56 protein-coding genes (2 of these 56 only partly in view) are annotated in these 55,403 nt (G+C 64.3%); 30 read left to right on the top strand and 26 right to left on the bottom strand.

Annotated features, from left to right (window positions below; translation table 11 throughout):
* Both LB551_RS00560 and LB551_RS00555 read left to right on the top strand, forming a co-directional pair.
* Positions 1-936, top strand: partial view of an ATP-binding protein gene (locus LB551_RS00560; RefSeq protein WP_224657842.1) — the 3' portion only. The gene continues 480 nt to the left of window position 1, outside the view; only the last 936 of its 1,416 coding nucleotides appear in the window; its start codon lies beyond the left edge, outside the window; its stop codon occupies positions 934-936.
* A 248-nt stretch (positions 937-1,184) separates the two neighbouring features.
* Positions 1,185-2,207, top strand: coding sequence for a glycosyltransferase family 4 protein (locus LB551_RS00555; protein WP_224657841.1), 1,023 nt, complete (start codon positions 1,185-1,187; stop codon positions 2,205-2,207).
* A 13-nt stretch (positions 2,208-2,220) separates the two neighbouring features.
* On the opposite strand, the gene LB551_RS00550 is transcribed toward LB551_RS00555, so the two are convergent.
* The 3 genes from LB551_RS00550 to LB551_RS00540 form a co-directional block, all read right to left on the bottom strand.
* The gene (locus LB551_RS00550; protein ID WP_140549872.1) at positions 2,221-2,580 is read right to left on the bottom strand and encodes a tRNA-binding protein; all 360 of its coding nucleotides are present in this window, start codon (positions 2,578-2,580) and stop codon (positions 2,221-2,223) included.
* A 16-nt stretch (positions 2,581-2,596) separates the two neighbouring features.
* Positions 2,597-3,097, bottom strand: a complete 501-nt coding sequence (locus LB551_RS00545; RefSeq protein ID WP_127855850.1) for a YbjN domain-containing protein — start codon at positions 3,095-3,097, stop codon at positions 2,597-2,599.
* 315 nt (positions 3,098-3,412) lie between these two features.
* Complete coding sequence (locus LB551_RS00540; protein ID WP_140516880.1) at positions 3,413-3,715, bottom strand: accessory factor UbiK family protein; 303 nt, start codon at positions 3,713-3,715, stop codon at positions 3,413-3,415.
* Positions 3,716-3,928: 213 nt separating this feature from the next.
* On the opposite strand from LB551_RS00540, the gene LB551_RS00535 reads away from it, so the two are divergent.
* The 7 genes from LB551_RS00535 (at position 3,929) to LB551_RS00505 (ending at position 10,364) form a co-directional block, all read left to right on the top strand.
* Positions 3,929-4,168, top strand: a complete 240-nt coding sequence (locus LB551_RS00535; RefSeq protein WP_140549871.1) for a BrnA antitoxin family protein — start codon at positions 3,929-3,931, stop codon at positions 4,166-4,168.
* 131 nt (positions 4,169-4,299) lie between these two features.
* Positions 4,300-5,160 carry a prolipoprotein diacylglyceryl transferase gene (gene lgt, locus LB551_RS00530; RefSeq protein WP_224657840.1) on the top strand — a complete coding sequence of 287 codons (861 nt, stop codon included), beginning with the start codon at positions 4,300-4,302 and terminating at the stop codon, positions 5,158-5,160.
* Entirely contained in the window at positions 5,157-6,254 is a 1,098-nt protein-coding gene (locus tag LB551_RS00525) for a class I SAM-dependent methyltransferase (RefSeq protein ID WP_224657839.1), read from the top strand. The genes lgt and LB551_RS00525 overlap by 4 nt, the downstream gene beginning before the upstream one ends.
* Positions 6,255-6,611: 357 nt before the next feature.
* The gene (gene pgeF / locus LB551_RS00520; protein ID WP_224657838.1) at positions 6,612-7,406 is read left to right on the top strand and encodes a peptidoglycan editing factor PgeF; all 795 of its coding nucleotides are present in this window, start codon (positions 6,612-6,614) and stop codon (positions 7,404-7,406) included.
* On the top strand, positions 7,406-8,557 hold the full coding sequence (locus LB551_RS00515; protein ID WP_140549867.1) for a M24 family metallopeptidase: 1,152 nt from the start codon (positions 7,406-7,408) through the stop codon (positions 8,555-8,557). The genes pgeF and LB551_RS00515 overlap by 1 nt, the downstream gene beginning before the upstream one ends.
* A gap of 44 nt (positions 8,558-8,601) precedes the next feature.
* Positions 8,602-9,219: a hypothetical protein gene (locus LB551_RS00510; RefSeq protein ID WP_224657837.1), complete on the top strand. Its 618-nt coding sequence runs from the start codon at positions 8,602-8,604 to the stop codon at positions 9,217-9,219.
* Positions 9,220-9,428: 209 nt separating this feature from the next.
* Positions 9,429-10,364 (top strand): ribose-phosphate pyrophosphokinase, encoded by a 936-nt coding sequence (locus LB551_RS00505; protein ID WP_019860650.1) that lies wholly within the window; start codon positions 9,429-9,431, stop codon positions 10,362-10,364.
* Between the two features lie 118 nt (positions 10,365-10,482).
* Here LB551_RS00505 and LB551_RS00500 read toward each other — a convergent pair whose 3' ends face one another.
* The gene (locus LB551_RS00500; protein WP_140556082.1) at positions 10,483-11,352 is read right to left on the bottom strand and encodes an AraC family transcriptional regulator; all 870 of its coding nucleotides are present in this window, start codon (positions 11,350-11,352) and stop codon (positions 10,483-10,485) included.
* A gap of 152 nt (positions 11,353-11,504) precedes the next feature.
* Between LB551_RS00500 and LB551_RS00495 the strand changes: the two genes are divergently transcribed.
* Positions 11,505-12,728: an MFS transporter gene (locus tag LB551_RS00495; RefSeq protein WP_140666080.1), complete on the top strand. Its 1,224-nt coding sequence runs from the start codon at positions 11,505-11,507 to the stop codon at positions 12,726-12,728.
* A gap of 40 nt (positions 12,729-12,768) precedes the next feature.
* Here the strand turns inward: LB551_RS00495 and LB551_RS00490 are convergent, their stop codons facing one another.
* The 6 genes from LB551_RS00490 to LB551_RS00465 all read right to left on the bottom strand — a co-directional run bounded on the left by LB551_RS00490 (position 12,769) and on the right by LB551_RS00465 (position 19,682).
* Complete coding sequence (locus tag LB551_RS00490; RefSeq protein ID WP_224657836.1) at positions 12,769-13,527, bottom strand: ABC transporter ATP-binding protein; 759 nt, start codon at positions 13,525-13,527, stop codon at positions 12,769-12,771.
* Positions 13,528-13,544: 17 nt separating this feature from the next.
* The gene (locus tag LB551_RS00485) at positions 13,545-14,543 is read right to left on the bottom strand and encodes an ABC transporter substrate-binding protein (RefSeq protein WP_224657835.1); all 999 of its coding nucleotides are present in this window, start codon (positions 14,541-14,543) and stop codon (positions 13,545-13,547) included.
* Between the two features lie 48 nt (positions 14,544-14,591).
* Complete coding sequence (locus tag LB551_RS00480; protein WP_140550013.1) at positions 14,592-15,440, bottom strand: ABC transporter permease; 849 nt, start codon at positions 15,438-15,440, stop codon at positions 14,592-14,594.
* A 24-nt stretch (positions 15,441-15,464) separates the two neighbouring features.
* A complete protein-coding gene (locus LB551_RS00475) occupies positions 15,465-16,823 on the bottom strand; it encodes an LLM class flavin-dependent oxidoreductase (protein ID WP_224657834.1) in 1,359 nt (452 codons plus the stop codon).
* 33 nt (positions 16,824-16,856) lie between these two features.
* Positions 16,857-17,414, bottom strand: a complete 558-nt coding sequence (gene msuE / locus LB551_RS00470) for an FMN reductase (RefSeq protein WP_224657833.1) — start codon at positions 17,412-17,414, stop codon at positions 16,857-16,859.
* A 297-nt stretch (positions 17,415-17,711) separates the two neighbouring features.
* Positions 17,712-19,682 (bottom strand): putative bifunctional diguanylate cyclase/phosphodiesterase, encoded by a 1,971-nt coding sequence (locus tag LB551_RS00465; RefSeq protein WP_224658174.1) that lies wholly within the window; start codon positions 19,680-19,682, stop codon positions 17,712-17,714.
* Between the two features lie 321 nt (positions 19,683-20,003).
* Here LB551_RS00465 and LB551_RS00460 point away from each other — a divergent pair, with 321 nt between their 5' ends.
* The 5 genes from LB551_RS00460 (at position 20,004) to LB551_RS00440 (ending at position 25,020) form a co-directional block, all read left to right on the top strand.
* Positions 20,004-21,038: a class I SAM-dependent methyltransferase gene (locus LB551_RS00460; RefSeq protein ID WP_224657832.1), complete on the top strand. Its 1,035-nt coding sequence runs from the start codon at positions 20,004-20,006 to the stop codon at positions 21,036-21,038.
* Between the two features lie 386 nt (positions 21,039-21,424).
* On the top strand, positions 21,425-22,063 hold the full coding sequence (locus LB551_RS00455) for a 50S ribosomal protein L25/general stress protein Ctc (RefSeq protein WP_140496025.1): 639 nt from the start codon (positions 21,425-21,427) through the stop codon (positions 22,061-22,063).
* Between the two features lie 23 nt (positions 22,064-22,086).
* Positions 22,087-22,815, top strand: coding sequence for an aminoacyl-tRNA hydrolase (gene pth / locus LB551_RS00450; RefSeq protein ID WP_224657831.1), 729 nt, complete (start codon positions 22,087-22,089; stop codon positions 22,813-22,815).
* Between the two features lie 95 nt (positions 22,816-22,910).
* Positions 22,911-24,014, top strand: coding sequence for a redox-regulated ATPase YchF (gene ychF, locus LB551_RS00445; protein ID WP_224657830.1), 1,104 nt, complete (start codon positions 22,911-22,913; stop codon positions 24,012-24,014).
* A gap of 100 nt (positions 24,015-24,114) precedes the next feature.
* Positions 24,115-25,020 (top strand): DMT family transporter, encoded by a 906-nt coding sequence (locus LB551_RS00440; protein ID WP_224657829.1) that lies wholly within the window; start codon positions 24,115-24,117, stop codon positions 25,018-25,020.
* 19 nt (positions 25,021-25,039) lie between these two features.
* On the opposite strand, the gene guaD is transcribed toward LB551_RS00440, so the two are convergent.
* Positions 25,040-26,404, bottom strand: a complete 1,365-nt coding sequence (gene guaD, locus LB551_RS00435) for a guanine deaminase (RefSeq protein WP_224657828.1) — start codon at positions 26,402-26,404, stop codon at positions 25,040-25,042.
* Positions 26,405-26,539: 135 nt separating this feature from the next.
* Here guaD and LB551_RS00430 point away from each other — a divergent pair, with 135 nt between their 5' ends.
* The 4 genes from LB551_RS00430 (at position 26,540) to LB551_RS00415 (ending at position 30,171) form a co-directional block, all read left to right on the top strand.
* Complete coding sequence (locus tag LB551_RS00430; RefSeq protein WP_224657827.1) at positions 26,540-27,874, top strand: uracil-xanthine permease family protein; 1,335 nt, start codon at positions 26,540-26,542, stop codon at positions 27,872-27,874.
* A 269-nt stretch (positions 27,875-28,143) separates the two neighbouring features.
* Positions 28,144-29,118 (top strand): magnesium/cobalt transporter CorA, encoded by a 975-nt coding sequence (gene corA / locus LB551_RS00425; protein WP_140549856.1) that lies wholly within the window; start codon positions 28,144-28,146, stop codon positions 29,116-29,118.
* Between the two features lie 124 nt (positions 29,119-29,242).
* Positions 29,243-29,713, top strand: coding sequence for a MaoC family dehydratase (locus tag LB551_RS00420; protein ID WP_224657826.1), 471 nt, complete (start codon positions 29,243-29,245; stop codon positions 29,711-29,713).
* Positions 29,710-30,171: a MaoC family dehydratase gene (locus LB551_RS00415; protein WP_140549855.1), complete on the top strand. Its 462-nt coding sequence runs from the start codon at positions 29,710-29,712 to the stop codon at positions 30,169-30,171. The genes LB551_RS00420 and LB551_RS00415 overlap by 4 nt, the downstream gene beginning before the upstream one ends.
* A 46-nt stretch (positions 30,172-30,217) precedes the next feature.
* Here the strand turns inward: LB551_RS00415 and LB551_RS00410 are convergent, their stop codons facing one another.
* The 5 genes from LB551_RS00410 to petA form a co-directional block, all read right to left on the bottom strand.
* Positions 30,218-30,763 carry an adenine phosphoribosyltransferase gene (locus tag LB551_RS00410; protein WP_140496033.1) on the bottom strand — a complete coding sequence of 182 codons (546 nt, stop codon included), beginning with the start codon at positions 30,761-30,763 and terminating at the stop codon, positions 30,218-30,220.
* A 190-nt stretch (positions 30,764-30,953) separates the two neighbouring features.
* Positions 30,954-32,099 (bottom strand): alpha-hydroxy acid oxidase, encoded by a 1,146-nt coding sequence (locus LB551_RS00405; RefSeq protein ID WP_224658173.1) that lies wholly within the window; start codon positions 32,097-32,099, stop codon positions 30,954-30,956.
* Between the two features lie 185 nt (positions 32,100-32,284).
* Entirely contained in the window at positions 32,285-33,157 is an 873-nt protein-coding gene (locus LB551_RS00400; RefSeq protein WP_224623772.1) for a cytochrome c1, read from the bottom strand.
* A 27-nt stretch (positions 33,158-33,184) separates the two neighbouring features.
* On the bottom strand, positions 33,185-34,486 hold the full coding sequence (locus tag LB551_RS00395) for a cytochrome b (protein ID WP_140549852.1): 1,302 nt from the start codon (positions 34,484-34,486) through the stop codon (positions 33,185-33,187).
* 16 nt (positions 34,487-34,502) lie between these two features.
* Complete coding sequence (gene petA / locus LB551_RS00390; RefSeq protein WP_027024461.1) at positions 34,503-35,063, bottom strand: ubiquinol-cytochrome c reductase iron-sulfur subunit; 561 nt, start codon at positions 35,061-35,063, stop codon at positions 34,503-34,505.
* 312 nt (positions 35,064-35,375) lie between these two features.
* Between petA and LB551_RS00385 the strand changes: the two genes are divergently transcribed.
* Together LB551_RS00385 and LB551_RS00380 are read left to right on the top strand one after the other, a co-directional pair.
* On the top strand, positions 35,376-35,720 hold the full coding sequence (locus LB551_RS00385; RefSeq protein WP_140549851.1) for a cupin domain-containing protein: 345 nt from the start codon (positions 35,376-35,378) through the stop codon (positions 35,718-35,720).
* A gap of 108 nt (positions 35,721-35,828) precedes the next feature.
* On the top strand, positions 35,829-36,713 hold the full coding sequence (locus LB551_RS00380; RefSeq protein WP_224657825.1) for an alpha/beta fold hydrolase: 885 nt from the start codon (positions 35,829-35,831) through the stop codon (positions 36,711-36,713).
* Here LB551_RS00380 and LB551_RS00375 read toward each other — a convergent pair.
* Genes LB551_RS00375 through LB551_RS00355 form a run of 5 tightly spaced genes read right to left on the bottom strand, consistent with a single transcriptional unit; the run spans position 36,694 to position 41,827 of the window.
* Positions 36,694-37,005, bottom strand: a complete 312-nt coding sequence (locus LB551_RS00375) for a DUF6665 family protein (RefSeq protein WP_224657824.1) — start codon at positions 37,003-37,005, stop codon at positions 36,694-36,696. The two genes, LB551_RS00380 and LB551_RS00375, sit on opposite strands and share 20 nt — an antisense overlap.
* 1 nt (position 37,006) lies before the next feature.
* Complete coding sequence (locus tag LB551_RS00370) at positions 37,007-37,474, bottom strand: GNAT family N-acetyltransferase (RefSeq protein ID WP_140549848.1); 468 nt, start codon at positions 37,472-37,474, stop codon at positions 37,007-37,009.
* Between the two features lie 4 nt (positions 37,475-37,478).
* Positions 37,479-39,362 carry an ABC transporter ATP-binding protein gene (locus tag LB551_RS00365; RefSeq protein ID WP_224657823.1) on the bottom strand — a complete coding sequence of 628 codons (1,884 nt, stop codon included), beginning with the start codon at positions 39,360-39,362 and terminating at the stop codon, positions 37,479-37,481.
* 13 nt (positions 39,363-39,375) lie between these two features.
* Positions 39,376-41,277 (bottom strand): ABC transporter ATP-binding protein, encoded by a 1,902-nt coding sequence (locus tag LB551_RS00360; protein ID WP_224657822.1) that lies wholly within the window; start codon positions 41,275-41,277, stop codon positions 39,376-39,378.
* Between the two features lie 28 nt (positions 41,278-41,305).
* Positions 41,306-41,827 carry a hypothetical protein gene (locus tag LB551_RS00355; RefSeq protein ID WP_224657821.1) on the bottom strand — a complete coding sequence of 174 codons (522 nt, stop codon included), beginning with the start codon at positions 41,825-41,827 and terminating at the stop codon, positions 41,306-41,308.
* Between the two features lie 283 nt (positions 41,828-42,110).
* Between LB551_RS00355 and LB551_RS00350 the strand changes: the two genes are divergently transcribed.
* Complete coding sequence (locus LB551_RS00350; RefSeq protein WP_224657820.1) at positions 42,111-42,584, top strand: tRNA (cytidine(34)-2'-O)-methyltransferase; 474 nt, start codon at positions 42,111-42,113, stop codon at positions 42,582-42,584.
* Positions 42,585-42,734: 150 nt separating this feature from the next.
* Complete coding sequence (gene soxR, locus LB551_RS00345; RefSeq protein ID WP_224657819.1) at positions 42,735-43,205, top strand: redox-sensitive transcriptional activator SoxR; 471 nt, start codon at positions 42,735-42,737, stop codon at positions 43,203-43,205.
* Between the two features lie 69 nt (positions 43,206-43,274).
* Here soxR and LB551_RS00340 read toward each other — a convergent pair whose 3' ends face one another.
* Positions 43,275-43,532 (bottom strand): hypothetical protein, encoded by a 258-nt coding sequence (locus LB551_RS00340; protein WP_224657818.1) that lies wholly within the window; start codon positions 43,530-43,532, stop codon positions 43,275-43,277.
* Between the two features lie 119 nt (positions 43,533-43,651).
* Between LB551_RS00340 and hemF the strand changes: the two genes are divergently transcribed.
* From hemF to LB551_RS00325, 3 genes are all read left to right on the top strand, one after another.
* Positions 43,652-44,566, top strand: coding sequence for an oxygen-dependent coproporphyrinogen oxidase (gene hemF / locus LB551_RS00335; protein WP_224657817.1), 915 nt, complete (start codon positions 43,652-43,654; stop codon positions 44,564-44,566).
* 310 nt (positions 44,567-44,876) lie between these two features.
* Entirely contained in the window at positions 44,877-45,137 is a 261-nt protein-coding gene (locus tag LB551_RS00330; RefSeq protein ID WP_140516926.1) for a DUF1344 domain-containing protein, read from the top strand.
* 215 nt (positions 45,138-45,352) lie between these two features.
* Positions 45,353-45,538, top strand: a complete 186-nt coding sequence (locus LB551_RS00325; protein WP_140496047.1) for a DUF1059 domain-containing protein — start codon at positions 45,353-45,355, stop codon at positions 45,536-45,538.
* Between the two features lie 59 nt (positions 45,539-45,597).
* Here the strand turns inward: LB551_RS00325 and LB551_RS00320 are convergent, their stop codons facing one another.
* The 3 genes from LB551_RS00320 to LB551_RS00310 are packed head-to-tail and all read right to left on the bottom strand — an operon-like array spanning position 45,598 to position 48,135.
* On the bottom strand, positions 45,598-46,863 hold the full coding sequence (locus tag LB551_RS00320; RefSeq protein WP_224657816.1) for a CCA tRNA nucleotidyltransferase: 1,266 nt from the start codon (positions 46,861-46,863) through the stop codon (positions 45,598-45,600).
* On the bottom strand, positions 46,860-47,492 hold the full coding sequence (locus LB551_RS00315) for a CoA pyrophosphatase (RefSeq protein ID WP_224658172.1): 633 nt from the start codon (positions 47,490-47,492) through the stop codon (positions 46,860-46,862). Before LB551_RS00315 ends, LB551_RS00320 begins: the two co-directional genes overlap by 4 nt.
* Positions 47,493-47,505: 13 nt before the next feature.
* Positions 47,506-48,135, bottom strand: a complete 630-nt coding sequence (locus tag LB551_RS00310; protein ID WP_140550008.1) for a DUF1285 domain-containing protein — start codon at positions 48,133-48,135, stop codon at positions 47,506-47,508.
* Positions 48,136-48,270: 135 nt separating this feature from the next.
* Here LB551_RS00310 and LB551_RS00305 point away from each other — a divergent pair, with 135 nt between their 5' ends.
* From LB551_RS00305 to LB551_RS00290, 4 genes are all read left to right on the top strand, one after another.
* Positions 48,271-49,275: an AAA family ATPase gene (locus tag LB551_RS00305; RefSeq protein ID WP_224623781.1), complete on the top strand. Its 1,005-nt coding sequence runs from the start codon at positions 48,271-48,273 to the stop codon at positions 49,273-49,275.
* Entirely contained in the window at positions 49,275-50,234 is a 960-nt protein-coding gene (locus tag LB551_RS00300) for a DUF58 domain-containing protein (RefSeq protein ID WP_224657815.1), read from the top strand. Before LB551_RS00305 ends, LB551_RS00300 begins: the two co-directional genes overlap by 1 nt.
* Entirely contained in the window at positions 50,231-53,053 is a 2,823-nt protein-coding gene (locus LB551_RS00295; RefSeq protein ID WP_224657814.1) for a DUF4159 domain-containing protein, read from the top strand. Before LB551_RS00300 ends, LB551_RS00295 begins: the two co-directional genes overlap by 4 nt.
* 63 nt (positions 53,054-53,116) lie before the next feature.
* A complete protein-coding gene (locus LB551_RS00290) occupies positions 53,117-55,195 on the top strand; it encodes a hypothetical protein (RefSeq protein ID WP_224657813.1) in 2,079 nt (692 codons plus the stop codon).
* A 45-nt stretch (positions 55,196-55,240) separates the two neighbouring features.
* On the opposite strand, the gene clpS is transcribed toward LB551_RS00290, so the two are convergent.
* A protein-coding gene (gene clpS, locus LB551_RS00285) for an ATP-dependent Clp protease adapter ClpS (RefSeq protein WP_140496053.1) crosses the window boundary here: on the bottom strand, positions 55,241-55,403 show its 3' portion. The gene runs 143 nt beyond the window's last position; 163 of the gene's 306 nt are visible here — the last part of the coding sequence; its start codon lies off the right edge, out of view — the gene reads right to left on this strand; it ends in the stop codon at positions 55,241-55,243.

The raw sequence follows: 55,403 nt of genomic DNA, 5'->3' as shown, positions 1-55,403 counted from the left end.
AACTCCAACATCATCGAGGTGCGCGTCCAGCTCGAAGGCAAGGTGTTGCGCGTCTTCGTGCGCCGCAGCCAGGCCTATGCTTCGAACACGCACATCTTCCTGATCTGGATGGTCGGTACCTCGCTGGTGCTGCTGATGATCGCCATTCCCTTCCTGCGCAACCAGATCCGGCCGATCCTGACGCTGGCCGAGGCCGCCGAAAGCTTCGGCAAGGGCCGGCCGATGCCGCGTGATTTCCGCCCGCGCGGCGCGGAGGAGGTCCGCCGCGCCGGCTTTGCCTTCATCCAGATGCGCGAGCGCATCGAGCGCCAGATCGAACAGCGCACCGCCATGCTCACCGGCGTCAGCCATGACCTCAGAACCATCCTCACCCGCTTCAAGCTGCAGCTGGCGCTGGCGGGCGGCAAGGCCGAGACCAAGGCCGCGCTCAACCAGGACATCGACGACATGCAGTCGATGCTCGAAGGCTATCTCGCCTTCGCCCGTGGCGAGGCCTCGGAAGACACCGGGCGCTTCGATCTCGAAGCTTATTTCCAGAAGCTGAGCGAGGAAGCTCGGTTGCGCAAATGCAAATTGTCGACGACGCTTTCCGGCGATCCGACCGTGCATGTGCGGCCGAACGCCTTCGCCAGGCTGATGTCGAATGTCATTGGCAACGCCTTCCGCTACGCCAAGACGGTGGAGGTGGCCGCCAATCATGGCCGCGGCTCGCTCGTGGTCACCATCGACGATGACGGTCCGGGCATTCCGGCCGAAAAGCGCGAAGAGGTGTTCAAACCCTTCATGCGGCTCGACGAAGCCCGCAATCTCGATGCCAGCGGCACTGGCCTCGGCCTGTCGATCGCCCGCGACATCGCCCGCAGCCATGGCGGCGACATCACGCTCGACGTCAGCCCGCTCGGCGGCTTGCGCGCCGTGATCAAGGTTCCGGCCTGACAGGGGTATGATCGCGGGAAAGCGGAACCGCTTTCGGACGAGGTTATGCTCGGCCGATTTCATTGGCCCGTCATGAAACCATGCTGAAGAGCGCGCATGAAGCGCGCGACCTCACTTGATTCGAACCCGCCGTCTCACTTCGATCCCGTGCCCGCCCGGGTGCGCTGGAGCGAAGCGAGGGCCGCGGGCTGGTCGCCGTCCCGGCATCGTACCGAGGCAACCGCCGACCTTTCGAGCAAAGGCCCGCCATGCGCATATTGATGGTCACCGATGCCTGGCGCCCACAGGTCAACGGCGTCGTCCACACGCTGGAGCGGCTCACCGAAACGCTGAAAGCGTTCGACGTCGCGGTGGATTTCCTGACACCCAACATCTTCCACACCCTGCCCTTGCCGACCTATCCCGATATTCGCCTGGCGCTGACCACGCCAGGCCACGTCGCGCGCCTGATCGGGGCCTACAAGGCAGACCACATCCACATCGTCACCGAAGGTCCGCTCGGCATCATGGCGCGGCGCTACTGCCGCAATGCCGGCCGGCCGTTTACCACCAGCTACCACACACGCTTTCCCGAATATCTCAGCGCCCGGCTGCCGGTGCCGGAAAGCTGGGCCTATCGCTGGCTGCGCGATTTCCACAATTCCGGCCAGGGCACGCTGGTCGCGACGCGGTCGCTGGCGGATGATCTTGCAGCGCGCGGCTTCAACAAGCTGAGACCATGGACGCGCGGGGTCGATACCGATCATTTCCGGCCCGACAAGAGGAAGGATCTCGGCTTCCCCGGCCCGTTGTTCCTCTGTGTCGGCCGCGTCGCCATCGAGAAGAACCTCTCCGCCTTCCTCGATCTCGACCTGCCCGGCAGCAAGGTGGTTGTCGGCGAGGGCCCGGAACTGGCGAAGCTCAAGGCGCGCTACCCCGCCGCCCATTTCCTTGGCCACCGCCCCAACGACGAACTGGCCGAGATCTACGCCTCGGCCGACGTCTTCGTCTTTCCGAGCCGCACCGACACTTTCGGCAACGTCATCATCGAGGCGCTGGCCAGCGGCACGCCAGTCGCCGCCTTTCCGGTCACGGGACCGATCGACATCGTCGGCGACGGCTTCGGCGGCGCGGTTTCCAGCGACCTGCGCGAAGCCTCGCTCGCCGCCCTCGATGTCGACCGCGCCCAGGCGCGCGAACGCGCCATGCGCTACAGCTGGAAAGCCTGTGCGGAAATGTTTCTCGATACGGTCCAGGAAGCGCTGGGCGCGACACGAAGACTGGCGGCCTGACGCTCCCTCTAGGCTAGAACAGCCGCCCGCCGTCCGGCACCTTGCGCTCGATGGCGCCGAGCACCACGGCGCCCTCCTCGTCGGGAAAGCCGAGCGTCAGCACTTCCGACATGAATGGCCCGATCTGGCGCGGCGGAAAATTGACCACCGCGAACACCTGCCGGCCGATCAGCGTCTCGGGCGTATAATATTTGGTGATCTGCGCCGACGATTTCTTCACCCCGATCTCGGGGCCAAAATCGATCTTGAGCTTGAACGCCGGCTTGCGCGCCTGCGGAAACGGTTCGGCCTCGACGATCGTGCCGGCGCGGATGTCGACACGATCGAAATCGGCGAAACTGATCTCGGGCTTGCGCTCGCTGCTTGAACTCATGTCGAAGGCATCTTGGTCAGGCGTTGCCGAATGTCTCGAACAGCACCCCGGCCAGCGCGTCCTTGGCCGATGTGCCGGACCAGACGACGAACTGGAACGCCTGGAAGTAGCATTCGCAGGCCTCCAGCGCCGACGACAGCAGCACCTCGACCTGCTGGCTCGACGGCTCGACCCCGCCGGCCAGAAGCAGCGACTGGCGGAACATGATCGCGCCTTCCTGCTCCCACAGGTCGAAATGGCCGAACAGCATCTGTTCGTTGATCAGCGACAACAGCCGCATCACTTCCAGCGCGCGCGCCTCCGGCACCTTGATGTCGAAGGCGCAGGCCAGATGCAGCGCCTCGAAATCCTCCATCCACGAGAAGGAGACGTGATAGTCGGTCCAGCTTCCGGCGACCGAGATCGAGATTTCGTCGTCGCCGGCCCGTTCGAAGGACCAGTCATTGTTGTGGGCCACCTGCTCAATGACATCCACCGGATGGATTTCGCGGGAGAATTCGAGTTCGAGAAGTTCCATGGAATGCTTCCTGTGTTCAGGGGAGCGCCACACGCTCCGCGGGGCACACACGACGAACAATCTGATCTAGAACTCGGACGGCCAGGACTTCTCGACGCAAAGACCCCAGACCGGACCCCACCGCCCGGCGCATGACCCTGCTCCGAATCATGCAACAAATTCAGTCTATTGATCGGGAGTCGCGTGAACAGCCCAATTTTTCGCGCTGCGTCATTCGCATGTGGAAAGGCGCTGTCACACAGAGTCACGCAATGCCGGTAAGCGATTCACGGCAAAGCGCTTTTCAGGCTGGTGCTTTGTGGAAAAGTTTAACGATTATTTTTTCGGCCTGGGCTTTGCGGAAGCCGCAGGTGTGGCCTGCCCGGTCAGTTCGGCAAGCCTGGCCTCGAGCGCCTCGATGCGGTCGACAAGACGAGCATTCTCTTCCCTGGCCTTGGCGGCCATTTCGCGCGCGGCCTCGAACTCCTCGCGCTGCACCACGTCCATCGAATTCAGGATGCGTTCGGCCTGTCCCTTGAAGGCGGTCTCCACCTCACGCCGCACGCCCTGCGCGGCACCCGCGGCATCGGTCATCAGCTTGGCGAATTCGTCGAGAATGCGGTTCGGTCCGGTCGACATGGCAAATCCTCGGTTGCTGAAGTTGAGTTAGTAGTGCGGCGCGCCGAATGCAAGAACGTTGAGGGTTGCCGCGCTATCTGCGTTGCTGTGGCGCATGGCGGTGGCACTCCTGTAAGAAGCTCAGACGGCACCAGAGCTGTACTAGAGGGCGCCAGCTCGCCTATTGTGTTCTCGTCTCGTATTTCCTCAAGCACACTTCAGTCAGGGTCACCAATGGCAACCCCTCCGCGCCGACCGACCAATCCGATGGCAGCCGCCGAAGCTGCCTTCAAACCGGTGAAGAAGCCGGCACCGCCAATTCGCGAAGCTTCGGCAGCGCCGAACGTCCGCGAGCTTGTTTCGATCCGGATCGACCGGGCGGTGCTCGATCATTTCCAGGAAGATGGCCCCGGCTGGCAGGACAGGATCAACGACGCGTTGCGGCAGTTGGTGGCCGCCAAGCCAAAGGATTGAGCTCACCGCCCGCACGGCGCGATGGGCCTGCAAGCGGTGATCCGATCCGATCCTTGACGCCGACCACCTTGCCTTGACCCCGCCAAAACCCTGCCGCATGGTCCGCGCCAAACGCAACCGAGAGCTCCCCGTTGAACGAATATTTCCTGCTGCCGCTGGCCTCGTTGCCCTTTCCCAACATCGACCCGGTGCTGATTCGGATCGGACCGCTGGCGGTGCACTGGTACGGCGTCGGCTACATCGTCGGCATCCTGTTCGCCTGGTGGTACGCCAAGCGGCTCGCCGCCAATCCGAAACTCTGGCCCGACGGCATCCTGCCGATGAAGCCGGAGGACCTCGATGATTTCATCATCTGGGCGGCGATCGGCGTCGTGCTGGGCGGGCGCACCGGCTACGTGCTGTTCTACGACCTGCCGCGCTATATCGCGCACCCGCTCGACATCTTCGCCGTCTGGCAGGGCGGCATGTCGTTCCATGGCGGCCTGCTCGGCGTCATCCTCGCCATGACGCTGTTTTCGATCAAGCGCGGCATCCGCACCTGGTCGCTGTTCGACGTCGTGGCCGCCGGTGTGCCGGTCGGTCTTGGCCTCGTGCGCATCGCCAACTTCATCAACTCCGAGCTCTGGGGCCGGCCAACCGACGTGCCGTGGGCGATCGAGTTTCCCAATGGCGGGCCGTTTACCCGCCATCCGAGCCAGCTTTACGAGGCCCTGCTTGAAGGCCTGGTGCTCTTTCTCGTGCTGCGCTTCCTCACCCATTCGCGCCTCAAGCTGAAGACGCCGCGCTTCGTCGGCGGTGCCTTCATCTGCGGCTATGGCCTGTCGCGCATAGCAGTCGAATTCTTCCGCGAGCCCGACCAGCAGCTCGGCTATCTCCTTGGCACCAACTGGCTCACCATGGGCATGATCCTGTCCTCGCCGATGGTGCTGGCCGGCATTTGGGCGATGACGACAGCCAAGCCGGTGCCGCAGTCACGGCCGCAGGCGACATGACGCGGCTGAAGGCACGCATCGTCGATCTGATCGAGGCGACGGGGCCGATCCCCGTCAACGAATACATGGCATTGTGCCTGTTCGATCCCGAGGCGGGCTACTACACCACGCGCGAACCGTTCGGCGCCGCCGGCGATTTCATCACCGCGCCGGAGATCAGCCAGATGTTCGGCGAGCTCGTCGCCGTCTGGCTCTACCAGGCCTGGCTGGCGGTCGGCCGGCCGACGCCGGTCACCATCGGCGAGATCGGCCCCGGCCGCGGCACGCTGATGAAGGACATGCTTCGCACCCTGTCGCGGCTCGAACCGGCACTGGCCAACGACGCCGCCTTCGCCATGATCGAGACCAGCCCGCGCCTGAGAGAGGTGCAGAAACAGACGCTCGGCGCCACACCGTTCTCCATTCGCTGGCACGAGACCATCGATACGCTGCCGCCGCAGCCGCTCTTCATCGTCGGCAACGAATTGTTCGACGCCATCCCCATCCGCCAGTTCGTCCGCGCCGGCACCGGCTGGCGCGAGCGCGTGGTCGGCCTCGACGCCACGAACAATCTTTCCTTCTTCGCCGGCGCCGGGTCGCTCGACCCGACGCTGCTGCCCGCCGATGCCGGCGAAGCACCGCAAGGCGCGATCGTCGAGATAGCTCCTGCCCGCACCGCCCTGATGGCGGCCATAGCCGAGCGCATAGCCGCTCATGGCGGCTCCGGCCTGTTTGTCGACTATGGCCATCTGCGCCCGGGTGTCGGCGACACGTTGCAGGCTTTGCGCCGTCATGATCACGAAGATGTGCTGGCCAATCCCGGGCAAGCCGACCTCACCTCCCATGTCGATTTCGCCGCCCTTGCCGCGGTGGTGCGCGCGCATGGTCTCGACGCCCATCTGTCGACGCAGGGCGATTTCCTGCTCGGCCTGGGCATTCTCGAGCGCGCCGGCCGGCTTGGCGCCGATGCCAGCCAGGCGGCACGCGACAAGATCGCTGGCGATGTCGAACGCCTCGCCGGGCCGCAGGCCATGGGCGACCTGTTCAAGGTGCTTGCCATAGTGCCGCGCGGCGTTGCCGTTCGCCCCCTTGCCCGAGCTCCGAGCTCGGATTGACAAAGGCCTGATGGCGGCCAGTCCGGTCGTGCCGGTACATTTTCATGGCCGGCAACTCACGATAGGAATTTTTTCTTGACAGGGTGAAGGCAACTATGGTAGATATTTGGTTATGGTGCTGAGTTGCGCCAGGGACCCGCCGCACAGGCGGGTTTTTCCGTTCAAGGCTCTCTCAACCGCGCAGCGGCGAAGGAACCGTTTCCACGGATTCGTTGCGTTGACCCTTCGCCACGGCGGATTGACTTTTCACCGTCACCCCTCCCAATCTCCCGTCCGGCAAAACAGCGGCTGAACGCCGGCCGTCTCGCTTTCCGACTTTTTCTTGACGAAACCGCCCACACGGACAACAACGCCCACATGCTGAATCAGACCAAACCGGATCCCGTGCGGTCGCCGCTGCTGGACCAGGCGCAGGCACAAGGCATCCGCCACGGTTATTTCACCCGCGTCGGCGGGGTCTCGACCGGCATCTATCAGGGCCTCAACATCGGCACCGGCTCGGATGACGACCAGGCGCTGGTCGCCGAGAACCGCCGCCGTGTCGCCGCCTGGATGGGCGTGCCGGCGGACCATCTCCTGACCGCCTGGCAAATCCATTCGCCTGATGTCGTCATCGCCAGGGAACCCTTTGCCGGTGAACGCCCCAAGGCCGACGCCATCGTCACCGACCGGCCGGGCATCGCCATCGGCGCCTCGACCGCCGATTGCGGCCCTGTGCTGTTCGCGGATGCGGGGGCGCGCATCATCGGCGCGGCGCATGCCGGCTGGAAAGGCGCGTTCACGGGGGTGCTCGAGAACACCATTGCCGCCATGGAAAGTCTCGGCGCCAGGCGTGAAAACATCGTCGCGGTGCTCGGCCCCTCGATCGGCCCCGAAAACTATGAGGTCGGACCTGAATTCGTCGCCCGCTTCGTCGAGGCCGATGGCGAAAATGACAGGTATTTCGCACCTTCGGCGAATCCCGGTCATTCGATGTTCGACCTCAACCGCTACACGGTGGACCGGCTCGACAGGGCGGGTGTGACCGCGCAAGTTCTCGGCCGCTGCACCTATGCCGAGGAAGATCTGTTTTACTCCTACCGGCGCACGACGCACCGCAAGGAACCCGATTACGGCCGGCAGGTCTCGGCAATCGTCTTGGAGAGTGAATGATGGCGCTGCATTTTGAACGATCCGAATTCGACGCGCGCCGCGACCGGCTGGTGATCGAGATGGCCGAGAAGAAGCTCGACGCCATCCTGCTCTTCGCGCAGGAAAGCATGTATTGGCTGACCGGCTACGACACGTTCGGTTTCTGCTTCTTCCAGTGCCTGGTGGTGAAAGCCGACGGGTCCATGGTGTTGCTGACCCGCTCGGCCGACCTGCGCCAGGCGCGCCACACCTCGATCATCGACAACATCGTGCTGTGGACCGATCGCGATGGCGCCAATCCGGCGGTCGACCTGCGCAATCTGCTGAACGAGCTCGACCTGCTCGGCGCCCGCATCGGCGTCGAATACGACACTCATGGGCTGACCGCCTATAATGGCCGCCGCCTCGACGAGCAGCTGCAGACCTTCGGCCAGATCGCCGATGCGTCCGGCATCGTCAGCCGGCTACGCCTGTTCAAGAGCCCGGCCGAGATCGCCAAGGCCGAGAAGGCGGCGAACCTTGCCGACGACGCGCTGGATGCGGCTTTGCCGCTGATCAAGCAGGGCGGTGACGAGGCGCTGATCCTTGCCGCCATGCAAGGCGCGATCTTTGCCGGCGGCGGCGACTATCCGGCCAACGAATTCATCATCGGCTCCGGCGTCGACGCACTGCTGTGCCGCTACAAGGCCGGCCGCCGCAAGCTCACCAAGAACGATCAGTTGACGCTCGAATGGGCGGGAGTGTTTCATCACTATCATGCGCCAATGATGCGCACGGTGCTGACCGGCAAGGCCTCGAAGCGCCATCAGGACTTGTTCGACGCGGCCCGCGCCGCGCTGCTGGCGGTCGAGAAGGCGATGACCCCGGGCAACAGTTTCGGCGACGTGTTCGACGCGCATGCCCGTGTCATGGAGGCACGTGGACTGACCAAGCATCGGCTGAATGCCTGCGGCTATTCGGTCGGCGCCCGCTTCACCCCGTCCTGGATGGACATGCCGATGTTCTACCAGGGCAATCCCGAGCCGATCGCGCCGAACATGACGCTGTTCGCCCACATGATCATCATGGATTCCGAAACCGAGACGGCGATGACGCTTGGCCGCACCTATCTCACGACCGAATCGCAGCCGAAGCCGCTTTCCCGCCATGATCTCGACTTGATCGTACAGTGAATCCACGGGTGGGAGGCGTTCTTCGCCAAGGAGTTAGATGGCAAATGAGACGATCGCAGGTGACGACCGTGTCATTGCTCGTGGTCCTGGCGCTCGCCGCCTGCACCAACGCAAAAGACGTCCTCGAACCCTCCGCCATCACCCCGCCCACGGCCGCGGCGCCGACAACCCAGGGCGGCGGCACCGCCACCCCGGCTGGCCCTGCCACGACCACGGCGGGCGCTCCTGCAACGACCACGACGTCAGCCACGCCGGCCCAGACCGCGGCAATCCTTGCCAGGACGCGCCTGCAGATCGCGCCGATCGTCGGCGCTTCGGTGGAAGCGGCCACGCCGCTGACGGCGGAGTTGCAGACGCGCGCCAGGCAGCGCGGCATCACGCTGGCCGGCAGCGCCGACCAGGCCGCGACCCATGTGCTCAAAGGTTATTTCTCGGTGATCTCCGAAGGCAAGGACACCACCGTCATCTATGTGTGGGACGTCTACGATCCCTCGGGCAACCGCCTGCATCGCATCAACGGCCAGCAGAAGGCGGCTTCGGCCAATTCCGGCGCCAACGGCGGCGGCGACAGCTGGAAAGCGGTGGCGCCAGCCACCATGCAGGCGATCGCCGACCAGACCATCGACCAGTTCGCGGCATGGCTCGGCGGCAAGGCGGGCTAGACCATCGGACCCGAATGGAAACGGCCGCGGGGAAATCCGATGCTCGAACAAGGGGGAGGAGCAGCGGCGCCGGGTCCGCTGCCCGGTGTTGCCCATACGCGATGGCGCGAACATTTCCCAGGATTAGCCGGCGGATTTCCAATCACGGTGCTTGCAATAGCCGCGCGGGCCGCTAAAAGCCCGGTGAAAGCCTCCACCAGGAACGGTGCATGAAACTCTTCGCGGGCAATTCCAACAGGGTGCTGGCCGAAGCGGTCGCCCGCTATCTCAACATCCCGCTGGGCAAAGCCAGTGTCAGGCGCTTCGCCGACCAGGAAATCTTCGTCGAGATCCAGGAGAACGTGCGCGGCGAGGATGTCTTCATCCTGCAGTCGACTTCCTTTCCGACCAACGATCACCTGATGGAACTGCTCATCATGATCGACGCCTTCATGCGCTCCTCGGCCAAGCGCATTACGGCGGTGATCCCCTATTTCGGCTATGCCAGGCAGGACCGCCGCGCCTCCGGCCGCACGCCGATCTCGGCCAAGCTGGTCGCCAACATGATCACCCGCGCCGGCGTCGACCGCGTGCTCACGCTCGACCTCCACGCCGGCCAGATCCAGGGCTTCTTCGATATTCCGACCGACAATCTGTTCTCGGTGCCGGTCATGGCCCGCGACGTGAAGGCGAAATACAAGCAGCTTGGCAACGTCGTCGTCGTGTCGCCCGACATCGGTGGCGTGGTGCGTGCACGCGCGCTGGCCAAGCGCTTCGACGCACAGCTCGCCATCGTCGACAAACGCCGCGAGCGTCCCGGCGAATCGGAGGTCATGAACATCATCGGCGCGGTCGCCGGCAAGGACTGCCTGCTGATCGACGACATCGTCGATTCCGGCGGCACGCTGTGCAACGCCGCCGATGCGCTGCTGGCCAACGGCGCCACCAGCGTCACCGCCTATATCACTCATGGCGTGCTGTCGGGTGGCGCGGTCGCCCGCATCAGCGGCTCCAAGCTGCAGGAACTGGTGATCACCGACTCCATCCAGCCGACCCAGGGCGTGCTCGACGCTCCCAATATCCGCGTCATCTCGATCGCCGACCTGATGGGCGAAGCCATCTCGCGCACGGCAACCGAGGAATCGGTGTCCAGCCTGTTCGACTAATTGTCGATCCCGGCGGGCGCGTAGCGCAGCAAAACCGATTACAACGTGCAATCAGTGCTCCTGTAAATGGAACTTAGACCGAGGGTTGGCGCATCAGCTTGATGCTATCGGCGCTGCCTCAAGCGGCGATCGGACCGCCTATGCGCCGCGGGTTTTCGCCGGCATCTCGCGCGCCGCGCATATAGCCGCGCGGCGAGGCACCCAGCATGCGCTTGAACATGGTGATGAAGGCCGGCACGCTGTCATAGCCGAGATCGAGCGCCACCCGGGTGATCGGCTCGCCATCGGCGAGCCTCGGCAGCGCCGCGAACAGGCATGCTTGCTGGCGCCATGTCGATAGCGACAGTCCGGTCTGGCGATGAAAGGCGCGCGTGAAGGAGCGTCGGCTCATGCCGGCGGCGTCCGCCCACTCGTCGATTGTCGCGCGCGGCGACGGTGCCGCCACGAAACGCCGGCACAGCGCCGCCAGCCTGGGATCGGAAGGGAACGGCAGGCCAAGCGGCCGCTCCGGCAAAGTCGGGATTTCGTGCAGCAGGAGATTCATGATCAGCCCGCCGCGCCCTTCCAGCACGCCGCCTTGCGGCAGTTTCTCCGATTCCACGATCAGGCTGTGCATCAGGTCGGTGACGCCGACGACGCGCAAGCCTTCCGGCAGTCCGGGGATCGCTCCCGGCATGACATAGACCGAGCGCATCGAGACATCGCCCAGCATCTCGACGGAATGCTCGGTTCCCGCCGGAATCCACATGGCGTGATCGGGCGGCACCATCCAGCGCCCGTGCCGCGTCGTCACCAGCACGACACCGACCAGCGCATGCAGCAACTGGCTGCGGCTGTGGCGGTGCCGCGGCACATGGTAGCCGTCGGGATATTCGGTCGGCAACGCCACCGCCGGCCCTGCCACTTGCTCCAGCCATAGCCAGCGACGCTCGTGCAACTGCTCGAGGTCGGCACTACCAGCGTGAAAAATTTCCCTGCCGTGCGGCATAAGCTATGGCCCACTTGCGAAACTATTGGACCAAACCACGAAAGAAGTCGTCCCGCAAGCAGCCTATAAGCCATCCGTTCCCAGGGCGGCCGCAGGAGCGTCCGCCAGCTTGCCTGTGGCATATACCCGCCAAAAAGACTACGGAGCCTGCCTTGACCGATACGACAGCCGTCGCCCCTCCCGCGACCGCCAGCCATGCTTCAGCTCAGGCGACGGCCTTCACCGTCATCCTGGCGGTGAGTTTTTGCCATTGCATCAACGACATCATGCAGTCGCTGCTATCGGCCATCTATCCCCTGTTGAAGGAGAATTACGGCCTCGATTTCTGGCAGATCGGCCTTCTGACCTTCACCTTCCAGGTGACCGCGTCGCTGCTGCAGCCGGTGATCGGCATGATCACCGACAAGCGGCCGATGCCCTATTCCCTGCCCTACGGCATGGCCTCTTCGCTGATCGGCCTGATCGTGCTTGCCTATGCCGGCCACTACACGCTGCTCCTGATCGGCGCTTCGCTGATCGGCATCGGCTCGGCGATCTTCCATCCGGAATCCTCGCGCATTGCCCGCTTCGCCTCCGGCGGCCGCTTCGGCCTGGCACAGTCGCTGTTCCAGGTCGGCGGCAATTTCGGCCAGTCCATGGGACCGCTGCTGGCGGCGTTCATCGTCGTGCCTTTCGGCCAGACCAGCATTTCATGGTTCGCCGTCGGCTCGCTGATCGGCATCGTCGTGTTGTGGCAGGTCGGCGGCTGGTACAGCCGCTTGCGCGCCACGCAGGCGAACCGCAAGACGTCCAGCTTCGTTTCGCCCTTCCCGCGCCGCAAGGTGATGGGCGCGCTGGCCGTGCTGACGCTGCTGGTGCTGACCAAGAACGCCTATATCGCCAGCCTCTCCAGCTACTACACCTTCTACGCCATCCATAAGTTCGGCGTCTCGGTGCAGATGTCGCAGGTCATGCTGTTCCTGTTCCTCGGCGCCTCGGCGCTGGGCATCCTGCTCGGCGGTCCGTTCGGCGACCGCTACGGACAGAAGGCGATGATCTGGTTCTCCATCGTCGGTGTGCTGCCCTTCACGCTGGCGCTGCCCTACGCCAACATGGAATGGACGATGGTGCTGACGGTGCTGATCGGCCTGATCCTGTCGTCGGCCTTCTCCAACATCGTCGTCTTCGCGCAGGAACTGGTGCCGGGCCGCGTCGGCATGATCGCCGGCATCTTCTTCGGCTTCGCCTTCGGCGTCGGCGGCATAGCGGCAGCCGTGCTCGGCATCGTGGCCGACATGAAGGGCATCGACTTCGTTTTCCAGATCTGCTCGTATTTGCCGTTCCTGGGCCTGTTGACGGTGTTCCTGCCCAACATGAAGGAAGCGCGGAAGGCTTAGCCGGGAAAGACGCCTCGGCATGCGCGAATGCGTCGAAGCCTCAGTGCAGGCCGAATTCGCGCAGCAACTCTTCACGGTGGCGCACGAAGCGGCTTTCGCTGCGGTCGCGCGGGCGCGGCAGGTCGACGCTGATCAGCCGCGCTGCGCCGCCTTTCTCCTTGGGCAGGATCAGCACCCTGTCGGCGAGATAGATCGCCTCCTCCAGATCGTGGGTGACCATGACCATGGTGACGTTCTCCTCGCTCCAGATGCGTGACAGTTCCTCCTGCATGGAGATCTTGGTCATGGCGTCGAGGGCGCCGAGCGGCTCGTCGAGCAGCAGGATCTCGGGCTGCACCGTCAGCGCCCGGGCGATGCCGACGCGTTGCGCCATGCCGCCCGAAAGCTGCCGCGGGTAGGCATCGCTGAACTCGGCAAGACCGACCAGCGCTATGTAGAAGCGCGCCCTCTGCTCGGCCTGCGCCTTGGGCACGCCGCGAACTTCGAGGCCGAAGGCGACATTGCCAAGCACGCTCAGCCAGGGCAGCAGGCGCGGTTCCTGGAAGATCACCGCCCGCTCCGCGCCGACGCCTTTTATTTGCTTGCCGTCGATCGCAACGGCGCCTTCGTCGGCGGTCTCCAACCCGGCAAGGATGCGCAGCAATGTCGTCTTGCCCGATCCGCTGGCGCCGACAATGACCAGGCACTCGCCGGGGCGGATGTCGAGATTGAGCGAACGCAGCACGGCGAGCGAGCGCCCGCCGAGCGCAAAGGACTTCGACAGGTCGCGGATCGTGACCTCGCCGCGTGCTGTGGCCATGCTGGGTGCCCCCTTGCTCAATTGGTCTTGGTTTCGCCTGGCCGGTAGAGGATGTCGGCAGCCTTGAGCTTGCCTTTCGGCAAGCGGCCGTCGCGCTCGAGCACAGCCACCCAGAAGTCGATGTCGCGGTCGGTCGCCACGGCCTTTTCGCGCAGGCCGAAACCCGTCCAGTAGCGCGCCAGTTCGCCGTTCTCGCCCCGTTTGTCGAGGATTTCGGCCAGCACCTTGCGTGCCTCGTCGGGGTTCTGCCGCGACCAGTCGGCCGCACGCGCGGACTGCTCGACGAAGTTCTTGGCGGCGTCGCGATTGGCGACGATGAAATTCCGCCGCAGCACGACGAAGCCGCCCGCGATCTCGCCCAGCACGTCGGCGTCGTTGAACACGCCGCGCACACCGCCATTGGCTACCAGGGCGCCGGCGAAAGTCGCCTGCCAGTAGCCGAGTCCGGCGACATCGACCTGATGCGAGCGCAAGGTCTGCTCGAGTTGCGGCCCGGGCACGACGACGAGCTTGGCGGCATCCGGCGGCAGGCCGACGCTGTGCAGCGCCTCACGCACCGCGTAGTCGAGATGGGCGCCAAGCGTGTTGACCGAGATCGTCTTGCCGGCGATGTCCGCGATCGACCTGATCGGGCTGTCCTCCAGCACATAGAAGACGCTTTTGACCTGGCTGTTGATGCCGTTGCTCGGATAGGCGGCGACGAAGTCGTTGCCGCCGGCGATCGAGTTGATCACCGCCGGCGTGGCGGCCGAACCCAGGTCGACGCTGCCGGAGGCGAGCGCGAACAACGATTCCGGACCGCCGCCGGCATAGCCGACATTCTCGAGCTCGATGCCGAGGCCTTTGAAATAGCCGAGTTGGTCGGCGAGCTCATGCGGAGAGATGCTCCCGCGGCTGGCGAGATAGCGTATCTTGACGGAAGCGGCCTGCGACCGCGCGATCGACGGTAACCCGACGGCGATGATGCCGGCGGCAAGAGGCGCGCGCAGAAGCAGGGAGCGGCGTGTGATGGTCATGATCCGGCCTTTCACTTTTCAAGAAATGACGATGATGGGGGCGGCTATTCAACCGGCGGAACTGCTCCAGCGGCAAAGCCGCCGCTGCAGGCTGACCAGCACCTGGTTCGCGATCAGCCCGAGCGCGGCCAGGATCACGATCGACGCGAACATCAGCGGGATCTGGAAATTGTACTGCGCGTTCATCACCTGGAAGCCGATGCCTTTGTTGGCGCCGATCATTTCCGAGGCGATCAGCAGCAGCAGCGCGGTGGTCGCGCCGAGCCTCAACCCGACGAAGATCGAAGGCACGGCGCCCGGCAGCACGACGCGCCGGAATATGGTCAGCCGCCGGGCGCCGTAGACGCGCGCCATTTCGAGCAGCTTCGGATCGACCTCCTTGACGCCGCTGATCGTGTTGAGCAGCAGCGGAAACAGCGTCGCCCAGAAGATGACGAACACTTTGGAGGCCTCACCCAGACCCAGAAGCAGGATGAAGACGGGATAGAGCGCCAGTGCCGAGGTCTGCCGGAACAGTTGCAGGATCGGATCGAGCGCCGTCTCGACGCTGCGGACCTGACCCATGACGAGGCCGAGCGGGATGGCGACCGTCGCCGCCGCGGCGAAGGCGAGGCCGGCGCGCTGCAGGCTGATGGCGACGTCGCCGAGCAGACTGCCCCCGGCGAGGCCCTTCCAGAGCGCTACGACGATCATGTCGATCGGCGGCAACACCGCGGCATTGACCCAGCCGCCACTCGCCGCCGCCTGCCAGAGCGCCAGGAAACCCAGAAGCACGCCATAGCGCGACAGCAGGCGCGCCAGGGTTCGGCCAGCGAGGCTCAGAATATCGGCACCGAGCCCGTTGCCGTTTTCCTGCGCGCCGATGCCGGTCGGCCGTTCAATGTGCTGCAAAGTCATCGTCATGCCTTTCGCTTCAACGCATCATTCGGCGGCGAGCACGGTCGAACGGGCGACCGTCCAGGGGTTCTGCGGCCGCTTGAGGCCAAGATTCTCGCGCAGCGTCCTGCCCTCGTAAGCGGTACGAAACAGGCCGCGCCGCTGTAATTCCGGGATCACCAGGTCGACGAAATCGTCTAGCGCGCCGGGCAGCCATGGCGGCAGGATGTTGAACCCGTCGGCGGCTTCGTTGCTGAACCACTCCTCCAACTGATCGGCGACCTGGGTGGCGCTGCCGATCACGGTGTAGTGGCCTCGTGCGGTCGCGACCCATTGATAGAGCTGGCGGATGGAGAAGTTGTGCTCGTCGGCGATCTGGCGGATCAGCGCCTGGCGGCTTTTCATGCCTTCGGTTTCGCGGCTCGGCGGCAGCGGTCCGTCGAGCGGATAGCCCCTGAGATCGAGAGTTTGTCCGGCAAGCCCGTTGAGCAGCGCGACGCCGTCCTCGGGCAGGATCAGGTCGTTCAATTGCTGATACTTGGCTCGCGCCTCTTCTTCGGTGCGGCCGACAAAGGGCGCCACGCCCGGCATGATCAGCACCTGTTCGGGGTCGCGGCCGGCCGCCGCCACACGGGCCTTGATGTCGCGATAGAATTCCTGCGCGGAGGCAAGGTTCTGATGCGCGGTGAAAATGACTTCAGCCGAGGCGGCCGCTAGCTTGCGCCCATCCTCGGACTGGCCCGCCTGCACGACCACGGGGTGGCCCTGCACCGGGCGCGGCACGTTGAGCGGTCCTTTGACACTGAAATGCTCACCCTTGTGGTCGATGTCGTGGAGCTTGTCCTTGTCGTAGAAGCGGCCCGTTTTCTTGTCGCGGATAAAGGCGTCGTCCTCCCAGCTGTCCCACAGCGCCTTGACCGTCTCGACATGCTCATGCGCTCGCGCGTAGCGCTCGGCATGGTTGGGCTGGATGTCGCGGTTGAAGTTGCGCGCCGTGTCGTCGCCGGCCGAGGTGACGACGTTCCAGCCGGCCCGGCCATTCGACAAGAGGTCGAGCGAGGCGAACTTACGGGCAAGCGTATAGGGCTCCTCATAGGTGGTCGAGGCCGTGGCGATGAATCCGAGATGCGTCGTCAGCGGCGCCAGCGCCGCAAACAAAGTCACCGGTTCGAAGCCCGCGATCTTGGCGTTGCCGCCTTCGCGGGCGCCAAGCCCGACCGTCAGGTTGTCGGCGAGGAAATAGGCATCGAACAGGCCGCGTTCGGCGGTCAGCGCGAGCTGCTTGTGAAACTCGAAATTGGTCGCGCCGTCGGCCGGAGCGTCGGGATGGCGCCAGGCGGCGACATGCTGGCCGCCACCGGGTAGAAAGGCGCCGAGCTTGATCTGTCTCGATTTGATGGTCATGGCTGGGTCCCTCTGTTCGAAAACCATTGGAGTTCAGGCGGCGAGGCCGACGCTGTGTGCCGTCCCGACGGCGCGGGAAACCTCGGCAACCGCCTGCCGGGCGCGGGCATGGATGGCCTCCGACACCAGGACGCCGTCGGCGAAATCCTTGTCCGATGCGTAGATCGCGGTCGGCACGGTCAGCGCCTCGAAAAAACCGAACAGCGGCCGCAGCTGATGTTCGACGATCAGTGAGTGGCGTTCGCCGCCGCCCGTCGCGGCAAGGATGACCGGTTTCCCGCGCAACGACGACGGATCGAGCAGATCGAACAAATGCTTGAAGAGCCCGGTATAGCTGCCCTTGAAGGTCGGCGACCCCGCGACCAGCACATCGGCGCCGACCAGTTGTTCGACGATGGCGCGGGCCGCGGGATCGAGATCGCCGAGGCGCCGTGCCGCCGGCAGCGACGGACCGAGATTTTCAATATCGTATATAGCCGAGGTCGCCCCGATGCGGTTCGCCGTCTCGCCGGCGATATGGCTGATAAAGGCCTTGGTCTTCGATGGGCGGGTCAGGTTGCCGGATATTCCCACCACCAGCTTGTTCGTCATCGGGCTCTCCTCGCGGTCCTTATTCATTAAGACTACCGATTTGGTAGAATTAAATGAGCGAGAAGATTTCAAAACTGGCGGGATAGGGAGATTGAGTTTGCGCCGCAGCGCCTTTCAGTGGTTCGGCAGATGCGGACTTTCGCCGATGGGGTCTCGCCGCTCTCGGACACCGACGGTCGCGGTTGGGCCTTCCTCGGAACGGTTGACGGTGTTCTTGCCCAACATGGCACTGCGCCACGCATTGACGAGCGATCGTCAGGACCCGCCACCTGGTCGGCGGGACCTGCCCCAGCCGGATCAGGCGGATTTCAGCACGGTGAATGGGCGCTTGACGGTCCGCTTTGCCTGGAAACTCCCGGCCGGAGCGGGACGGCCGACATGAAAGCCCTGGACCTTGTCAATGCCGAATTCGCGCATGAGAGCCATCTGCTCGTCCGTTTCAACCCCTTCGACCAGGATTTTGTGGCCGCGGTTTCGGACCAGGGTGACAATGTCCTGGAGCATTGCCTTGCCGTTCGGGGTGGCGCAGTCGTGAAGGAAGGAGCGGTCGATCTTCACCGTATCGAAATCGATCAGACGAAGCCACGAGAGGCCCGCGAAGCCGGTGCCGAAATCATCGAGCCAGATCTTGATCCCCAGCAGCTTCAGGTCGCTGATGCAGCGAAGAATGTCCGAATGCATCTCCATCTCCAGCCCCTCGGTGATCTCGAAGGCCAGCCTGTTGCCGGTTACGCCGGTCTCGCCCAGGATGGTCGCGACCGACGCCGCGAAGCCGGGAGTCTTGAGCTGGATCGGAGAGACGTTGACGCTGACGACGCGCACATGATCGTGCGCAAGGAGTTCGGCGCACACAGTCCTGATAGCCCAGCGCCCGAGTTCCAGGATGGCGCCGGTTCGCTCCGCTACGGGGATGAACAGGCTCGGCGGGACCGATGTGCCGTCCAGCATTTTGAGGCGCATCAAGGCCTCCACCGCTTCCACCCGGTCCGTCGCGACATCCTGGATCGGTTGATAGACCAGTGAAACGAGATCCTGGCCGATCGCGATCTTCAGCAAAGCCGCAATGTTCTCGCTCTCGTCGCTGCTCTGGGGATCGGTTGGGTCGAACAGCCGGGCACAGTTTCGACCGCCTGCCTTTGCCAGATAGAGTGCGCGATCGGCCTCGTGGATGATCTTCTCCAGCTTGGCACCGGTCTGCGTCCTGGTGAATGCAGCGCCAACGCTTACCGTCACGACCGAGATGCCGTCGCGCCGCAGTTCGTGGGTAAGCGCAAGGTTCTCGACGGTGCGGCAAATGGCTTCCGCGATATCTATGATCTGATCCTTGTTCTCCATGCGGGCCAGGACGATGAATTCTTCGCCGCCGTAGCGACCGATCGAGCCATCATATTCCCTGATCATATCCCGCAGGGCATTGGCGACGTGGATAAGGCAACGGTCGCCCTCCTGGTGGCCGTAGCAGTCATTGAACTTTTTGAAGAAGTCCACGTCGATGAGCATCGCCACGAAACTGGTGCCGACCCTTTGCCACTCCCCCCAGTAGTCCCGCAGCTTTTCGTCGATCGCCCGTCGATTCTCCAGCCCCGTAAGCGGATCGGTCCGCGACAGCCGCAGCAGGGCCTTGCCGCGTTCGGTGGCTTCCTTGTGCTGGATTTTGGCTTCCAGCGCGTTCAGGAAGACGTTGTAGCGTTCCTCGTTCAGCTTCCAGTTCACATAGGACGTGAAAGTGAAGCACGAAACATAGAAGGCGCCGAATACCATTTTGTATGTTGCCGTGGCAGGCACAAAATAGTTCACGACATACAAGACACACATGATGATGGTTGACGTCACGATCGACAAGTTGAAACTGAATGTAAAGAATAGATTTGCACTCATCATGAAGATGGTGCCGAATACCATATAGTAAGCGACGCTTTCCTTGTCCGCACTCATAAAGGCCGGGAACAACCAGCCGATATAGCCGAAAATGATGGCCCCGGCGCAAGTCACGTCGAGCCATTCGGTGGCCACTCCCCGGCGAAGTTGCGCCTCCAGGATCGACAGCGCGGTCACGCCGACGGCGAAGCGCGCCATGATCGTATAGGCCGCCACGTCCGGGATCAGCAGCAGATCCGTTGCCGAAAACAGGAGATAGATGGCCACGGCGATCCAGAGCCCAGGCCGGGCTTCCAGTCTTCGCTTCGCCTGGGCTTCCCTCCGGTAAAGGACGCGAAGCTCGTCGGGGCCCGGTTCGTAGCGGGCTTCGTACGGCTCTACATGCGCCATGTCGGCCAGTCTGGATGACACGCGTTCGCTCTCGACAAATCCTGGTTGAAGGGGATTTTGCGTTCCAAGTTCTTTTTTGGCTTCTGCCCCCACGCGGGCCAACTCCCTGGACGCGACGGCGACTGCGCACCTCGCACGACAATGCAACGGCGCGAAACAAATTTCGGTTAATTCGGGCCGGGAATCCAATGCGGCGGGTTTTAACGCGCGAACATGGTTGGCGGGAAATTAAGCATACCGTTAAAATGCGTTCGGGACGACATTGGCAAATCCAGTATTCTACGCAATAAGTTAACTGACTGTTAACTATGGAGTGCGGGTGTGCAAGGTGTCTTTGATGGCCAAAGCCTAATCACTGCCGAGATGATCGCCGGCAGTTTTCCTCGAAAAAAGCCCGAGCATCACGGCGAGGCGTTCGAAACCGCCCGTGCCGAGCTAGCGCTCATTCTCCACGCCACACACCAGCAGGTCGAGGAAGGCAAAGACCCTGCCGAGATCGTTCGTCGCCTGCTGTCCTACCTCAACGCCCTGCGGTCCAAGGTTCATCCCGACGTTTGGCAAGCGTTGATCCCGGTGGCGCAGAACCATCCGATCCTGGACTACTTTCTCCAGGACCCGCTCACCCGGTGGTCATTCACCAAGCCGAGGGGCTATTCCGGCGACGCGCAGTTGCTTGACTACATCTATTGTGATCCGCACGTGGCCGAAAGCGTGGCCGCCGCCTCGGACACCGGGAAAGCACTCTACAGCCATACCAAGGACGTACCGTCCTGCGTGGCGGCGCGGGAACGGCGCGATCTCCTGACCCGGTATGTCGACGAGACGGCGAACAAGAGCGGACCGCAAGCCGAGGTGCTGGCGATCGCCGCCGGTCATTTGCGCGAGGCCAATCGTTCGACCGCCTTGGCCGAGGGCCGCCTCAAGCGTTGGGTTGCGCTCGATCAGGATCCTCAGAGCGTTGGATTGATCGCGCGCGACTTCCAGGGGACCGCGGTCGAGGCCGTCGACGGTTCGGTGCGGACCGTGCTCACCAGGGGCCACAAGCTGGGCAAGTTCGACCTCATCTACGCCTCCGGCCTTTACGACTACCTCCAGCACAACGTCGCCGTGAAACTCACGAAGACTTGCCTGCAGATGCTGAAGCCGAACGGCAGGTTCCTTTTTGCCAACTACGCCGAGGGCAATCCCGACGCCGGCTATCGGGAAACGTTCATGGACTGGGTGCTGCTGCTGCGCTCCGAGGCCGACATGTGGAACATCATCAATGCCAGCGTCGACCGCAACACCGTCGAGGCGCAGGTGTTCTTTGGCGAGAACCGCAACGTGCTGTATGGCGTCATCGAAAAGCGCGGGTAGGCAATTCCAGGAAAAGTGCGCAACGGCTTCCCCGGGAAAAACACGTAGCGCTTTCCCCCGGCAATTGCGTAACGACAAAGAACTGGAGCGGGTCGGCGGTTTTATCGAACACTGACCCGCTCCGGCGACAATCGTGGACTGGGCGCCGGCGTGAGGCCTCGAGCGCTTTCGGCCGGGCGAGTCGTCCCGCCCCGGGGAGCCATTGCCTTTGGATGGTTGCCTTTGGCTTGCACCTCCGGCCGCCTTCCGCTATAGAGCCGCCACCCGCGTAGACACCCTTGGAGGCAACGCGGCGGAAGGCCGCCTCACCCGGCGGCTTTCGACGTTTACGGTCCAGGCGCAATTGCCAACCGCAAACGCTCCAGAACAACGCGAAAGGAAGTGCCATGAGCCACGATACTTACGAGCTCAAGGCCGAAGCGCGCGAACAGGTCGGTAAGGGGTCCGCCCGTGCAGTTCGCCGCAACGGTAAAGTGCCTGCAGTAATTTACGGTGACAAGCAGCCTCCCCTGGCGATCGCTCTCACCTACAAGGACATCTACTACAAGATCCACGGCGGCGGGTTCCTGACCACGATCGCCACGATCGATGTCGACGGCAAGAAGATCCAGGTCCTGCCGAAGGACTTCCAGCTCGACCCGGTCAAGGATTTCCCTGTCCATGTCGACTTCCTGCGCATCGGCAAGGACACCGAGGTCAATGTCGACGTGCCTGTCCACTTCATCAATGAGGACAAGTCGCCCGGCATCAAGCGCGGCGGCGTGCTCAACATCGTGCGTCACGAGGTCGAGTTCCACTGCCCGGCCAATGCGATCCCGGAATTCATCACCGTCGATCTCACCGGCGCCGACATTGGCGATTCGATCCACATCTCGTCGGTTAAGCTGCCGGCCGGCGTCAAGCCCGTCATCTCCGACCGCGACTTCACCATCGCGACCGTCGCCGGTTCGTCGGCGATGAAGCCGGAAACGGAAGAGACGGTCGAGGCTGCACCTGAGGCGGCTCCCGCCGCCGAAGAGAAGTAACTTTTTCACGCCCGGAGCTGACGATGCCGCTTGTCTTTGCAGGCCTCGGCAATCCGGGCGCGAAATATGCCGCCAACCGGCACAATGTCGGCTTCATGGCGGTGGACGCGATCGCCCACCGCCACCCCTTTTCGCCCTGGTCTAAGAAATTCCAAGGCTTGATCGCCGAGGGCACGCTCGGCGGCGAAAAGATCATCCTGATCAAGCCGCAGACCTTCATGAACCGGTCCGGCCAGTCGGTCGGCGAAGCGCTGCGCTTCTACAAGCTCGGCCCCGGGGCGCTGACCGTCTTCTACGACGAGATCGACCTTGCAGCGGGCAAAGTTCGGGTCAAAGTCGGCGGCGGCTCGGGCGGCCACAACGGCATCCGCTCGCTCGACCAGCATGTCGGCAATGCCTATCGCCGGGTACGGATCGGGGTCGGCCATCCCGGCGTCAAGGAGATGGTGCACGGCCATGTGCTCGGCGATTTCGCCAAGGCCGACCGTGAATGGCTGGACGTGTTGCTCGACGCGATCGCCGACGACGCCGGCTTGCTCGCCAAGGGCGACGACAATTCCTTCATGAACCGCATCACGCTGGCGCTGCGCGACAAGCTCGTGCCGACCGGCGACGACGATCGCCCGCCGCCCAAGGCGCCGAAACAGCAAAGCCACGTCCGCCAGGCCCGCCCGCAACAGGCGCCCGCCAAGCTGCCGGGGAGCGGGCCGATGGCCGCCATGCTGAAGAAACTGTTCGGCAACAAGGACTGAGCTTGGGTCCATGGGGCGTTACAGGGCTTGACGTTGATCACCCCTATCGCCCATAGCCCACACCAAATCTCGAATTCCCGATAGGACCGGACAAAATGGGTTTCAAATGCGGCATCGTTGGCTTGCCCAATGTCGGCAAGTCGACGCTTTTCAACGCGCTGACGAGGACGGCCGCCGCGCAGGCCGCCAACTACCCGTTCTGCACCATCGAACCGAACACCGGCGAGGTGGCGGTGCCCGATCCGCGGCTGCAGAAGATCGCGGCGATCGGCAAGTCGAAGGAGATCATCCCGACCCGCATCTCCTTTGTCGACATCGCCGGCCTGGTGCGCGGCGCCTCGAAGGGCGAGGGCCTGGGCAACCAGTTCCTCGCCAACATCCGCGAGGTCGATGCCATCGTGCATGTGCTGCGCTGCTTCGAGGATGACGACATCACCCATGTCGAGGGCCGCATCGACCCGGTCGCCGACGCCGAGACGGTCGAGACCGAGCTGATGCTCGCCGACCTCGAGAGCCTCGAACGCCGTATCGCGCAATTCCGCAAGCGCGCGTCCGGCAAGGACAAGGAAGCCGTGACCGTGCTGCCGATGATGGAGGCAGCGCTTGAGCTTCTGCAGGCAGGCAAGCCGACCCGCATCCTGCTCGACGGCATCTCGGCGGAAGACCTGCGCATTTTGCAGGGCTTGAACCTTCTGACCTCGCATCCCGTGCTCTACGTCTGCAACGTCGCCGAGGCGGACGCGGCCACCGGCAACGAGCACACCAGGGCCGTGGAGCAGATGGCCGCGGCGCAGGGCGCCCGCACCGTCGTCATTTCGGCCGCGATCGAAGCCGAGGTTGCGCAGCTCTCCGACGAGGAAGAGATGGAATTCCTGTCCTCGCTCGGCCTTGACGAGCCCGGCCTGAACAAGGTGATCCGCGCCGGCTACGAATTGTTGCAGCTCATCACCTATTTCACTGTCGGGCCGAAGGAGACGCGCGCCTGGACCGTGCACAAGGGCGCCAAGGCGCCGCAGGCGGCCGGCGTCATCCACACCGATTTCGAGCGCGGCTTCATCCGCGCCCAGACCATCGCCTACAATGATTTCGTCACGCTGGGCGGCGAAGTAGCGGCCAAGGAAGCCGGCAAGGCGCGCGACGAAGGCAAGGAGTATGTCGTGCAGGACGGCGACATCATGCTGTTCAAGTTCAACACTTGAACAGGCCAAGCGGCGTCGCATTCCCGACAGGGTGAGGCCGTATGCAGCCGCCACCGGTCCGGCTTTTTTGCCATTCCCCAGTGAAAGCGGAAGGGCGCGCATGAAAAGGACAATCCCGACCCTGGTTGGTTTCTCGGCCATCCTGACGTGGTCGTTCCTCGCGCTGCTTTCGACCGCCGCGGGGCCGATCCCGCCCTTTCAGCTGGCGGCAATGACGTTTCTGCTCGGAGGCTCAGTCGGAGCAGCCAGCTGGATCGTCCGGCCTTCGGCAGTCAGATCGCTGCGGCAGCCGTGGCAGGTCTGGGCGATCGGCACGGCAGGGCTGTGCATCTATCACTGCGCCTACTTTTTCGCGATCCAGTCGGCCCCGCCGGTCGAGGTGAGCCTGATCGCTTATCTCTGGCCATTGCTGATCGTCTTCTTCGCCGCCTTCCTGCCGGGAGAGCGGCTGAGGCCTCACCACATAGCGGGTGTGATGCTCGGCCTGGCGGGTGCGATCGTCGTCATCACCAAGGGCGGCAGCGTGGGCCTTGCCGACGGCGTGAAGCCGGGTCACGTCATTGCCCTGTTCTGCGCGTTCGTCTGGTCCGGCTATTCCGTCCTGTCGCGCCGTTTCGGCCAGGTGCCGACCGACGTGGTGGCGGTGTACTGCCTCATTACCGCGGTCGTCGCGCTCACCCTCCATCTCACGCTCGAGGCCACGGTCTGGCCCCAGACCATGACGCAATGGAACGCTATCGTCATTCTGGGTGTGATACCGCTCGGCGCCGGCTTCTACGCATGGGACTATGGCTGCAAGCACGGGGACATCATGATCCTGGGCGCGCTTTCCTATGCCGCGCCGCTGTTCTCGGTGATCGTTCTGCTGCTGGCCGGATTTGGCGTGTTCCACTGGTCCGTTGCGCTCGCTTGCGTGCTGATCACGGTCGGTGCGCTGATCGCCGCCAAGGACATGGTGTTCAAGCCGCGAAAAGAGCCCTCCGCGGAGGAAACAGCGCGCGCATAGGCCCTGCGACTGGACGTGGCTATTCCCCCGCCACCGTCCTTCCGCTCACCCACACCTTGGCAATGTTGGCGCGTGCCGCGTTGAGCACGATCTTCTGGAAGACATCGTCGAGCGTGTCGTCCGCCATGCTGATATGGATGTTCGAGGCCTTCGCCATCGTGTCGATCAGCAGCGCGTCGAATTCATGGCCGACGCGAAAGCTGCCCGTCGGCAGGTCGAGCGCTTCGGCACCCCCGGCGGTGGCCAGCCAGAACGCCTCCTGATGCGTGATCGGCGCGCCGGGCGCGCCGCGCTGCGCTGCGTCCATGCCGGCATGGACACCGCTCTGCAGCGTCCTCGAGGCTGACAGCGCATGCCGGCAGCCGTCGAAGAGCGACGGGCTGTAGCCGCCGGAAATGTCCGTCCCGAGCCCGACATGCATGTGCCGGTCCAGCGCTTCGCGCAGCGGAAATACCGCATTGGCGAAATAGAAGTTGGACAGCGGGCAATGCGCGACGCCAGCCCTCTTCTCCTTGATGAGGTCCATATCCCGCCCGTCGATGAAATTCGAATGCGCCAGGATGGTGCGGCGCGTCAGCAGGCCGAAATCGTCCAGGCTTGCCGCGTCGGTGCGGCCGAGGCGCGTCTCGACGAATTCTTTCGCCCAATCGCTCTCCGAGCAATGTGTCTGCACGTGGCAGCCGAACTCGGAAGCGAGTTCGCCCAGGCCTTGCAGCGCCGCATCCGTGCAGCTTGGGATGAAGCGCGGGGTTATCACCGGCCGGACCAGCGGCCTTTCGCCCGAAGCCATCGCCCTCACCGCCTCGATGAACCGCCTGGTGTCCGACACCGCGCTTGCCGCGTCGGCATCGCGATAGAAAGGCGGGCACTGCTCGGGATCGTCCATCGCCACCTTGCCGACCAAAGCGCGCTGGCCCTTTTCGAGGCATATCTCGGCAAGCGCCAGGCTGGCCTCGACATGGACGGTGGCGAAATAGAGCGCCGTGGTGGTGCCGTTGGCGAGAAGGTTATCGACCAGGTCGGCATAGACCTCGCGGGCGTAGCCGACGTCGGCATAGCGCGCCTCGAGCGGAAACGTGTATTTTTGCAGCCAGACCTCGAGCGGCACGTCCAGTGCCTTGCCCATTTGCGGCCATTGCGGCGCATGGATGTGCAGGTCGATCAGGCCGGGCAGCAGGAACTGGCCCTCGCCGAGCTCCACCAGCCTGCCCGCCTGGCGGGCATCGCTCTTCCTCGCTGCATATTCGGGATCGCCGGGTGCGAGAATCTCCGCGATCCGTCCCCGTGCATCGATGCTGAACAGATGGTCCTTCAGCACCTCCAGCCGGCCGCGCTCGGGCGTGTGGAAGGCGGTGCCAAGCAGCGTGAAGGCCTCTCTTGTCATGGATCGCTCCGGTTGCGCTGGCGTGTGTGGCCGTTATTGCATGGCGCGCAAGAAAACAGTTGGCAAACCCTTGCGCCGCTGTCCTTTGGCGCCGACTGATCCCATGATCGGCCGGGAAATTCCAGAGGGGACATCATGGAACGCACTGCACCGGAAATCACCTTGATCGCTCAGCCGGACGATCCGCTGCCACTGGGCAAGGCCGCCCTGCTCGGCCTCCAGCACGTGCTGGCGATGGATGTTTACATCGTGCCGTTCATCATCGCATCGGTCCTGGCCTTCAGCGCGGGCGATGCCGGCGCCTTCATCCAGTCGGCCTTCGTCGCGGCGGGCATCGCGACCCTGATCCAGTCGCAGCTCCTCATGCGCCTGCCGGTGGTGCAGGGACCGTCCTTTGTGCCGATCGGCGCGGTGCTGGCCATAGCCTTCGGCGCCGGCGGCGGCATTGCCGGTCTTTCCGCCGTGATCGGAGCGCTCATTCCCGGCGCCATACTGGTCATGCTGCTCGGTTCGCCGACGGGGCTCTTCCATCGCCTGGTGGACCGCTTTGTCCCGCCCATCGTCGGCGGCGCCATCATCATCGTCGTCGGCATCGCGCTGATGCCGGTCGCACTCCGCGAAAGCGTGTTCGCGGTCCACGGTACTGCCACCGTCGGCGGCAATATCATCCTTGCCTTTGTTGCGGCGGCGGTGCTCGTCGGCTGCATGCTGACCGGCATGGCGCTCGGCGCAAAGGGCGCCTGGCTGCGCCTGCTCTCCGTGATCATCGCACTTGTGGCCGGCTGCGTGGCCGCCGCCTCCATGAGCCAACTCAACATGGGAGCGGTCTCCGAGGCGACCTGGTTTTCGATGCCGCGCGTCGCATTCCTCAACCTCGACGTGACGTTCTCGCTCTCGGCGACGCTCACGATGCTCATCGTCTATATCGTGGTCCTCGCCGAAACCACCGGCACCTGGTTCGCCGTCGGCGCCGTCATCGACAAGCCCCTGTCGAACGAACAGCTCGACAGGGGCGCCACCGGCGAAGGCCTCGGTTGCCTGGTCAGCGCACTGCTTTGCAGCACCCCGGTCACCGGCTATTCGTCGAATGCCGGCATCATCGCCATCACCGGCATCGCCAGCCGCGCCGCCTTCGCCGCGGCAGGCATCTTCCTGGTCCTGTTCGGACTGATCGGCAAACTGTCGGCGGTCATCGCCTCGATCCCGGGCCCGGTCATCGGCGGCGTCTTCGGCGTGCTCTGCGTCGTCATCGCAATGAACGGGTTCCGCGTCGTGCGCGGCACGCCGCTGACGGAAAGGAACATGCTGGTCGTCGGCCTGCCGATCCTGATGGCCCTGTTTGCCACGCTTGCGCCGCCGGATTTCGTCAAGACACTTCCCGATATCGTGCAGTACATTCTGGGCTCGTCCATCGCCTTCGGCGCCGTCTGGGCTATCGTGCTGCACCAGATCCTGCCGAGCGCCCGATAGGGACATTCGCAGGCCGGCCCCGGCGGGTCCGGCCTGCTCTCCACGATAAGCCCGAAGCGCTGTCGATGACCCGACCTGTCGAAGCTCTCATACTGCCGGCTGCTCGACGAATTTTTCTGAGCGCCCCCGGTGTCGGCCCCCAGTCCGGCTTGTCTTGATTTTGTCATGCCGCAAGTCTAAGCGGCGGGCACAGGCTCGGCGCACGAAGCATAGTGCGATCCGATCCGACGCAGCAATCCGAACGCGCTTTCCGGCAAGGAGATCTGGCGATGATCAAGGCTTTCGTCGTGGACAATGATCGCCTGCGTCTCACCGACGATCTCCTGGCCAATGGCGACAAGGTCGTCTGGGCCGATCTCGCCAATCCGACCAAGGACGAAGAAGCCACCATCGAAAGCTGGCTCGGCATCGCCATCCCGACCCGCGAGGAAATGGAGGAGATCGAGATTTCCAGCCGCCTCTATATCGAGGACGGCGCCTACTTCATGACCGCCACCTTGCCCGCACAGACCGAGGTCGACGATCCCCTGATCTCGCCGGTCACCTTCGCGCTCGCCGGCAACAGGCTGGTCACCGTGCGCTATCACGAACCGAAGGCGTTCAAGACCTTCCCCCTGCGCGCCGAGAAGGTGGCGACCGGCTGCACCAGCGGCGACACCATCCTGATCGGCCTGCTGGAAGCGATCGTCGACCGGCTCGCCGACATCCTCGAGCGCGCCGGCCGTGACGTCGAAGCGATCTCCCGCGACATTTTCGAGGCGCGGTCGACCAAGGTGTCGAAGCGCAACCGTGACTTCCAGGAACTCTTGAAGGGCATCGGCCGCAAGGAGGACATCGCCTCCTCCGTGCGCGACAGCCTGATCTCCTTGCAGCGGCTGGCCGGCTTCCTCGCCCATGTCGCGACCCAGGCCAAGATGAGCAAGGACATCCGCGCCCGCATCAAGACCTTGTCGCGCGACGTGCTTTCTCTTGCCGACCACGCCACCTTCCTGTCGCAGAAGATCTCCTTCCTGCTCGACGCCACGCTCGGCATGATCTCGATCGAGCAGAACGCCATCATCAAGATCTTCTCGGTCGCCGCCGTCATCTTCCTGCCGCCGACACTGGTCGCCTCGATCTACGGCATGAATTTCGACATCATCCCCGAGCTCAAATGGGAGCTCGGTTATCCGTTCGCGATCGCCATGATGGTTCTGTCGGCGATCCTGCCCTTCTGGTATTTCCGCCGCCGCGGCTGGCTATGATCACAACGGCCGGCCGATCGCCCGCGGCTGGCTCACCAGAAAGGGCTTGACCAAACGCCGTCGGGCCTGCATCCGGGTTTGCCGATCCATGTGGATCGCGCGTTCTGCAACCGGATTCCACGCCATGACTGGAAAGACATGGGCCTATGAGGACTTCGTCGAAGGAGCCTCGTTCGACCTCGGCACCAAACAGGTGAGCGCGGCCGAGATCATCGAGTTCGCCAGCGAATTCGATGCCCAGCCCATGCATCTCGACGAGGAGGCCGGCAAGGCAAGCATCCTGGGCGGCCTCTCGGCCTCGGGCTGGCATACCTGCGCCATGTTCATGCGCATGCTGTGCGATGCCTTCCTGCTGGACTCGACCTGCCAGGGCGCGCCCGGCGTCGATCAGGTCAAATGGAAGAAGCCGGTGCTGGCCGGCGACACGCTCAAGGGCAGTCTCGTCGTCCTCGCCAAGCGTCCTTCGAAAACGAAGCCCCAGCTCGGCTTCGTGACCATGCGCAGCGAGCTGGTCAACCAGCGCGGCGAAAGCGTCTTCGAGCTCGAGAATTCCGTCATGTTCCTCACGCGCAATGCCGCAGGGAGCCTCGCATGACGCTCGACGAATTCTTCCGCGTCGGTACCACCGTCACGCTGGGCTCGCATACGTTCGAAGCCGAGGCGATCAAGGCCTTCGCCCGCAAATACGACCCCCAGGTCTTCCACGTCGATGAGGACGCCGCGAAGAAAAGCGTGCTGGGCGGGCTGTGTGCGTCCGGCTGGCATACCGCCGCCACCTGGATGAAGCTCAACCTCGAAACCCGCATGGACGCCGAGTGGACCGGCCCTGGCCCGGCGCCCGAATTCGGCCCCTCGCCCGGCTTCAAGAACCTGAAATGGCTGAAGCCGGTCTATGCCGGGCAGACCGTGACCTTCACCCGTACCGTCCTTTCCCACCGCCCGATCGCCTCACGTCCGGGCTGGCGGATACTGACCTTGCGCTCGGAAGCCTTCGATTCGACCGGCGACAAGGTACTGGAATTCGAGAGCGCCGTGCTGGTTAAGGTGGAGTAGTGGCGCCTCTTCCTTCTTCCAGGGGGGAGAAGGAGGAACTGCTCTCTCAATGTCCCTCGAACCCGATCAGCGTCCGCACCGGCACGCCGAGCGCTTCCAGCTTGGCGCGGCCGCCGAGATCCGGCAGGTCGATGACGAAGCAGGCGGCAAGGATATCGGCGCCGATCTGGCGCAGGAGATTCACCGCCGCCTCCGCCGTGCCGCCGGTGGCGATCAGGTCGTCCACCAGGATCACTTTCTCGCCCGGCGACACGCCGTCCTTGTGCATCTCCATCTCGTCCAGCCCGTATTCCAGGCTGTAGGCGACTCGCACCGTCTCGTAAGGCAGCTTGCCCTTCTTGCGGATCGGCACGAAGCCGGCGGAGAGCTGATGGGCGACGGCGCCGCCGAGGATAAAGCCGCGCGCTTCTATGCCGGCGATCTTGTCGATCTTCTCGCCGGCGTAGGGATGCACCAGCTCATCGATTGCGCGGCGGAAAGCGCGCGCATTGCCGAGCAGCGTGGTGATGTCGCGGAACAATATGCCGGGCTTGGGATAGTCCGGGATGGTGCGGATCGCCGCCAGCAGCGTGTCTTCCAGCGAAGGTTTCATGAGGCGGCTCCGGATGGTCCAGTTTCGGCGGAAAGGCGTGAAATGGCGCTGCGCCAAATCTAACCCGGCGCGACCGACAACGGCTAGCGCTATGTGGCGGCCGAGACAAGCGCATCCGGCGAAAGGACCACATACGTCCAAAGGCTTGCCTCTGCCGGCGCCGCGATCTTTCGCATCGAAGCGATGGCCATCACCGAAAACGCAAATTCTCGCGGGTCAACTGTTCGATCGAGCTGCACCCCATCAGCTTCATGCCGCGTTCGATCTCGATGCGCATCTGCTCGAGTGCCCGTTCGACGCCAGGCTGGCCCGCCGCCGCCAGCGGAAACAGATAGTAGCGTCCGACGCCGACGGCCTTGGCGCCGAGCGACAGCGCCTTGAGCACATGTGTGCCGCGCTGCACGCCGCCATCCATGATGACGTCGATCTTGTCGCCGACCGCGTCGACGATTTCGGCGAGCTGGTCGAAAGCCGCCCGCGAACCGTCCAGCTGCCGGCCGCCATGGTTCGACAGCACGATGCCCTTGCAGCCGATCTCGACGGCGCGCCTGGCATCCTCCACCGACATGACGCCCTTGAGGCAGAATGGTCCCGGCCAGAGCCTCACCATCTCGGCGACGTCGTCCCACGTCATCGACGGATCGAGCATTTCGGTGAAGTAGCGGCTGATCGACATCGTGCCGCCGCCCATGTCGACATGCTCGTCCAGCTGCGGCAGCTTGAACGCCTCATGCGTGAAATAGTTGATCGCCCAGGCAGGCTTCAGTGCGAACTGGGTCATTCCCGCCAGGTTGAGCTTGAAGGGAATCGCAAAACCGGTGCGCTTGTCGCGCTCGCGGTTTCCCCCGGTGATGCTGTCGACGGTCAGCATCATCACTTCGACGCCGACCTCCCGTGCCCGCTGCATCATCGCCCGGTTGAGGCCCCGATCACGATGGAAGTAAAACTGATAGACCTGTGGTCCACTGCTGATTTTTCGCACTTCCTCGAGGCTGACGGTGCCGAGCGAGGAGACGCCGAACATGGTGCCGTACTTTGCAGCGGCCCTGGCGACCGCCCGTTCGCCCTGATGGTGGAACAGCCGCTGGAGGGCGGTCGGCGAACAGTAGAACGGCATCGCCAGCTTCTGGCCCATGACGGTCACCGACATGTCGACCTCGCTCACCCCGCGCAGCACGTTGGGAACGAGGTCGCAGGTCTCGAAGCTCTCGGTGTTGCGGCGGTAGGTGACCTCGTCGTCCGCCGCGCCGTCGATATAGTTGAAGATCGGCCCCGGCAGCCGCCGCTGCGCCATGCGGCGGAAATCCGAAAAATTGTGACAGTCGTTGAGCCGCATCATGGAACCCCAAACGCCCTATAGGCGGCAAACCTTTCGCCGCCGTCGGGGCGTCGAATAGCAATCGCCTGCCGCGCTGCCAACCGGCTTGTTGGACAAGAAAGCGACCACCTCATGCGCCAGCCCCTTCGGCAAGCAAAAAGGGCGCCTCGCGGGCGCCCTTTCTCGATCTGCGGCCGCGCGGCTTAGTGCGCGACGCCTTCCCAAACCTTGCGCTTCGTCATGTAGACCAGTGCGCCGAACAGGAGCAGGAACACCAAGACCCGGAAGCCGGTCTTCTTGCGGGCTTCCATATGCGGCTCGGCCGCCCACGCCAGGAACGCCGACACATCGCGGGAGTACTGGTCGACGGTCTGCGGCGCGCCGTCGTCATAGGTCACCTGGCCGTCGGAAAGCGGCTTGGGCATCTTCAGCGACACACCGGACATGAAGTACGGATTGTAGTGCGTGCCCTCCGGGATGACCATTCCAGCCGGGGGCGTCTGGTCGTAGCCGGTCAGCAGCGAGTGGATGTAGTCCGGGCCGCCTGCATCATACTGGGTGAAGATGTCGAAGACGAACTGCGGAAAGCCGCGCTCGACGCCGCGCGCCTTGGCCAGCAGCGACATGTCGGGGGGAGCCGCGCCACCGTTGGAGGCGGCAGCGGCCTCCTGGTTGGCGAACGGCGCCGGGAAATGGTCGGACGGCTTGCCGGGACGGTCGAACATGTCGCCGGCATCGTTGGGGCCGTCATGGATGGTGTATTCGGCCGCCAGCGTCTTGATCTGCGCGTCGGAATAGCCGAGGTCCGAAAGCGTGCGGAACGCCACCAAGTTCATCGAATGGCAGGCGGAGCAGACTTCCTTGTAGACCTTGAGGCCGCGCTGCAGCTGCGCCTTGTCATAGGTGCCGAACGGGCCGGTGAAGCTCCAGTCCATTTCCTTCGGTTCGTTGATCGGGAAATGCGTCGGCGCCGCCGCGTTATGCGCCTCTTCAGCCGCGATCGCCCAAGTGCCCGCGGCCCCAATGCCGGCGGCCACAAGGCCGACCAGCGCAAGCGAGGTGAGAATCTTTTTCATGCCAAATCCCCTTAGATTCTCTACCGCTCAGCCTTTGGTCTCAGGTGCCGCCGTGGCGCCAGCCGGATGCCCGCTGCCGCCCTTGTTCTTCTCGAGCACCGCCTCGGTGATCGAGTTCGGCAGTCTGCGCGGCGTCTCGATCAGGCCGAGCACCGGCATGATGATCAGGAAGAAGGCGAAGTAGAACAGCGTCGCCATCTGCGCCATGAACACATAGCTGCCTTCCGCCGGCTGCGAGCCCAGCCAGCCAAGCAGGATGGCATCGGCCACGAACAGCCAGAAGAACAGCTTGTACCAGGGCCGGTAGACCGCCGAGCGCACCTTGGAGGTGTCGAGCCACGGCACCAGGAACAGCATGGCGATAGCACCGAACATGCACAGCACGCCGCCGAGCTTGGAGTTGATCGGCCCTATGTTGAAGGTGATGGCGCGCAGGATCGCGTAGAACGGCAGGAAGTACCATTCCGGAACGATATGGGCTGGTGTCTTCAGCGGGTTGGCGACCGTGTAGTTGTCGGGGTGGCCGAGATAGTTCGGCAGATAGAAGACGAAATAGGCGAAGAAGAACAGGAACACGATCATGCCGAACGCGTCCTTGATGGTCGCGTAAGGGGTGAAGGCGACGGTGTCGGTCTTCGACTTGACCTCGATGCCGGTCGGGTTCGACTGGCCCACGACATGCAGCGCCCAGATGTGCAGCACGACCACGCCGGCAATCATGAACGGCAAGAGGTAGTGCAGTGCAAAGAAGCGCTGCAGCGTCGGATTGTCGACCGCAAAGCCGCCGAGCAGCAATTGCTGGATCCACTCGCCGACCAGCGGGATCGCGCTGAAGAAGCCGGTGATGACGGTGGCACCCCAGAAGCTCATCTGCCCCCAGGGCAGCACGTAGCCCATGAAGCCGGTCGCCATCATCAGGAGGTAGATGATGCAGCCGAGGATCCACAGCAGCTCGCGCGGTGCCTTGTAAGAGCCGTAATAGAGACCGCGGAAGATATGAATGTAGACGGCGACGAAGAAGAACGACGCGCCGTTGGAGTGCATATAGCGCAGCAGCCATCCGGAATTTACGTCGCGCATGATCTTCTCGACCGAATCGAAGGCGAGCGTGGTGTCGTTCGAGTAGTGCATGGCCAGCACGATGCCGGTCAGGATCTGCGCCACCAGCATGATCGACAGGATGCCGCCGAATGTCCAGGCATAGTTGAGATTGCGCGGCACCGGATAGGCGACGAAGCTGTCATAGATCAGCCGCGGCAGAGGCATGCGCGCATCGAACCAGCGCTCGATACCGGTCTTGGGCGTATAGGTCGAGTGTCCCTCGCTCATCGAAATATCCCCTGCCTCAACCGATAAGGATCTTGGTATCGGAAATGAACTTGAATACCGGCACAGCCATGTTCTCGGGCGCCGGGCCTTTGCGGATGCGGCCGGCGGTGTCGTATTGCGAACCGTGGCATGGGCAGAACCAGCCGCCGAAATCGCCTTCCTGGCCGAGCGGAATGCAGCCCAGATGCGTGCAGACCTGAACCATCACCATCCAGGCTTCCTTGCCGGGCGTGGTGCGGTTGGCATCGGTCGCCGGCGCGTCGGCCGGCAGGTTGGCATTGCGGGCGATCGGATCCTTGAGATCGGCGAGATTGACGGCCTCGCCGTCCTTCATCTCCTGTTCGGTGCGGTTGCGCACCACGACCGGCTTGCCGCGCCACTTGACGATCAGCGACATGCCCGGCGTCAGTGAGGAGACGTCGACCTCGACCGACGCGAGCGCCAGCGTCGAGGCATCGGGGCGCATCTGGTCGATGAACGGCCAGGCGACGGCGCCCGCGCCGACCACGGCGGCCATGCCGGTGGCGACGTAGAGAAAATCTCGACGGTTGGGATCCTGGGTGTCGGTTGCGCTCACGGGTGCCTGATCCTTTCGCCTCTTCCGTGCCGGTGGCCGAGCCTTGTTCCCCGCCCATTCACGCCAACCCGACAGCGCATGGCGAACAGGCTAGCGAATTCCTCCGGCATTTGGGCTTCGGTTTATGCGTGAAGTCCGTTTTTGTCCAGACGGGTGAAGGCACAAGGGCAGATTGTCGCGGGGGCAGAATCCGCCACCGCCCGACAAGACGGCGAATGGCCGTGAAACACCGCCAAACAACCGGGAAACAACGGCTAATCCGGCGTCCAGCTTCGCCTCGACACCTGGCCCGGGGATGGTCTATCCTGCGCCATGGCGCATGTCATAGACCGCGAGGAATGGGCTGTTCGCCCCGACCGCTGGAAGGGCGAGTTGCAATGCGCCCCCTATGGCTCCAACTCCTGCCTGATCTTCAACTATCTGCCGGAGACCGGCGGCGGACCGCGCCTGCATTCCCATCCCTACGCCGAGATCTTCATCATCCGCCAGGGCACCGGCCTGTTCACGGTCGGCGATGAGGAGATCGAGGCCTCCGCCGGCCAGATCGTCATCGTGCCGCCCGGCACGCCGCACAAATTCACCAATCTCGGCCCCGGCCCGCTGGAAACGACCGACATCCACGAGAACGGCACTTTCGTCACCCAGTGGCTGGAGTGATCCCGGCCAAACGGTTTTCCGTCCGCAACGGCATCAAAACAATCCAGCCCTGTCGGTTTTCCGATCGCCGCCTAGATCTATGGCATACGCAGCCGGTAGGGCCAGGACATGCAAACCTCTGAAATCGAAATCGAAGGGCTGAGCATAGCGATCCGCGAGGCAGGCCCGGCTGAAGCGCCTGCATTCCTGCTGCTGCATGGCTGGCCGCAAAGCTCCTATGCGTTCGAAGGGGTGATCGGCCGGCTGGCTGCCGACTACCGGGTCGTCGCACCTGACCTGCCCTGCATCGGCGGCTCGCAAGGCATGCCTGAGGCCGGCGACAAGAGAACCCTGGCGAGGCTGATGAGAGGCGTTGCCGAGGCTTGCGGGCTGCGGCACCTCGTGGCGGCCGGTCACGATGTCGGCGGCCAGATCGTGTTCGCCCTGCTGCGCGACCATCCTGAGATCCTTTCCGGCGCGGCGATCATGGATGTCGCCGTTCCAGGTGTCGCGCCATGGGAAGAGGTCATTCGCAATCCGCGGATCTGGCACTTTGCCTTCCATGCCGTCCCGGCGCTGCCGGAAACGCTGGTGAGCGGCCACCAAAGCACCTATTTCGACTTCTTCTTCAATGTGCTTTCGAAGGATCGGGCGTCGATCCCCGCGCAGGCCAGGGAAATCTATGCGAGAGCCTATTCCCGGCCTGAAAGCCTCCAGGCCGGTTTCGATTGGTATCGCGCCTTCCCCGAAGATGCCAAAGCCAATGCCGCGCAGCCCGCGACGCCGATCGCGATTCCGGTGCTGTATCTCAGGGGTTCGGCCGAGTCCGGCGACATCGGCGACTATGTCGAAGGCCTTAGGGCCACCGGGCTTTCCAATGTCGAAGGCGACATTATCGCCGACAGCGGGCACTTCGTCGCCGACGAGAATCCCGAAGCGCTCGCCATCCGCCTTGCGACATTCCACAGGGAGATCGGCGCGGCAAACGCCGACCCTACATGGCGCCGAGCCTGACCAGCACCGCCTTCGGGATGTCGTATTCGCGAATGACGGCATCGTGCTTTCGAAGGCCGCACAGTTCGCGCTGGATGAAGTAGCCGTGCACCGCCACCGCCGCCGCCTTGAGCAGCCGGGGACGCAACTGCTCGTCGTCATTGTCGCGCAGCCGGGCCAGCGCTTCTTCGACGCGCTGTCCGGCGCGGCCGAGCGCTGCCGCCTTCTCGGCAAGGACTTCATGGCCAAGCGCGTCGAAGGCGGCTTCGGCGGCCGAGGCGCTGGTCGGACGGGACGGCGGGCGCAAGGACATTTCAACCTCCTTTCTCGAAAATCATCCGATGCGTGACGAATTCTTCGCCCGCCACCGGCGCGAAGCCAAGCCGCTCATAAAAGCCGAAGGCTTCCTGAGGCGCACGGGTGTTGAGCACGGCGAAATAGTGGCGCGCCCTGTCGACAACGGTCTCGACCAGCATGCGGCCAAGGCCCGTGCGCCGATGGCGCGCGCCGACGAACAGATGCCGGACCCGGCCGTGGTCCCTTCCCTCGAAATAGGGATCGATGTTCAGCCCGCACACGCCGGCGAGTTCGGCGCCGTGCCATGCTCCGAACAGCGCCTCGCCCTGTTTCAGGAACTTGTTGCGGCCGCTTGTCCAGCCGTCGCGAAGCCGCACCAGCATCCAGTAGCCTTCCCGTCGGCTCTCTTCCATCAGCGCATCGAAGGCCGGCGTCGTCGGCCGCAGCCGTTTCAGCAGATAGCCGGTCTCCTGCGTCGCGCCCATGCCGCTACTCCGCCGGCCGCGTCTCTTCCAGCACGGCTTCCTCGTGATAGAGGAAGCCGCCGGACTGACGCTTCCACAGCCGCGCGTAGAGCCCGTCGAGCGCCACCAGCTCGTCATGCGTGCCTTGTTCGACAATGCGGCCGCCGTCGAGCACGACGAGACGGTCAAGCGCGGCGATGGTCGACAGCCGGTGGGCGATGGCTATGACCGTCTTGCCTTCCATCAGCCGCGTCAGGTTTTCCTGGATCGCCGCCTCGATGTCGGAATCGAGTGCCGAGGTCGCCTCGTCCAGGATCAGGATCGGTGCATCCTTGAGGAAGACACGGGCGATCGCCACGCGCTGGCGCTGGCCGCCCGACAGCTTGACGCCGCGCTCGCCGACATAGGCTTCGTAGCCCTGGCGGTCGCGATTGTCGCGCAAGGTCAGGATGAAATCATGCGCCTCGGCTTTCCTGGCCGCCGCGATCACCTGCGCGTCGGTGGCGTCGGGCATGCCGAGTTTGATATTGTCGCGCAGCGAACGGTGGAAAAGCGCCGTGTCCTGACTGACGACGCCGATATTGGCGCGCAGCGAATTTTGCGTCACCCGGGAGACGTCCTGGCCGTCGATGGCGATCTTTCCGCCTTCGAGTTCGTACAGCCGCAGGATAAGGTTGGCGAGCGTGGTCTTGCCGGCGCCGGACGGCCCGACCAGCCCGACCTTCTCGCCCGGCCGCACCACGAGATCGATGCCGTTGAGCACGCCGAACCCCTTGCCGTAGTGGAACTCGACATTCTTCACCTCGATGCGCCCGCCGGCCACGACCAGTTCTCCAGCGTCGGGTGCATCGACCAGGCCGAGCGGCTGCGAGATCAGCGCCTTGGAATTCTCCAGCACGCCGAGATTGCGCAGGATGCTGTTGAGCTGCATCATAAGCCGGCCAAGCAGCATGTTGAGCCGCAGCACCAGCGACAGCGTGAAGGCGACCGCCCCGACGGTGATCGAGCCCTCGACCCAGAGATAGACGGCAAAGCAGCCGATCGCCGTGATCATGATGCCCGACAGCGTCGTCAGCGCCATGCGCACGCCGGTCAGCCGGCGCGTGAACGGGCGCAACGCGTCGAGATAGATGTCGAAGCCGCTCCTGATGTAGCGGTCGTCGCCATCGGCGGAGAACAGTTTCAGCGTCTGCACGTTGGAGTAGGAATCGACGATGCGGCCGGTGATCATCGACCCCGCCTCCGCGGTGGCCTCGGCATGTTTGCGGATTGCCGGCAGATAGAGCCTGGCCAGAAAGCCGAAGGCTGTGATCCAGATCACCACCAGCACAGCGAGCCTCAGATCCAGTCCCGCGACCAGCGCCAGCGTCGTCACCGTATAGACGATCATGAACCAGACGACCTCGATGAAGCTTTCCATCAGGTCGCCGGTCGCCTGCCCGGCCTGCCAGACTTTTGTCGCGATGCGGCCGGCGAAATCGTTCTGGAAGAAGGAATAGGACTGGCGCGACACGTGCCGGTGCGCCTGCCAGCGCACCAGATTGTAGAAGCCGGGCGTGATCGTCTGCTCGTCGACCAGCGCCGACAGGCCGACGACGATGGTACGGACGACCAGCACGACGACGACCATGAACACAAGCTCCGGCCCGGCGGCCGCCCAAAGCGCATGCCAGCTGCGTTCGCCGGGAAGCTGGTCGAGGATGTCGACCAGCCGCCCGACAAAGTAGAAAAGCCCGGCCTCGACCAGCGGCGCGATGCCGCCGATGACCAGCATGGCGAAGAAGGCGAACTTGGCCTGGCCGACATAGTGCCAGAGAAAACCGGCGACGCCGGACGGCGGCCGAAGATTCGCGGGCTCCCTGAACGGATAGACCCAGTTCTCGAACCAGCGATAGACGGCTGTCATCATGCGGCGGCGGCCATCATTCTGCGGCTTGTCCCTTTGCGCCAACGTCATTGGCAACAACGTCGTTTGCGGCACCGATCGGGCCGTCATCGAGCAGGAAACCGCCCGACTGGCGCTGCCAGAGCTGCGCGTAGAGCCCGCCCTTGGCCACCAGTTCCTCGTGCGAACCTTCCTCGATGACGCGGCCCTGGTCCATCACCACAAGCCTGTCCATCGCCGCGATGGTCGACAGCCGGTGGGCGATGGCGATGACGGTCTTGCCTTGCATGAGCTTGTAGAGGTTCTCCTGGATGGCCGCTTCCGCCTCGGAATCCAGCGCCGACGTCGCCTCGTCAAGGATAAGTATGGGCGCGTCCTTCAACATAACGCGAGCAATGGCGATGCGTTGCCGCTGGCCGCCGGACAGTTTGACGCCGCGGTCGCCGACATAGGCGTCGAACCCCTTGCGGCCGCTATGGTCCGAAAGGCCGCCGATGAAGTCCAGTGCCTCGGCGCGCCGCGCAGCCTCGACAAGCATGTCGTCGCTGGCGTCGGGCCGGCCATAGAGGATGTTTTCGCGCACCGAACGATGCAGCAACGAGGTGTCCTGCGTGACCATCCCGATCTGGGCGCGCAGCGAATCCTGTTTCACCGCTGCGATCTCCTGGCCGTCGATCAGGATACGGCCGGCTTCGAGGTCGTAGAACCGCAGCAGAAGATTGACCAGCGTCGACTTGCCGGCGCCGGAGCGGCCGACAATGCCGACCTTCTCGCCCGGCTTCACCGCCAGCGACAGGTTCTCGATGACGCCCTTCTGCTTGCCATAGTGGAAGCGGATGTCTTCGAAACGGATCTCGCCTTTGGCGACCGTGATCTCCTTCGCACCGGGCCTGTCCTCGACAAGGCGCGGCAGCGAGATCGAGGCGATGCCGTCCTGCACCGTGCCGATATTCTCGAACAGGCCCGACATCTCCCACATGATCCACTGCGACATGCCCCACATCCTCAGAACCAGGCCGATGACCACGGCGACCGCGCCGATCGTCACCGCCTGGCCCAGCCACAGCCACAGCGAGATGGCGGTAACCGAGAACAGGAGAAGCGCATTCAGGATGTAGAGCGAGCCGAACAGCACCGTCACCAGCCGCATCGACCGGTAGACCGTGTCGAGGAAGCCCATCATGCCCTCCTTGGCGAAGGAGGCCTCGCGGCGGGCATGGCTGAACAGCTTGACCGTCTGGATGTTGGAGTAGCTGTCGACAACGCGGCCGGTCATGACCGAGCGCGCATTGGCCTGTTCCTCGCCGACCTTGCCCAGCCGAGGAATGAAATAGCGCAGCAGAAGGATGTAGCCGACCATCCAGACGCCGAGCGGCGCGGCCAGCCGCCAGTCGGCCGAGCCGACGATGAGCAGCATGCCGAGGAAATAGACGACGACGTAGTTCAGGACGTCGATCACCTTGATCACGCATTCGCGCACGGCGAGTGCCGTCTGCATCAGCTTGGTGGCGATGCGGCCGGCGAATTCGTCCTGGTAGAAGCTCATCGACTGCTTGAGCAGATAGCGATGCACCTGCCAGCGGATACGCATGGGATAGTTGCCCATCAGCGTCTGCTGGTTGAGCAGCGAATGCAGCCATACCGTGCCAGGCAGCGCGAACAGCACGATGAAGGCCATGCTGGCGAGCTTCCAGCCCTCCGTCTGCAGGAAGGTTTCGCGGTTCTGCCCCGAAAGCCAGTCGACGATGCGGCCGAGGAAGCCGAACATCCATACTTCCGCGATGGCGATTGCCGCCACCAGCACCGCATCGACGAGGATATAGGGCCATGCGCCGCGCGTGTAATGCAGGCAGAAGGCAACCAGGGTCTTGGGCGGCTCGACCGGCTCCGCGGCCGGGAACGGATCGAGCCTTTTTTCAAACCAGCTAAACAACAACATAGGGCATGCTCATGAAATCTGTTTCCGCTCACGCGGCGCGTGAACGTACGAAGTCCTCGGACCGCATGGCGCCGAGGGCCGACGGTCCGGAATCATCCGGACCGTCGGCCCTGCTTCGCGCTATATAGGGGCTCGCGGGCTTTTCGCCGACAGGCTCTTTTGCCGATCCTGACGGTGCGGGGTCGACAAGTCGGATCTTCGCGCCCGGCCGGATCGCCCGGATGAGACGGCGCACCAACGAGGGCCGGCTCGGGTCGGGAACCGCTCGCGAGAAATCGACATCGGGCAGCATGCCGCGATGCGGACGCCGGCGAACCTCGGCGTGAACCGCCGACGAATAGGTTTCGCCGATCAACAGCGCCCAGGTCGGCAGCCGGTGGATATGCAGGCTCCTCGAGCCAGGTATTCTGTAGGGATCGAACATCGGTCCGTCCTCCGTGTGGAAATAAAGATAAAAAGGGTGTTCGACGTCCTGCCGCGGGATCGGCGGCTGATCAGTCGAGACGCGTTGGGGTGGGGCCATCGGCCCCTTCGGCAGCTTGAAAAACATCGCAGGATTCCTTCGAAGACCAGAAAATGGTTTCGGCGGAAATCGGTGCGGAAGCGTCTAAGAGATCAGGAGAACCGTCGTACCGAAACCGCCAGCGGGCATGTAAGCCCACGGAGAGGGTGCTGGATGTGCATGGTCATCATGAATTACCCCTCCTTCGGTTCGGGTTGACAATGTACGCTGTATACCCGACTTCGCAGAAAATGGCCACCCGCAGGTCCAGCAATTTCCAAAACCGCGAAGCCGCTGTGGCCGATTTGCCACTTAATAGAAGGATGCGGAAATGAACGACCGTCTCCGCATCGCCCTCTACCAGCCTGACATCGCCGGCAACACCGGCACAATCCTGCGCTTCGCTGCCTGCCTCGGGATCGACGTCGACATCATCGAACCGGCCGGCTTTCCGCTCTCCGATAAAACGCTCAGGCGCGCCGGCATGGATTACCTCGAAATGGCTGCCCTGACCCGGCATGTCGACTGGCACGCCTTCGAGGAGTGGCGCAAGGCCCGCGCGCACCGGCTGGTCCTGCTGTCGACCAAGGCCGCGACCCCATACACCAGCTTCAACTTCGCTACTGGCGACATCCTGTTGTTCGGCCGCGAATCCGCAGGCGTGCCGGATCCGGTCCATCAGGCGGCGGACGCGCGGCTGACGATTCCGATGCAGACCGGCGCGCGCAGCATCAATGTCGCGCTCTCCGTCGCCATGGTGGCCGGCGAAGCCATACGGCAATTGGGCCAGAATGCCATCTGCTGAAGCGGCGGCCACGGTACCGCCGGCGGCGGCGACACGGCCCTCGCCCGTCATTCTCACCCAGGCGCACATCGCCATCTCCTGTCGTTTGCATGTCGATGGCTTCTTCGCTACAAGCTCAACTTAACTTGAGGTCAAGCGGAAAAGTGCGAGATGGCGCCAGCAGCGGAATTAACGGTTGGCCAAGTGGCCGCGCGCAGCGGTGTCGCGGTGTCGGCGCTGCATTTCTACGAAGCTCGCGGCCTGATCCGCAGCCACCGTACGTCAGGCAACCAGCGCCGCTACGGCCGCGACGTGCTGAGGCGCGTGGCCATCATCAAGATCGCGCAGGAGGTCGGCATTTCGCTGGCCGAGATAGCGACGGCGCTTCAATCCCTGCCCGAGGGCCGCACCCCGACGCGCGACGACTGGAGCCTGCTGTCGACCGCCTGGCGCGACGGGCTCGACCGCAAGATCGGTCAATTGAAGAAATTGCGTGACGGGCTGACCGACTGCATCGGCTGCGGCTGCATGTCGATCGACAAATGTCCGCTCCGCAACAAGGATGACCGGCTGGCCAGGGAAGGAACAGGGGCGAGAAGGCTGGTTCTTCCTTCTCTCGGCTCACGGGGAGAAGGTGCCTGAGCGTGGTGAAGGCGGATACAAGAGGCGGCGCCTGTATTGGGTTGTTCCCGTAAACAGGGCGAGGAAGTCCTAATCCGCCGCCGGCAGGCGCCTTATGGTGAATTCGATCCAATCGCCCGGCCGTTCGAACCAGCTTTCGATCTCGGTCCAGTAAGCCTGCTTGGGGAAGCGCTCGAACCATTCCTTTGCCTTCAGGCGAGCGTCCGAACGCGGCAGGACGAAGGTTTCGCGCAAAAATCCGTCGCGCGGCATGCGCGCGCGTTCAGCCCGGCTTTGATCGAGCCTTTTCTTCAGGCCATCCAGCGGCGGTCTTGCCGGGGTGCGCACGAAGGTCTCCTCGCTCCGATCAGATCAGACTTGACCCTTTCCCCTAAGAGATTAGGGATCGCGCCGGCAAAAGACGAGTCATTTGTAGGGGCCGGCCGCCCCGAAACCGGAGACAGCACTTGCAACGACCTGAAATACCGGCTGGCCTGCCCGCCGACATCGAAGAAAAGAAGATGAAGGCACGCCTGTGGTTCGAGGCATTGCGCGAACGCATTTGCGGTGCTTTCGAGCAGATCGAGCAGGATCTCCAGGGCCCGCTCGCTTCATGGTCGCCGGGTCGGTTCGAAAGGACGCCGTGGGAGCGTGACTCCGGCAAGGGCGGTGGCGGAACCATGTCGATGATGCACGGCCGAGTCTTCGAGAAGGTTGGCGTCCACACCTCGACGGTTTACGGCGAGTTCTCGCCCGAATTCAGGAAGCAGATGCCCGGCGCCGAGGAGGACCCGCGCTTCTGGGCATCCGGCATTTCGCTGATCGCGCACCCTTGGAACCCCAACGTTCCGGCCGTGCACATGAATACGCGCATGGTCGTCACCTCGCGCCATTGGTTCGGCGGCGGCGCCGACCTCACCCCGGTGCTCGACCGGCGCCGCGCGCAGGACGACCCCGACACAATGGCCTTCCACCGCGCCATGCAGTTCGCCTGCGAGAAGAATGCCGGTGTCGCCGACCATGAGAAATTCAAGGCCTGGTGCGACGAGTACTTCTTCCTTCCGCATCGCAACGAGCCGCGCGGCACCGGCGGCATCTTCTTCGACTGGCTGCATTCGGGGCAGGACAAAGGCGGCTGGAATGCCGATTTCAACTTCGTCCAGGATGTCGGGCGCGCTTTTCTCGTCGTCTATGGCCATCTCGTGCGGGGCAATTTCAACGAGAACTGGACCGATGGCGACCGCGACGAACAGCTCATCCGCCGCGGCCGTTATGTCGAGTTCAATCTGCTTCATGATCGCGGCACCATTTTCGGCCTGAAAACCGGCGGCAACGTCGCCTCGATCCTCTCCAGCTTGCCTCCGGAGGCGCGCTGGCCGTAAAAAGATGGTGAGCGCGCCGTGAGCCGCATTGATGTCCCATTCGCCTCGAAATGGGCATCGAATGTGGCGCGGGAGCCCTCGCAAAGTTTCTTTTTCGTCTAATAGGCTTCGGAAAAGACCGGGCTATTTGTCAGGACGGGTCGGGAAGCGCCGGCGGTTCGCCTGCGCAATTCCAGGAGCGCAGAGCGGTTCTCCGTCCGGAATTGCGTCAGAACGAAGCGGATCGCGACTCGACGCAACCGGACGGCCCAGGACGATGCGGGACACCTTCGCCAAAAAGGGTGCCCGCGCTTTCCAGGAGTACTTCGCAATGCGCAAGATCATTGTTTCGGCCGCAGCGGCTGCCCTTCTCGCTTCCGGTTCGGTGGCATTCGCCGCCGTCAAGCACACCACCGGCACGATCAAGACCTTTGATACGGCGGCCAAGAGCCTGGTTCTCGACAATGGATCGTCTTTTACGCTTCCCCGGACCTTCAAGGATCCTGGCCTGAAGGTCGGCGAGAAGGTCAGAGTTTCATGGGACATGAGCGGCAAGGATAAGGTTGCCGAGGCAGTCAAGATCATGAAGTGATGACCTGCCCACAGGGCTGGCGTAAGAGGGCGGAGCAGCGCTGCTCCGCCTTTTTGCCGTTGACGGTAATCAATGCCACCCCATCTGTGTTATGGTTTCACCCGCTCGCGGTCCAACCGGTTTCAAGGTCGGACAACGCGCCAAGAAGATGTGGAGTCCCTGCCGCCTTTTGCAGGACGGTCGACCGGACTCCATGGAGGAAAAGGAGAAATCCCATGAAGGAATTCCACTGCGGCTCGCTCGTTCCAGGTTGTGAATGGCACACGCGCGCCGAGGAGGAAGCCGAGGTCATGCGCCGTGCCGTCGAACATATGCGTGAGACGCATGGCGAGACGATCATCCGCGAAACGATGATCGAAGCGATCCGCTCGCGCATCGAGAAGGTCCGCGACGCCGCCTGATTTGGAGCAAGTTCCGGGAAATCGCAGCGATTTCCGCCCGGATTGCGTTGACGGATGCTTTATCCGGCCTTCAGGGCCTGCGCGGCGCGCTTGAGCAGCGCGTCGCGATCGGGCCCAAACCCGGCATCGACCCATTCCACTTCGAGATTCCTGAGGATCGCGCCGAGTTTTGGCCCGGGTATCCCCCCGATCGCCGTCAGATCGGCGCCCTTGAGTGGAAATACGGGCCTTTCCCATCTCAGCGCGAAGGCGAGAAGTCGGGAAAAGCCGCCGGCCTCGATGAGCGCATCGGTCTGGTCCACCGCGCGCACCCGTGCCGCTGCGAGTGACAGGCGAAGCCGGTCGACAACCCCCTGCCGGTCGCCGCGGTAGAGCGTCTTGGCCAGTTCGCCTTCGGTCGTTTTCGGCTCGATTCCCGGCGTAAGCGCCCAGTGGCGCAAACGGTTTGCTTCCGCCGTCGACAGTCTCAGCCGCTCGGCCAGCGTCTTCATGCGCGCCGCGTCCGGCGGCACGATCGCCTCCAGCCTGAGCATCGGCTCCGCGGTCCAGCCCAGATCCTTCTCGGCTCTGGCCAGGCCGTGGATCGCATCGATGCCCCATTTCTCGCTTTCCGGCAGCACACTGGTCAAAACGCTCGCCTGCCGCATCCACAACAGCGCGCGGGACGGATCGGCCGCCGACAACAGCTTCTTGAGTTCGGACCAGACGCGCTCGGCCGAGAGCTGCACGAGCCCTCCCTTCAGCCGGGCGCAAGCCTTCAGCCCCTCGGCGTCCGGCCGGCCTTCGCCATACCAGGCGAAGAAGCGGAAAAAGCGCAGGATACGCAGATAGTCCTCGCGGATACGCGCTTGCGGATCGCCGATGAAGCGCAGCCGGCGCGCCTCGATGTCGGCGACGCCGCCGACCAGATCGACGACCGTGCCGTCGGCGTCCGCGTAGAGCGCATTGATGGTGAAATCGCGCCGCTCGGCATCAAGCTTCCAGTCCCGCCCGAAGGACACTTTGGCGCGGCGGCCGTCGGTCTCGATATCCGCGCGCAGCGTGGTGATTTCATAAGGCTTGCCGCCGGCAATCACGGTGATCGTGCCGTGCTCGATGCCGGTGGGAACGGTCTTGAACCTCGCCGCCTCGGCGCGGCGGATTGTCTCCTGCGGCAGGCAGGTGGTGGCGATGTCGATGTCGGCGACGGGCTGGCCGATCAGCGTGTTGCGCACCGCGCCGCCGGCGACCCGCGCTGTCTCGCCGCCGCTCGCCAGAATGGCAAGCAGGCGCTGCAGATGCTTGTCGCCGAGCCAGTCGGCCCTGTCAGCGATCGAGACCTTCACGCATAGAGCCTTTCATAGAGCGTGCGGATGATACCGGCGGTGACGCCCCAGATGCGCCGGTCGCCATAGGGCATGTCGTAGAAGAACCATTCGAGATCGTTCCAAATGCGGCTGTCCCTGATGTGGTTGGCCGGATCCATGAGGAAGCGCAGCGGCACTTCGAAGGCCAGGTCGACCTCCTCGGCATTGAGCGTCAGCCGGAAAGGCGGCCGCACGATGCCCAGCACCGGCGCGATCCTGTAACCGCTGCCCGCGACATAATCGGGCATGCGGCCGATGACCTCGATATGATCCCGGCCGAGGCCGATCTCCTCGAAGGTCTCGCGCAGCGCCGCCGCTTCCGGACTGGCGTCGGTCGCATCGATCGTTCCGCCGGGAAAGGCCACCTGCCCGGAATGGTTGCGCAGCGTCTCGGCCCGCTTGGTCAAAAGAACCGTGGCATCGCCCTGGTGATCGACGATCGGGATCAGCACCGCCGCATCGCGCAGCGGTTTCGCCCGGTGGAGGCGCGGATGGCCTGGATTGAAGCGATGATCGCCATAGTCGTCGCCGGCATGCGCCTGCGGCTGCGCGGCAAAGCGAGCGCGCAGATCGGCAATGGAAAACGGCGTCGGCGTCACCTGGTCCATCATGAACTGTCCGTCACGCGCTCAGCTGCCTCAGCCTGTCGGCCGGCATGATCGGATAGGCCTGGCCTTTGGAGCGAACGGCAAACATCAACCTGCCGTCGATCTCGATTTCCTCGCCATGCTCGACCAGTTCGTACATCACCGGCCGCGCCACCAGCGCCTCCAGCCGCCCGCGCACCAGCACATAAGGCTTCAGCCCGCCGGTCTCGTGCTCGTCGACGAAACGCAGCGGCCGCTCCGGCCCGGCCTCGACGACGTCGCCGACATTGGTGCGAAACGTGATGATCTGGCTCTCGCCACTGCCCGAGACATCCAACTCGACGGCGATGAAGGGTGCGTCGACGACGCGGATGCCGACCTTTTCCACCGGCGTCACCAGATAGGTCCTGCCGTCCGCGTCCTTGCGCAGCACCGAGGAAAAAAGCTGCACCAGCGGCATGCGGCCGATCGGCGTGCCGAGATAGAACCAGGTGCCGTCAGCCTTGATTTCCATATCCAAATCGCCGCAGAAGTCGGGATTCCAGCGCTCCACCGGGGCCGGCCCCTTGCCGGCGCGGGCCGCGCGCGAGATCAGCGCCTCGAGGCCGCGCGCCTCGGTCGCGGCCGCCAGGCTTTGCTGTCTTTGTTCGGAGCCCTCTGCCATCGTCACGAAATAGTCACTGTTGTTGCGCTTGTCAGCCTAACTCTGTGATTTAAATTTGACGGCAGGCGCCAGACGGAGCCGAATCGCGGCATTCTGCGTCAAGCTGGTATTTCCAACCACAAGGATCGATGCTGCATGAGCGTGATGGTCAAGGAAAGCCCGATCAGCGAAAAAGACATGGTCGCCGAGGCCGAGAAGGCGCTGGCCGACATTTCCAGGGTCCGCGACGGGGTCGGTCGGATCATCTTCGGCCAGGAAAGTGTCGTCGAACGCGCTTTGGTGGCGCTTCTGGCCGGCGGCCACGCGCTGCTGGTCGGCGTGCCCGGCCTCGCCAAGACCAAGCTGGTCGAGACGCTGGGCATCGTGCTCGGCCTCGATTCGCGTCGCATCCAGTTCACCCCCGACCTGATGCCCTCGGACATTCTCGGCTCCGAGGTGATGGAGCAGGACGAATTCGGCAAGCGCTCCTTCCGCTTCATTCCGGGGCCGATCTTCGCGCAGTTGCTGATGGCCGACGAGATCAACCGCGCCTCGCCGCGCACCCAGTCGGCGCTGCTGCAGGCCATGCAGGAGTATCACGTCACCATCGCCGGTGCCCGCCACGACCTGCCCTCGCCTTTCCATGTGCTCGCAACGCAGAACCCGCTGGAGCAGGAAGGCACCTATCCGCTGCCCGAGGCACAGCTCGACCGTTTCCTGATGCAGGTCGACATCCTCTATCCCGAACTCGAGGCCGAGCGCCGCATCCTTTTGGAAACCACCGGCGTCGAGGACGCGAAGGCGCAGAATGTGCTGCAGCCGGCGCGGCTGAGGGATATCCAGACGCTGATCCGCCGCATGCCGGTGCCTGAAAGCGTGGTCGAGGCGATCCTGGCCCTGGTGCGCTCGGCGCGTCCCGGCCAGGGCAACGCCGAAACCGACAGGCATGTCGCCTGGGGGCCGGGTCCCCGCGCCAGCCAGGCACTGATGCTGTGCACGAGGGCGCGCGCGCTCTATGATGGGCGGCTGGCGCCGTCGGTCGACGATGTGCGTGCCCTGGCCGAGCCGGTGCTGCAGCACCGCATGGCGCTGACCTTCGCCGCCCGCGCCGAAGGCACCAGCGTGCGCGACGTGGTGGCCAAGCTCGTGAAAGGGATTTGATGGCGCGCATCGGCGAGCTCCAGGCTCCGGCAGCGACGCGCGACGCGCTCGCCCGCGGCCGGTTGCGGGCTTCGCTCGTGCCCGACCTGCTGGTCGAGGCGCGCCGCATCGTCAACACAGTGATCGCCGGCTGGCATGGCCGCCGCAAGCGCGGCATCGGCGAGAATTTCTGGCAGTTCCGGCCCTATGTCGAAGGCGATTCCTCGCGCATCGACTGGCGCCGCTCGGCCCGCGACGACCACACCTATGTGCGCGACCGCGAATGGGAAGCCGCTCATACGGTGTGGCTGTGGGCCGACCCCTCCCCGTCCATGCTCTACAAGTCGTCCGGTGCCGCCGTTTCCAAGCAATCGCGCGCGCTGGTGCTGGCGCTGGCCATGGCCGAGCTGTTGTCGCGCAGCGGCGAGCGCATCGCCTGGCCCGGCCTTACCGATCCGTTCACCGCCCGCAATGGCGCGGAGCGCATCGCCGCCCAGCTCATGCATGCCGGCGAGTTGCCGGCCAAGCCCGATCTCTCCGGCATCCGCCGCTTCTGCGACATCGTCATCGCCAGCGATTTCCTCGACCCGGTGGAGGAGACCATGGCCTGGCTCGACGTGCTCGCCCGCCACGGCGTGCGCGCGCATCTGATCGAGGTCGCCGATCCGGCCGAGGAGACATTCCCCTATGCCGGCCGCACCGAATTCACCGACCCGGAGAGCGGCGACAAGCTGACCGCCGGACGCGCCGAGGTGCTGGCCGATGAATATCGCCTGCTCTATGGCGCCCGACGCCAGGAACTGGCCAGCTGGTGCAAGCGGCTCGGCTGGAGCTTCACCGTCAACCACACCGATCGGCTGGCTTCCGACGCCCTGGTACGCCTGCACATGGCGATGACCGATGGCGGTCAGCCCGGGCTGACCGCCAGAGATCAGCCCAAGCCGATCGCTGGCGATCGCGCCGGAAAGGCTGTCGCATGAGCTGGCTGCCGCTTTCCTTTGGCGCGCCCATGCTGCTGTGGGGTCTTTTGGCACTGCCGGTGATCTGGTGGCTGCTCAGGCTGACTCCGCCCCGGCCGCAGACCGAGGTGTTTCCGCCGCTGAAGATCCTGGCGCGCGTGCTGAAGCGCGAGGAAACCCCGCAGCAGAGCCCCTGGTGGCTGACGCTGCTCAGGCTGCTGATGGCGGCGCTCATCGTCGCCGCTCTTGCCGAACCGGTCTTCAATCCGCGCGAGAAATTGCCGGCCGAGGGCGCGGCCCTGGCGCTGGTCGTCGACAATGGCTGGGCAAGCGCCGCCGACTGGAACAAGCGCATCGCAACCGCCGAGCGGCTGATCGCCGACGCCGGTTCGAACGGCGTGCCGATCATCATCGCCTTTACCGCCGAAAAACCCAATGCCGAGATCGGCCCGTTCGATGCTGCCGCGGCACTCGACCGCATGCGCGCGGCAAAGCCGCGGCCGATCCCGACCGACCGACCGGCGGTCTACGCCCGCGTCGCCGCCGCCCTGGAGCGCCTGCCGGGCGCCAGCGTCGCCGTGCTGGCCGACGGCCTAGCGGCGAAGGGCGACGAGGCCGCCTTCAACACGCTTCTATCCAAAAACGCCGCCCGCGTCGTGTGGGCCGTTGCCGACCGGATGTCGCTGACCGGCCTGACGGGCGCCGAGAACGAGGTCGACGGTTTTGCCCTCACCGCCATCCGGCCGCCCGGCGATTCGGCCCCGGCGCAAGTCACCGCTGGCGCCTTCGACGACAAGGGCCGCCGCATCGCCGATGCGACGCTGACTTTCGCACCCGGCCAATCCACCGCCACCGGCACCATGGCGGTGCCGTTCGAGCTGCGCAACGATTTCGCTTCGATCGCGCTCGATGGCGAGCGTCAGGCGGGCGCCGTGCGCGTGCTGGACGAAAGCTCCAAGCGCCGCCGGGTCGGACTCCTGTCGCAGGCCGAGGCCGACCAGGCGCAGCCGCTGCTGTCGCCGCTCTACTACATCAGGCGCGCGCTGCAGCCCTTCGCCGACCTGGTCGAACCTTCCAGCGCCGACCTGGCCGACGCCATTCCGCAGATCCTCGACCAGAAGCCGGCGATGATCGTCATGGCCGATATCGGCACCATTCCGGCACAGATCAGGCCAAGGCTGGTCGACTGGGTTGAAAAGGGCGGCACGCTGGTGCGTTTCGCCGGGTCGCGGCTGGCCGCCGCCGGCAATGACGACGACCTTCTGCCGGTGCGTCTGCGCACCGGCGAACGCTCGCTCGGCGGCGCACTGTCATGGACCACGCCGCAGCCGGTCACCGAATTCCCCAAGGCTGGCCCCTTCGCCGACCTGGCGCCGCCGACCGAGGTGACAGTTTCCAGGCAGGTGCTGGCCGAACCGACGCCCGATATCGTCGAGCGCACCTGGGCAGCGCTTGCCGACGGTACGCCGCTGGTCACCGGGCTGAAGAAGGGCAAGGGCACGCTCGTGCTGTTCCATGTCACGCCCGAAGCAACCTGGTCGAACCTGCCGATCTCGGGAAGCTTCGTCGAGATGCTGCGCCGCATCGTGCAGCTGTCGCGCAACCAGGGCGCCGCGGTTGCCAATGCCGAAGCCGCCGCCACCTCGCTGGCGCCCTACCGCATGATAGCGGCCGACGGAATGCTGGTGCCGCCGACGCCGGATGCGCGCCCGCTGGTGCCGGGCGCCGGCGCTCTGCCGGTGACGTTCGAGAACCCGCCCGGCCTCTATGGCTCGGAGGCCGGCGTCTTCGCTCACAATCTGCTCGATGCGACAAGCACGCTTGCGCCGCTGGCGCGCCCGCAAATCACTGTCCCGGTCACCACGATCCAGTACGCCTTTGACGAATCGCGCAATCTGAAGGGTGCGCTGGTGGCCGCCGCGCTGGCGCTGATGCTGCTCGACACGCTGGCGGTGTTCTGGATGGGCGGCCTGTTGTCGCGCAGGCCTCGCCGCGCCGCCGCCGTAACCGCCATGGCGGCCATTCTGATCGCGCTCGGCGCGTTGTTCGGCCATGTCGGCCCCGCGCGCGCCGACGATGCCAAGCCTGGCGACACCGCCGCCATAGAGGACATCTCCAAGACCCGCATCGCCTATGTGCTTACCGGCGTGCCCGGCGACGATTCGATCAGCCGCGCCGGGCTCGAGGGCCTGACCCGCTTCCTGATCGAAAAGACCGCGCTCGAGCCGGGCGCGCCGGCCGGCGTCGACATCTCCAAGGACGAGCTGTCGTTCTTCCCCCTCATTTATTGGCCGATCGATCCGGCCGCAGCCATGCCCAGCCAGGCCGCAATTGCCCGTATCGATGCCTATATGCAGCAAGGTGGCACGGTGCTGTTCGACACGCGCGACCAGTTCGCCAACGGCATCGGCGCCGACTCGACCAGCCCAGCCACCGAGCGGCTGCGCGACATCCTCGGCAACCTCAACGTGCCGCCGCTGGAGCCGGTGCCGTCGGATCATGTGTTGACCAAATCCTTCTTCATCCTGCCCGAATTCCCTGGCCGCTTCGCCGGCAGCCCGCTCTGGGTCGAGGCATCGCTCGACGCCAGCAATGCCGAAAACCGACCGGTGCGTACTGGTGACGGCGTCTCGCCGATCATGATCACCGCCAATGATTTCGCCGGCGCCTGGGCCGTCGACGAGAATGGCGACCCGCTGCTGCCGACCGTGCCCAACGATCCGATGCAGCGCATCTATGCGCTGCGCGCCGGGGTCAACATCATGATGTACATGCTGACCGGTAATTACAAATCCGACCAGGTGCACGTGCCCATATTGCTTGAACGGTTGGGGCAGTAAGATGACGCTCGTTCTTGCGCCCGCCCCCCGGATAGGCCCTCCCTGCGAGGGGGAGGGTAGGACATGAACTGGTCGATCTCCTTCGAACCGCTGATCTCCTGGCCGCTTTTGGCCCTGGTGCTGGTGCCGCTGGCCCTGCTAGCGGCCGTCGGCCTTTGGTTTCGCCAGCGCGGCGCGGTCCTGCGCCTCGTCGCCTTGCTGGCGCTCGCCGCCGCTCTCTTCAATCCGGTGTTCCTCAACGAGGAGCGAGAGCCGCAGCAAAGCGTGGTCGCCCTGATCGTCGACCGCAGCCAGAGCCAGGACATCGGTGAGCGGACCAAACAGACTGACGAGGCGCTGGCCGGGCTGCAGCAGCGTCTGAGCCGCTTCAAGCAGTTCGATGTCCGCGTTGTCGAGGCCGGCAAGTCCGAGGCCGCCGAGGAACGCACGGAAACGCGGCTGTTCGGCGCGCTCGAAAACGCCTTTCGCGATGTGCCGCCCTCGCGTATCGGCGGCGCCGTCATGATCACCGATGGCGAAGTGCATGACGCGCCCGCCGGCGCGCCCGATTTCAATGCCCCGCTGCACGCCTTGATCACCGGCAACGACCACGAGAAGGATCGCCGCATACGTTTCGAGAACGCGCCGCGCTTCGCCCTCGTCGGCAAGCCGCTCGACATGACCTATCGCGTCATTTCAACCAGCAACGAGACCGGGCCGGTCGATGTGCGCGTTTCGGTCAATGGCGAGCAGGTCGCGGTCGAGCATGCCACCGTCGGCCAGGCCATGCCGCTGCAGGTGACCATCCCCAGCGCCGGACGCAACATCATCGAACTCGCCATCGATCGCGAGCCGGGCGAGCTCACCGACACCAACAACCGCGCCATCGCGCTGGTAGACGGCATTCGCGAGAACCTGCGCGTGCTGCTCGTCTCCGGCGAACCGCATGCGGGCGAGCGCACCTGGCGCAATCTGTTGAAATCCGACGCCTCGGTCGATCTCGTCCATTTCACAATCCTGCGGCCCCCGGAAAAGCAGGACGGAACGCCGATCAACGAATTGTCGCTGATCGCCTTCCCGACGCGGGAACTGTTCGTCGAGAAGATCAAGGATTTCGACCTCATCATCTTCGACCGCTACCAGCACCGCGACGTGCTGCCGATCCTCTATTACGACTACATCTCCGAATATGTCGAAAAGGGCGGCGCGCTGCTGATCGCGGCCGGACCCGAATATGCCGGCGAAAGCTCGATCGCGCGTACGCCGCTGATGTCGGCGCTGCCGGCGATGCCGACCGGCGAGGTCGTCGACAAGGCGTTCTACCCACGCCTCACCGACATCGGCCAGCGCCATCCGGTGACGCGCGGTCTCGACGGTTCTGCCAGCGAGCCGCCGCACTGGAGCCGCTGGTTCCGCACCATCGGCGTCCAGAATCCCGAAGGCGAGGTGGTGATGAAGGGAGCCGACAACCGGCCGCTGCTCCTGCTCGACCGCAAGGGAGAAGGCCGCGTCGGCATGCTTTTGTCCGATCAGGGCTGGCTGTGGGCGCGCGGCTTCGAAGGCGGCGGCCCGCATGTCCAGCTCTACCGCCGCATCGCCCACTGGCTGATGAAGGAACCAGAGCTCGAGGAGGAGCGGCTGACCGCCGACGGGCGCGGCATGGTGCTGGAAATCCGCCGCCAGACCATGGCCGACGACCCCGGCCCGGCTCAGATCATCACGCCCTCCGGCAAGACCATCACCGTCAAGCTCGAGAAATCCGAACCCGGGGTCTTCCTGGGCAGCGCCCAGACCTCCGAGATCGGCCTTTACCAGGTCGGCAATGGCGACCTTACCGCGCTCGCCCATGTCGGGCCGGTCAACGCACCCGAATTCGCCGAGGTCGTTTCGACGCAGGATCGGCTGAAGGCTCCCGCCGAAGCCACCGGCGGCAGCGTTCGCAGGCTTGCGGGAGCGACCCTTGGAGGCGGCGACGTGACCTTGCCCTCGATCGTGCCCGTACGGTCCTCGGGCGAAGCAACCGGCGCCGACTGGATCGGTCTGCGCACCACCGACGACAGCGTACTCAAGGCGGTCTCGCGCGTGCCGCTGTTCGGCGGCTTCCTCGGCCTCGGCCTGCTGCTGCTGGCGATGGGTTCGATGTGGTACCGCGAGGGACGATAGGGGCATGTTCCCTCCTCCCCTTCTGGGAGAAGGGAAAGCCCTGCTCTACTCCTCCGGCTCCGTCGTGAACATCAGGGGATAGCCCTTGGCCTTGCCGGCGTCAGTGGCCCGTGTCGCCTTTGTCTCGGCGACGTCCTTGGTGAAGACCGCGACGACGCAGACGCCGCGCCGATGCGCCGTTATCATCACCCGATGCGCCTGGTCTTCG

Source organism: Mesorhizobium sp. BR1-1-2, from assembly GCF_020165435.1.
Classification (GTDB): Bacteria; Pseudomonadota; Alphaproteobacteria; order Rhizobiales; family Rhizobiaceae; genus Mesorhizobium.
Note: the sequence above shows the minus strand (reverse complement) of the source record. Positions and strands in the feature narration are given on the sequence as shown.

Excerpts from the sequence above, each read along its gene's own strand:
- LB551_RS00555 (WP_224657841.1), top strand. The coding sequence starts at position 1,185 with ATGCGCATATTGATGGTCACCGATGCCTGGCGCCCACAGGTCAACGGC.
- LB551_RS00550 (WP_140549872.1), bottom strand. The coding sequence starts at position 2,580 with ATGAGTTCAAGCAGCGAGCGCAAGCCCGAGATCAGTTTCGCCGATTTC.
- LB551_RS00545 (WP_127855850.1), bottom strand. The coding sequence starts at position 3,097 with ATGGAACTTCTCGAACTCGAATTCTCCCGCGAAATCCATCCGGTGGAT.
- LB551_RS00540 (WP_140516880.1), bottom strand. The coding sequence starts at position 3,715 with ATGTCGACCGGACCGAACCGCATTCTCGACGAATTCGCCAAGCTGATG.
- LB551_RS00535 (WP_140549871.1), top strand. The coding sequence starts at position 3,929 with ATGGCAACCCCTCCGCGCCGACCGACCAATCCGATGGCAGCCGCCGAA.
- LB551_RS00525 (WP_224657839.1), top strand. The coding sequence starts at position 5,157 with ATGACGCGGCTGAAGGCACGCATCGTCGATCTGATCGAGGCGACGGGG.
- pgeF (WP_224657838.1), top strand. The coding sequence starts at position 6,612 with ATGCTGAATCAGACCAAACCGGATCCCGTGCGGTCGCCGCTGCTGGAC.
- LB551_RS00515 (WP_140549867.1), top strand. The coding sequence starts at position 7,406 with ATGGCGCTGCATTTTGAACGATCCGAATTCGACGCGCGCCGCGACCGG.
- LB551_RS00510 (WP_224657837.1), top strand. The coding sequence starts at position 8,602 with ATGAGACGATCGCAGGTGACGACCGTGTCATTGCTCGTGGTCCTGGCG.
- LB551_RS00505 (WP_019860650.1), top strand. The coding sequence starts at position 9,429 with ATGAAACTCTTCGCGGGCAATTCCAACAGGGTGCTGGCCGAAGCGGTC.
- LB551_RS00500 (WP_140556082.1), bottom strand. The coding sequence starts at position 11,352 with ATGCCGCACGGCAGGGAAATTTTTCACGCTGGTAGTGCCGACCTCGAG.
- LB551_RS00490 (WP_224657836.1), bottom strand. The coding sequence starts at position 13,527 with ATGGCCACAGCACGCGGCGAGGTCACGATCCGCGACCTGTCGAAGTCC.
- LB551_RS00485 (WP_224657835.1), bottom strand. The coding sequence starts at position 14,543 with ATGACCATCACACGCCGCTCCCTGCTTCTGCGCGCGCCTCTTGCCGCC.
- LB551_RS00480 (WP_140550013.1), bottom strand. The coding sequence starts at position 15,440 with ATGACTTTGCAGCACATTGAACGGCCGACCGGCATCGGCGCGCAGGAA.
- LB551_RS00475 (WP_224657834.1), bottom strand. The coding sequence starts at position 16,823 with ATGACCATCAAATCGAGACAGATCAAGCTCGGCGCCTTTCTACCCGGT.
- msuE (WP_224657833.1), bottom strand. The coding sequence starts at position 17,414 with ATGACGAACAAGCTGGTGGTGGGAATATCCGGCAACCTGACCCGCCCA.
- LB551_RS00465 (WP_224658174.1), bottom strand. The coding sequence starts at position 19,682 with ATGGCGCATGTAGAGCCGTACGAAGCCCGCTACGAACCGGGCCCCGAC.
- LB551_RS00455 (WP_140496025.1), top strand. The coding sequence starts at position 21,425 with ATGAGCCACGATACTTACGAGCTCAAGGCCGAAGCGCGCGAACAGGTC.
- pth (WP_224657831.1), top strand. The coding sequence starts at position 22,087 with ATGCCGCTTGTCTTTGCAGGCCTCGGCAATCCGGGCGCGAAATATGCC.
- ychF (WP_224657830.1), top strand. The coding sequence starts at position 22,911 with ATGGGTTTCAAATGCGGCATCGTTGGCTTGCCCAATGTCGGCAAGTCG.
- LB551_RS00440 (WP_224657829.1), top strand. The coding sequence starts at position 24,115 with ATGAAAAGGACAATCCCGACCCTGGTTGGTTTCTCGGCCATCCTGACG.
- guaD (WP_224657828.1), bottom strand. The coding sequence starts at position 26,404 with ATGACAAGAGAGGCCTTCACGCTGCTTGGCACCGCCTTCCACACGCCC.
- LB551_RS00430 (WP_224657827.1), top strand. The coding sequence starts at position 26,540 with ATGGAACGCACTGCACCGGAAATCACCTTGATCGCTCAGCCGGACGAT.
- corA (WP_140549856.1), top strand. The coding sequence starts at position 28,144 with ATGATCAAGGCTTTCGTCGTGGACAATGATCGCCTGCGTCTCACCGAC.
- LB551_RS00420 (WP_224657826.1), top strand. The coding sequence starts at position 29,243 with ATGACTGGAAAGACATGGGCCTATGAGGACTTCGTCGAAGGAGCCTCG.
- LB551_RS00415 (WP_140549855.1), top strand. The coding sequence starts at position 29,710 with ATGACGCTCGACGAATTCTTCCGCGTCGGTACCACCGTCACGCTGGGC.
- LB551_RS00410 (WP_140496033.1), bottom strand. The coding sequence starts at position 30,763 with ATGAAACCTTCGCTGGAAGACACGCTGCTGGCGGCGATCCGCACCATC.
- LB551_RS00405 (WP_224658173.1), bottom strand. The coding sequence starts at position 32,099 with ATGCGGCTCAACGACTGTCACAATTTTTCGGATTTCCGCCGCATGGCG.
- LB551_RS00400 (WP_224623772.1), bottom strand. The coding sequence starts at position 33,157 with ATGAAAAAGATTCTCACCTCGCTTGCGCTGGTCGGCCTTGTGGCCGCC.
- LB551_RS00395 (WP_140549852.1), bottom strand. The coding sequence starts at position 34,486 with ATGAGCGAGGGACACTCGACCTATACGCCCAAGACCGGTATCGAGCGC.
- LB551_RS00385 (WP_140549851.1), top strand. The coding sequence starts at position 35,376 with ATGGCGCATGTCATAGACCGCGAGGAATGGGCTGTTCGCCCCGACCGC.
- LB551_RS00380 (WP_224657825.1), top strand. The coding sequence starts at position 35,829 with ATGCAAACCTCTGAAATCGAAATCGAAGGGCTGAGCATAGCGATCCGC.
- LB551_RS00375 (WP_224657824.1), bottom strand. The coding sequence starts at position 37,005 with ATGTCCTTGCGCCCGCCGTCCCGTCCGACCAGCGCCTCGGCCGCCGAA.
- LB551_RS00370 (WP_140549848.1), bottom strand. The coding sequence starts at position 37,474 with ATGGGCGCGACGCAGGAGACCGGCTATCTGCTGAAACGGCTGCGGCCG.
- LB551_RS00365 (WP_224657823.1), bottom strand. The coding sequence starts at position 39,362 with ATGATGACAGCCGTCTATCGCTGGTTCGAGAACTGGGTCTATCCGTTC.
- LB551_RS00360 (WP_224657822.1), bottom strand. The coding sequence starts at position 41,277 with ATGTTGTTGTTTAGCTGGTTTGAAAAAAGGCTCGATCCGTTCCCGGCC.
- LB551_RS00355 (WP_224657821.1), bottom strand. The coding sequence starts at position 41,827 with ATGTTTTTCAAGCTGCCGAAGGGGCCGATGGCCCCACCCCAACGCGTC.
- LB551_RS00350 (WP_224657820.1), top strand. The coding sequence starts at position 42,111 with ATGAACGACCGTCTCCGCATCGCCCTCTACCAGCCTGACATCGCCGGC.
- soxR (WP_224657819.1), top strand. The coding sequence starts at position 42,735 with ATGGCGCCAGCAGCGGAATTAACGGTTGGCCAAGTGGCCGCGCGCAGC.
- LB551_RS00330 (WP_140516926.1), top strand. The coding sequence starts at position 44,877 with ATGCGCAAGATCATTGTTTCGGCCGCAGCGGCTGCCCTTCTCGCTTCC.
- LB551_RS00325 (WP_140496047.1), top strand. The coding sequence starts at position 45,353 with ATGAAGGAATTCCACTGCGGCTCGCTCGTTCCAGGTTGTGAATGGCAC.
- LB551_RS00315 (WP_224658172.1), bottom strand. The coding sequence starts at position 47,492 with ATGGACCAGGTGACGCCGACGCCGTTTTCCATTGCCGATCTGCGCGCT.
- LB551_RS00310 (WP_140550008.1), bottom strand. The coding sequence starts at position 48,135 with ATGGCAGAGGGCTCCGAACAAAGACAGCAAAGCCTGGCGGCCGCGACC.
- LB551_RS00305 (WP_224623781.1), top strand. The coding sequence starts at position 48,271 with ATGAGCGTGATGGTCAAGGAAAGCCCGATCAGCGAAAAAGACATGGTC.
- LB551_RS00300 (WP_224657815.1), top strand. The coding sequence starts at position 49,275 with ATGGCGCGCATCGGCGAGCTCCAGGCTCCGGCAGCGACGCGCGACGCG.
- LB551_RS00295 (WP_224657814.1), top strand. The coding sequence starts at position 50,231 with ATGAGCTGGCTGCCGCTTTCCTTTGGCGCGCCCATGCTGCTGTGGGGT.
- LB551_RS00290 (WP_224657813.1), top strand. The coding sequence starts at position 53,117 with ATGAACTGGTCGATCTCCTTCGAACCGCTGATCTCCTGGCCGCTTTTG.